This window comes from Rhodococcus sp. LB1, from assembly GCF_001583455.1.
Lineage (GTDB): Bacteria > Actinomycetota > Actinomycetes > Mycobacteriales > Mycobacteriaceae > Rhodococcus_F > Rhodococcus_F opacus.
In genome coordinates, this window is sequence record NZ_LTCZ01000412.1 from 236 (window position 1) to 56,480 (window position 56,245).

Annotated in this window: 57 protein-coding genes and 1 pseudogene; 18 read left to right on the top strand and 40 right to left on the bottom strand. The window is 68.4% G+C overall.

The features are described 5' to 3' along the window. On the top strand, positions 1-1,014 hold a 1,014-nt coding region (locus AZG88_RS52285; protein WP_231914380.1), incomplete at its 5' end, for a thioesterase domain-containing protein. Between the two features lie 60 nt (positions 1,015-1,074). After that, positions 1,075-1,224 (top strand): annotated as a pseudogene (locus AZG88_RS54715) (MCE family protein); the annotation flags it as partial. A gap of 127 nt (positions 1,225-1,351) precedes the next feature. On the opposite strand, the gene AZG88_RS41040 reads toward AZG88_RS54715, so the two are convergent. Next, positions 1,352-1,975, bottom strand: a complete 624-nt coding sequence (locus tag AZG88_RS41040) for a maleylpyruvate isomerase family mycothiol-dependent enzyme (protein ID WP_005240691.1) — start codon at positions 1,973-1,975, stop codon at positions 1,352-1,354. Positions 1,976-2,080: 105 nt separating this feature from the next. Next, positions 2,081-2,536, bottom strand: a complete 456-nt coding sequence (locus tag AZG88_RS41045) for an SRPBCC family protein (protein ID WP_005240690.1) — start codon at positions 2,534-2,536, stop codon at positions 2,081-2,083. Positions 2,537-2,754: 218 nt separating this feature from the next. Between AZG88_RS41045 and AZG88_RS41050 the strand changes: the two genes are divergently transcribed. Next, entirely contained in the window at positions 2,755-3,555 is an 801-nt protein-coding gene (locus AZG88_RS41050; protein WP_061700987.1) for a class I SAM-dependent methyltransferase, read from the top strand. Between the two features lie 290 nt (positions 3,556-3,845). Here the strand turns inward: AZG88_RS41050 and AZG88_RS41055 are convergent, their stop codons facing one another. Further along, the gene (locus AZG88_RS41055) at positions 3,846-5,147 is read right to left on the bottom strand and encodes an MFS transporter (RefSeq protein WP_061700988.1); all 1,302 of its coding nucleotides are present in this window, start codon (positions 5,145-5,147) and stop codon (positions 3,846-3,848) included. Between the two features lie 11 nt (positions 5,148-5,158). Between AZG88_RS41055 and AZG88_RS41060 the strand changes: the two genes are divergently transcribed. From AZG88_RS41060 to AZG88_RS41070, 3 genes are read left to right on the top strand one after another with little or no spacing between them, the layout of a single operon-like run. Next, a complete protein-coding gene (locus tag AZG88_RS41060) occupies positions 5,159-6,073 on the top strand; it encodes a LysR family transcriptional regulator (protein WP_005240686.1) in 915 nt (304 codons plus the stop codon). Further along, a complete protein-coding gene (locus tag AZG88_RS41065; RefSeq protein ID WP_005240685.1) occupies positions 6,070-6,831 on the top strand; it encodes a 2-phosphosulfolactate phosphatase in 762 nt (253 codons plus the stop codon). Before AZG88_RS41060 ends, AZG88_RS41065 begins: the two co-directional genes overlap by 4 nt. A 10-nt stretch (positions 6,832-6,841) precedes the next feature. Next, the gene (locus AZG88_RS41070) at positions 6,842-7,285 is read left to right on the top strand and encodes a protein-tyrosine phosphatase family protein (protein WP_005240684.1); all 444 of its coding nucleotides are present in this window, start codon (positions 6,842-6,844) and stop codon (positions 7,283-7,285) included. Positions 7,286-7,370: 85 nt separating this feature from the next. Here AZG88_RS41070 and AZG88_RS41075 read toward each other — a convergent pair whose 3' ends face one another. From AZG88_RS41075 to AZG88_RS41085, 3 genes are all read right to left on the bottom strand, one after another. Then, complete coding sequence (locus AZG88_RS41075) at positions 7,371-9,644, bottom strand: polyribonucleotide nucleotidyltransferase (protein WP_005240683.1); 2,274 nt, start codon at positions 9,642-9,644, stop codon at positions 7,371-7,373. 312 nt (positions 9,645-9,956) lie between these two features. Then, entirely contained in the window at positions 9,957-10,226 is a 270-nt protein-coding gene (rpsO, locus tag AZG88_RS41080) for a 30S ribosomal protein S15 (RefSeq protein ID WP_005240682.1), read from the bottom strand. A gap of 110 nt (positions 10,227-10,336) precedes the next feature. Then, entirely contained in the window at positions 10,337-11,311 is a 975-nt protein-coding gene (locus AZG88_RS41085) for a bifunctional riboflavin kinase/FAD synthetase (RefSeq protein WP_025432373.1), read from the bottom strand. Positions 11,312-11,487: 176 nt separating this feature from the next. Between AZG88_RS41085 and AZG88_RS41090 the strand changes: the two genes are divergently transcribed. After that, the gene (locus AZG88_RS41090) at positions 11,488-12,201 is read left to right on the top strand and encodes a metal-dependent transcriptional regulator (protein WP_005261420.1); all 714 of its coding nucleotides are present in this window, start codon (positions 11,488-11,490) and stop codon (positions 12,199-12,201) included. Positions 12,202-12,205: 4 nt separating this feature from the next. Here the strand turns inward: AZG88_RS41090 and truB are convergent, their stop codons facing one another. From truB to rimP, 11 genes are all read right to left on the bottom strand, one after another. After that, complete coding sequence (truB, locus tag AZG88_RS41095) at positions 12,206-13,123, bottom strand: tRNA pseudouridine(55) synthase TruB (protein WP_061700989.1); 918 nt, start codon at positions 13,121-13,123, stop codon at positions 12,206-12,208. A 38-nt stretch (positions 13,124-13,161) separates the two neighbouring features. After that, entirely contained in the window at positions 13,162-13,845 is a 684-nt protein-coding gene (gene npt, locus AZG88_RS41100; RefSeq protein WP_025432372.1) for a 4'-phosphopantetheinyl transferase Npt, read from the bottom strand. Continuing rightward, on the bottom strand, positions 13,842-14,771 hold the full coding sequence (locus tag AZG88_RS41105; protein ID WP_025432371.1) for a metallophosphoesterase family protein: 930 nt from the start codon (positions 14,769-14,771) through the stop codon (positions 13,842-13,844). The genes npt and AZG88_RS41105 overlap by 4 nt, the downstream gene beginning before the upstream one ends. Position 14,772: 1 nt before the next feature. Further along, positions 14,773-16,161: an MATE family efflux transporter gene (locus AZG88_RS41110; RefSeq protein ID WP_005240677.1), complete on the bottom strand. Its 1,389-nt coding sequence runs from the start codon at positions 16,159-16,161 to the stop codon at positions 14,773-14,775. 12 nt (positions 16,162-16,173) lie between these two features. Then, positions 16,174-17,175, bottom strand: a complete 1,002-nt coding sequence (locus tag AZG88_RS41115; protein WP_025432370.1) for a DHH family phosphoesterase — start codon at positions 17,173-17,175, stop codon at positions 16,174-16,176. A gap of 11 nt (positions 17,176-17,186) precedes the next feature. After that, on the bottom strand, positions 17,187-17,675 hold the full coding sequence (rbfA, locus tag AZG88_RS41120) for a 30S ribosome-binding factor RbfA (RefSeq protein ID WP_005240675.1): 489 nt from the start codon (positions 17,673-17,675) through the stop codon (positions 17,187-17,189). Positions 17,676-17,790: 115 nt separating this feature from the next. Continuing rightward, a complete protein-coding gene (locus AZG88_RS41125; protein WP_005240674.1) occupies positions 17,791-18,081 on the bottom strand; it encodes a DUF503 domain-containing protein in 291 nt (96 codons plus the stop codon). Between the two features lie 101 nt (positions 18,082-18,182). After that, the gene (gene infB / locus AZG88_RS51125) at positions 18,183-21,113 is read right to left on the bottom strand and encodes a translation initiation factor IF-2 (RefSeq protein WP_080702687.1); all 2,931 of its coding nucleotides are present in this window, start codon (positions 21,111-21,113) and stop codon (positions 18,183-18,185) included. Positions 21,114-21,218: 105 nt separating this feature from the next. Beyond that, positions 21,219-21,572 (bottom strand): YlxR family protein, encoded by a 354-nt coding sequence (locus tag AZG88_RS51130; RefSeq protein ID WP_005240671.1) that lies wholly within the window; start codon positions 21,570-21,572, stop codon positions 21,219-21,221. 44 nt (positions 21,573-21,616) lie between these two features. Then, positions 21,617-22,648 carry a transcription termination factor NusA gene (nusA, locus tag AZG88_RS41135; RefSeq protein WP_005240670.1) on the bottom strand — a complete coding sequence of 344 codons (1,032 nt, stop codon included), beginning with the start codon at positions 22,646-22,648 and terminating at the stop codon, positions 21,617-21,619. Further along, a complete protein-coding gene (rimP, locus tag AZG88_RS41140) occupies positions 22,645-23,217 on the bottom strand; it encodes a ribosome maturation factor RimP (RefSeq protein ID WP_005240669.1) in 573 nt (190 codons plus the stop codon). Before rimP ends, nusA begins: the two co-directional genes overlap by 4 nt. Positions 23,218-23,414: 197 nt before the next feature. Here rimP and AZG88_RS41145 point away from each other — a divergent pair, with 197 nt between their 5' ends. From AZG88_RS41145 to AZG88_RS41160, 4 genes are all read left to right on the top strand, one after another. Continuing rightward, positions 23,415-23,942 carry a hypothetical protein gene (locus tag AZG88_RS41145; RefSeq protein ID WP_061701009.1) on the top strand — a complete coding sequence of 176 codons (528 nt, stop codon included), beginning with the start codon at positions 23,415-23,417 and terminating at the stop codon, positions 23,940-23,942. Beyond that, entirely contained in the window at positions 23,939-24,382 is a 444-nt protein-coding gene (locus AZG88_RS41150) for a ferritin-like domain-containing protein (RefSeq protein WP_061700990.1), read from the top strand. Before AZG88_RS41145 ends, AZG88_RS41150 begins: the two co-directional genes overlap by 4 nt. Before the next feature lie 101 nt (positions 24,383-24,483). Beyond that, positions 24,484-24,969: a nuclear transport factor 2 family protein gene (locus AZG88_RS41155; RefSeq protein ID WP_005240666.1), complete on the top strand. Its 486-nt coding sequence runs from the start codon at positions 24,484-24,486 to the stop codon at positions 24,967-24,969. Further along, on the top strand, positions 24,966-25,793 hold the full coding sequence (locus tag AZG88_RS41160; RefSeq protein WP_025432368.1) for an SDR family NAD(P)-dependent oxidoreductase: 828 nt from the start codon (positions 24,966-24,968) through the stop codon (positions 25,791-25,793). Before AZG88_RS41155 ends, AZG88_RS41160 begins: the two co-directional genes overlap by 4 nt. Before the next feature lie 15 nt (positions 25,794-25,808). Here the strand turns inward: AZG88_RS41160 and AZG88_RS41165 are convergent, their stop codons facing one another. Together AZG88_RS41165 and AZG88_RS41170 are read right to left on the bottom strand one after the other, a co-directional pair. Next, positions 25,809-26,657, bottom strand: a complete 849-nt coding sequence (locus AZG88_RS41165; protein ID WP_061700991.1) for an ABC transporter permease subunit — start codon at positions 26,655-26,657, stop codon at positions 25,809-25,811. Then, on the bottom strand, positions 26,654-27,589 hold the full coding sequence (locus AZG88_RS41170) for an ATP-binding cassette domain-containing protein (protein ID WP_061700992.1): 936 nt from the start codon (positions 27,587-27,589) through the stop codon (positions 26,654-26,656). Before AZG88_RS41170 ends, AZG88_RS41165 begins: the two co-directional genes overlap by 4 nt. Positions 27,590-27,698: 109 nt before the next feature. Between AZG88_RS41170 and AZG88_RS41175 the strand changes: the two genes are divergently transcribed. Together AZG88_RS41175 and AZG88_RS41180 are read left to right on the top strand one after the other, a co-directional pair. After that, entirely contained in the window at positions 27,699-28,880 is a 1,182-nt protein-coding gene (locus AZG88_RS41175; protein WP_226955731.1) for a sensor histidine kinase, read from the top strand. Further along, a complete protein-coding gene (locus AZG88_RS41180) occupies positions 28,877-29,545 on the top strand; it encodes a response regulator (protein WP_005240658.1) in 669 nt (222 codons plus the stop codon). The genes AZG88_RS41175 and AZG88_RS41180 overlap by 4 nt, the downstream gene beginning before the upstream one ends. A gap of 12 nt (positions 29,546-29,557) precedes the next feature. Here the strand turns inward: AZG88_RS41180 and AZG88_RS41185 are convergent, their stop codons facing one another. Continuing rightward, positions 29,558-31,003, bottom strand: a complete 1,446-nt coding sequence (locus AZG88_RS41185; protein ID WP_005240656.1) for a DHA2 family efflux MFS transporter permease subunit — start codon at positions 31,001-31,003, stop codon at positions 29,558-29,560. A 103-nt stretch (positions 31,004-31,106) separates the two neighbouring features. On the opposite strand from AZG88_RS41185, the gene AZG88_RS41190 reads away from it, so the two are divergent. Beyond that, positions 31,107-31,733, top strand: coding sequence for a TetR/AcrR family transcriptional regulator (locus AZG88_RS41190; RefSeq protein WP_025432366.1), 627 nt, complete (start codon positions 31,107-31,109; stop codon positions 31,731-31,733). A 30-nt stretch (positions 31,734-31,763) separates the two neighbouring features. After that, positions 31,764-32,411, top strand: coding sequence for an FHA domain-containing protein (locus AZG88_RS41195; protein ID WP_043943784.1), 648 nt, complete (start codon positions 31,764-31,766; stop codon positions 32,409-32,411). On the opposite strand, the gene AZG88_RS41200 is transcribed toward AZG88_RS41195, so the two are convergent. From AZG88_RS41200 to AZG88_RS41225, 6 genes are all read right to left on the bottom strand, one after another. Beyond that, on the bottom strand, positions 32,412-33,374 hold the full coding sequence (locus AZG88_RS41200) for an alpha/beta fold hydrolase (RefSeq protein WP_005240647.1): 963 nt from the start codon (positions 33,372-33,374) through the stop codon (positions 32,412-32,414). A gap of 217 nt (positions 33,375-33,591) precedes the next feature. Beyond that, on the bottom strand, positions 33,592-34,050 hold the full coding sequence (locus tag AZG88_RS41205; protein ID WP_005240645.1) for an Hsp20/alpha crystallin family protein: 459 nt from the start codon (positions 34,048-34,050) through the stop codon (positions 33,592-33,594). A 267-nt stretch (positions 34,051-34,317) separates the two neighbouring features. Continuing rightward, the gene (locus AZG88_RS41210) at positions 34,318-34,614 is read right to left on the bottom strand and encodes a hypothetical protein (protein WP_025432365.1); all 297 of its coding nucleotides are present in this window, start codon (positions 34,612-34,614) and stop codon (positions 34,318-34,320) included. Positions 34,615-34,736: 122 nt separating this feature from the next. Then, a complete protein-coding gene (locus AZG88_RS41215; protein WP_025432364.1) occupies positions 34,737-35,138 on the bottom strand; it encodes a hypothetical protein in 402 nt (133 codons plus the stop codon). Between the two features lie 136 nt (positions 35,139-35,274). Next, positions 35,275-37,005, bottom strand: coding sequence for an acyl-CoA dehydrogenase family protein (locus AZG88_RS41220; protein ID WP_005240640.1), 1,731 nt, complete (start codon positions 37,003-37,005; stop codon positions 35,275-35,277). Positions 37,006-37,073: 68 nt separating this feature from the next. After that, positions 37,074-38,819 carry a proline--tRNA ligase gene (locus tag AZG88_RS41225; RefSeq protein WP_005240637.1) on the bottom strand — a complete coding sequence of 582 codons (1,746 nt, stop codon included), beginning with the start codon at positions 38,817-38,819 and terminating at the stop codon, positions 37,074-37,076. A 56-nt stretch (positions 38,820-38,875) separates the two neighbouring features. On the opposite strand from AZG88_RS41225, the gene yaaA reads away from it, so the two are divergent. Further along, positions 38,876-39,619 carry a peroxide stress protein YaaA gene (yaaA, locus tag AZG88_RS41230; RefSeq protein WP_061700993.1) on the top strand — a complete coding sequence of 248 codons (744 nt, stop codon included), beginning with the start codon at positions 38,876-38,878 and terminating at the stop codon, positions 39,617-39,619. Positions 39,620-39,649: 30 nt separating this feature from the next. On the opposite strand, the gene AZG88_RS41235 is transcribed toward yaaA, so the two are convergent. Genes AZG88_RS41235 through AZG88_RS41250 form a run of 4 tightly spaced genes read right to left on the bottom strand, consistent with a single transcriptional unit; the run spans position 39,650 to position 43,119 of the window. Further along, the gene (locus AZG88_RS41235) at positions 39,650-40,036 is read right to left on the bottom strand and encodes a universal stress protein (RefSeq protein ID WP_005240634.1); all 387 of its coding nucleotides are present in this window, start codon (positions 40,034-40,036) and stop codon (positions 39,650-39,652) included. Next, a complete protein-coding gene (locus tag AZG88_RS41240; protein ID WP_005240632.1) occupies positions 40,033-41,592 on the bottom strand; it encodes a tripartite tricarboxylate transporter permease in 1,560 nt (519 codons plus the stop codon). Before AZG88_RS41240 ends, AZG88_RS41235 begins: the two co-directional genes overlap by 4 nt. Position 41,593: 1 nt before the next feature. Continuing rightward, positions 41,594-42,133 carry a tripartite tricarboxylate transporter TctB family protein gene (locus AZG88_RS41245; protein WP_061046021.1) on the bottom strand — a complete coding sequence of 180 codons (540 nt, stop codon included), beginning with the start codon at positions 42,131-42,133 and terminating at the stop codon, positions 41,594-41,596. After that, on the bottom strand, positions 42,130-43,119 hold the full coding sequence (locus tag AZG88_RS41250) for a Bug family tripartite tricarboxylate transporter substrate binding protein (protein ID WP_005259246.1): 990 nt from the start codon (positions 43,117-43,119) through the stop codon (positions 42,130-42,132). The genes AZG88_RS41245 and AZG88_RS41250 overlap by 4 nt, the downstream gene beginning before the upstream one ends. Positions 43,120-43,186: 67 nt before the next feature. On the opposite strand from AZG88_RS41250, the gene AZG88_RS41255 reads away from it, so the two are divergent. Both AZG88_RS41255 and AZG88_RS41260 read left to right on the top strand, forming a co-directional pair. After that, complete coding sequence (locus tag AZG88_RS41255; RefSeq protein WP_061700994.1) at positions 43,187-44,803, top strand: sensor histidine kinase; 1,617 nt, start codon at positions 43,187-43,189, stop codon at positions 44,801-44,803. 30 nt (positions 44,804-44,833) lie between these two features. After that, a complete protein-coding gene (locus AZG88_RS41260) occupies positions 44,834-45,508 on the top strand; it encodes a response regulator (RefSeq protein WP_025432363.1) in 675 nt (224 codons plus the stop codon). Between the two features lie 9 nt (positions 45,509-45,517). Here AZG88_RS41260 and AZG88_RS41265 read toward each other — a convergent pair whose 3' ends face one another. From AZG88_RS41265 to mqo, 10 genes are all read right to left on the bottom strand, one after another. Further along, positions 45,518-46,285: a trypsin-like serine peptidase gene (locus AZG88_RS41265; protein WP_025432362.1), complete on the bottom strand. Its 768-nt coding sequence runs from the start codon at positions 46,283-46,285 to the stop codon at positions 45,518-45,520. 60 nt (positions 46,286-46,345) lie between these two features. Further along, positions 46,346-46,717 carry a glyoxalase superfamily protein gene (locus AZG88_RS41270; RefSeq protein ID WP_005240620.1) on the bottom strand — a complete coding sequence of 124 codons (372 nt, stop codon included), beginning with the start codon at positions 46,715-46,717 and terminating at the stop codon, positions 46,346-46,348. Between the two features lie 56 nt (positions 46,718-46,773). Then, the gene (locus AZG88_RS41275) at positions 46,774-48,270 is read right to left on the bottom strand and encodes an MFS transporter (protein WP_061700995.1); all 1,497 of its coding nucleotides are present in this window, start codon (positions 48,268-48,270) and stop codon (positions 46,774-46,776) included. Positions 48,271-48,296: 26 nt separating this feature from the next. Next, positions 48,297-49,523, bottom strand: a complete 1,227-nt coding sequence (cobA, locus tag AZG88_RS41280) for a uroporphyrinogen-III C-methyltransferase (protein WP_005240615.1) — start codon at positions 49,521-49,523, stop codon at positions 48,297-48,299. A gap of 47 nt (positions 49,524-49,570) precedes the next feature. Further along, positions 49,571-49,951, bottom strand: a complete 381-nt coding sequence (locus tag AZG88_RS41285; RefSeq protein ID WP_005240613.1) for a cobalamin biosynthesis protein — start codon at positions 49,949-49,951, stop codon at positions 49,571-49,573. Further along, on the bottom strand, positions 49,944-51,344 hold the full coding sequence (locus AZG88_RS41290; RefSeq protein ID WP_061700996.1) for a cobyrinate a,c-diamide synthase: 1,401 nt from the start codon (positions 51,342-51,344) through the stop codon (positions 49,944-49,946). Before AZG88_RS41290 ends, AZG88_RS41285 begins: the two co-directional genes overlap by 8 nt. Beyond that, positions 51,338-51,952: a cob(I)yrinic acid a,c-diamide adenosyltransferase gene (cobO, locus tag AZG88_RS41295; protein WP_005240608.1), complete on the bottom strand. Its 615-nt coding sequence runs from the start codon at positions 51,950-51,952 to the stop codon at positions 51,338-51,340. Before cobO ends, AZG88_RS41290 begins: the two co-directional genes overlap by 7 nt. Before the next feature lie 36 nt (positions 51,953-51,988). Next, complete coding sequence (locus AZG88_RS41300; RefSeq protein ID WP_061700997.1) at positions 51,989-53,902, bottom strand: magnesium chelatase subunit D family protein; 1,914 nt, start codon at positions 53,900-53,902, stop codon at positions 51,989-51,991. A gap of 211 nt (positions 53,903-54,113) precedes the next feature. Continuing rightward, a complete protein-coding gene (locus AZG88_RS41305; protein ID WP_005240604.1) occupies positions 54,114-54,635 on the bottom strand; it encodes a GNAT family N-acetyltransferase in 522 nt (173 codons plus the stop codon). A 64-nt stretch (positions 54,636-54,699) separates the two neighbouring features. Next, a complete protein-coding gene (gene mqo, locus AZG88_RS41310; protein ID WP_005240602.1) occupies positions 54,700-56,244 on the bottom strand; it encodes a malate dehydrogenase (quinone) in 1,545 nt (514 codons plus the stop codon). Position 56,245: the final 1 nt, after the last annotated feature.

The following is a 56,245-nucleotide window of genomic DNA, read 5'->3' on the forward strand; positions in this document are numbered from 1 at the left end:
CTCGGCGTCGACCGCGTCGGACTCGACGACGACTTCTTCACCCTGGGCGGCAACTCGCTGCTCGCCATCCAGGTCAGTGCGCGGCTGCGCGAGGCTCTCGACGTCGAGATACAAGTGGCATGGCTCTTCACTGGAGCCACGGTGGAAGCGATCGCCAGTAGAGTCGAGTCGGTCTCCGACGGGTCGACACCTATTGTGCCGACCGGGCCTTCGGCATTCGACGTCCTGTTCCCGATCACATCAGCTGGAGATTCCGACCCAATCTTTTGCATACACCCGGCTAGCGGATTGGCCTGGTGCTACGCAGGTTTGGGTCGATACACCGAACCGAGACGGCGAATCTACGGGCTGCAATCCCCCGAACTCGTCGAAGACGACCCGCATCCCCGTTCGATCGAACAGTTGGCGGAGCACTACGTCCGGGAGATCCAGGCCGTGCAACCAGATGGGCCATATCACCTGCTCGGCTGGTCCTTGGGCGGAGTTATTGCCCACGCCGTAGCCACACGACTTCGCCTTCTCGGGAAGCAGGTCTCGATGCTGGCGATGCTGGACAGCCGGTTCGGCGAAGCGGAATCGACTGTAAACCAGGAATTCACTGTTGAAGACATCCTGGTCGAGCTAGCCGATCTGTTTGGATTCGGTGCCGAAGACTTCGATGCCGCGGGGGGATCCATGTCGGCTGAACAAGCGACCGAACTGATTCATCTGCGAACCGGAGCATTCGAGTTTCTCCAGCCATCACACGTGAAGCGGATCGTCGAATCCTTCAACGACGCGCCACGGTTGGTCGCCGAGTACCACCCCGCCGTGTTCGACGGAAACATGCTTTTCTTCGCCGCCGCAGCTGGCGAGATGACCCAGGAAGTTGCCGAAAGTTGCTGGCAACCATATATAACTGGTTCAATCGACTATTATCCCATCGATGCCACGCATATTCGTATGACCACGCCGCGAGCGTTGGCGGACATTGCACGAGTTCTCAACACCTACCTCGTCGACGCTGTCAGTTAGCGGCGCCTCCCTGTGCCAAACGAACTACTCGATGGTGCAACGACCGCATGAAATCGCCATCTCGCGATCCAGCCGGACAAGGCGCAGCTGATTCCGTCCACCGCGACGGCGCGGTTGCTGCCCGAGACGCTTTTCGGCGAACGCTATGTGTCGCTGATCGTTCCCGAGGGCGACACGGCTCCGCCGATCCAGGCCGGCGACCCGAGCCGCGCCTGCTCGACAATCGCGGACCGGCTTGCTACGAGGACGTCACCGGCGTCCCCGCTCAGGTCCCGGGATACGGAGCCCAGATCACGCCCGCAAGTGGACCGTCGCCCGGTTTCCGGACGGTGGATCGTCAGATCGCCGCCGCGAGGACCTCCACTCCCGGTCCGTCGAGGTCGTCGAGCGCCACTCTCCGACCGGAGACGGCCAGGAGAAGCGAAAGGGCGGTGCCGCTCACCTCGGGGCCGTCGCCGATCGACACGTCGGCGTCCGCTGCCGTCAGCCGGACACGGGACACAAGCTCTTTTGCGCCGCCGAAGGACGCCGGGGTGCGCGTCTGGAGGCGGAGCGATCTGTCGACGGCCTCCGCCGGGTAGGCGCGGGTGAGTCTCAAGGGCCGACGGATGTCCTCACCGTGGACGATCTCCTCGACGAGCCTGCTGTCGAGGGGTGCCGGAGGCGTCGACGTGCGCGACGCCGCCCGACGAAGCCGCTCCAATGTCTCCTGCGGTGAGGCGCCACGCTCGCGTTCCGCGCCGCGCGCGTTCTGGCGGTCGAAGTCGAATCGCGCCCGGGCGAGGCCGAGCATGAAACCGAGGCGCGTCGTCCGAGCCGTGTCGACCAGGTGTGCAACCACGTCGTGCACGGTCCACTCGCCACAGAGCGAGGGCTCGTCCCACCGCGCGGCGTCGAGATACCCGAGGTCGTCGATCAGCGCCGCACGCTCCGCGTGCACCATCGACCAGACATCTTCCACAGCTCGCTCCTTCGGTCGGCCACATCGTATGCAAGGTAAGACTCGTCGAGACACGGAAACTCATCGCTGCCCGAGGAACGACCGAATGAGAGCCGACCCACATGGTCAGCTGTCGATGGTGAGCAGGTCTGCGAGGTTGTCCAGGCTTGCTCGCACCGTGCGTGAGTACGCCTTCGCGACTATCGGGTCAGCCAGCTTGCCGAAGATCCCTCCGAGGCCACTTTCGCTGTCGGTCCGATAGGTGAACAGGGTGCCGCCGTCGACTTCCTCGAGCCTTGTCGTCGCGGTGAAGGCGATCTTGCTCTCCACCGACCTGGACGCAGCCACCTTCAACGGCTCGTACTCGACGAATTCGGTGACCCAGTCGAGCCGCCTACCCAGAATGCGGGTTACCCCGCGCCACCGGGTGCCCACCCCGAGTTCCCCGTCGGTGAGCTGCTCGCATTCAACGGTGGACGCCTCCCACGACGGCCAGTTCTCCGCAACGGTGACAAAACTCCACACTTCCGACGCAGGACGGGCAATGACGACGGACTGCTCGACAACCGGCATGGTGATCATCCCTTTGGTGGTGGCTGGATCGGATTCGACCGACCTCGTCACGCTCCTCAGGCGATGTAGGGCCAGAAGACTGGAGACCGGTCTGTTTGATCTTCCTCTCTGTGCGGGCTCGCTGTCACTGATGGTTAGCGCATCAAAGCGCTGGTAGACGGTGCGATAAGCCCACGAATCGCCGATAGAACTGGATCGATCTGCAAAGGAGCAGAGATGATCGAATCATGACAACGGATCGCCGTACGCTTCGGAACACCTTCGAGTTGGCCGCCGAGAAGTACCACGCCGCTCGGCCCAGCTATCCGTCAGCGCTCTACGACGAACTCGTCCTCACGTCCGGACTGCGCCCAGGCGACTCGCTACTGGAGATCGGAGGAGGTACGGGCAAGGCCACCGTCGAGCTCGCGCGGCGGGGCTTCACCATCACGTCGATCGAACTCGGGCATGACCTGGCAGCGATCGCGCGTGAGAATGTAGCGCCGTTCCCTCACGCCGAGGTGGTCTGCGACGATTTCGAGCAATGGAGGCCTGCGCCAGGCGTGACCTACGACCTCGTGTTCGCGGCAACCTCCTGGCACTGGATCGATCCCTCGACGCGATACATCAAGGCGGCCAGCCTCATTCGCCCCGAAGGACATCTGGCTTTCTGGGGTGCACAACACGTGTTCCCGGAAGGTGGGGACCCGATCTTTCGTGACATCCAGCCCGTCTACGAGGAGATCGGCGAAGGTCTCCCAGATGCCGCGACGTGGCCGCGCCCGGGTGAACTCGCCGATCATCGGGCCGAAATGTGGGAGTGCGGGCTCTTCGACAATGTCGTGGTCCGTCACTTCGACTGGGAAGTCAGCTACGACGTGGACGGCTACCTCGACCTTCTCGACACCTTCTCCGGTCACATCGCCATGGCGAAGTGGCAACGGGAACGGCTCTACGGCGAGATTCGTCGCCGAATCGCCGAGCGGCCCGATCACCGCATCCGGCGGCACTTCGGCGCGGTCCTGCACATTGCCCGCCGTCGCAGCTGATCTTCACGCATTTCGCGCCAGACGGCCGACGACCCGACCGACTCTCCGGTCAAGCCCGGGGCGCATCACAGGCTTCGGTGTGGCCGTCCAACGCACATAGGCGAAGGCGGCTTGGTTCCGCACCTCCGAAGAGTGCGACTGCCAACCCCAGAACACCTCCACTGCCGGCCAGCACCGCACCGAGTAGGAACATTCCACTCATCAGACCCTCCCCTCTGTCCTGTCCCCATTACAGCAGGCCCCCACCCGGACACGGGCTCCGGCCTGCCGGACAGATCCCAACTCCCGCTTCAGCAGGACTCGACGGCGACGACGCGACGGGCGGTTGTCGACGGGAGGAGCGCGAGGACGAGGGCCAGCGCCGTCAGCACGAGGACCAGGACGGCCACGTAGAGCCATTGTCCGCTCGCCCAGGCGATTCCTCCGACCCAGCCGAACAGGCTGGATCCGGCGTAGTAGGAGACGTTGTACAGCGCCGTTGCCTGTGCGCGACCCGTTTTCGCGTGGGCGCCGACCATGCCGGATGCGACGGCATGGCCGACGAAGAGCCCGGCGGTGATCGCGGCCACGCCGAGGAGGATCAGGACCAGCGGTCCGGCGACGCTGAGCACCGTCCCGCCTGCCATGAACGTGCAGGCCAGCACGAGCACGGTTCGGTGACCGAGCCGGCCCACCAACCAGCCGGCGGCGCGAGAACCCGCCGTACCCGCCAAATAGGCGAGAAAGATCAGCGAGACCACTGTCGGCGCGAGGTGGTACGGAGCGGCCTCGAGGCGGAAGGGGAGGTAGTTGAAGACGGCCACCATGCCACCGACGAGTAGCGCGCCGATGCCGAACAATCCCAGCAGGCGGGTATCCCGCAGGTGGATGGCAAGGATCCCTGCGGACGGGACGAGCGCTTTCCGGCCCCGCCCGGTGGGTAGCAGCACGATCAGGATGGTCATCAGGATCGCCAGACCGACGCCGAGGATCGCCAGTGCCGGGCGCCACCCGAGGTGATCGGCGACCGGGACGACCAGAAGGCGACCACTCAAACCACCCAAAGATGTTGCTGCCACGTAGGAACCGGCCAATGCTGCGGCCCGGGCCGGCGCCGCGACCTCGTGGAGCAGTGTCATCGCCAGCGCTGGTAGTCCACCGAGCGCCACGCCTTGGACGAATCGTCCCGCCACCAGCGCGTCGAACGTCGGGAGCCAGGGGACGGCCACGGCGAGCAGGCCCGCCGTTGCCGCCGCGTACCGCATCGCGGTGGGGCGCCCCACTCGATCCGAGAACCGGGCCCACGGCAGAACCGACAACGCCAGCCCGAGCGTGGCCGCGGAGACCAGAAGGGAAGCCTGAGCCGGGCTCACAGAGGCGTCGTGCCCGATTTGCGTGAGGAGGCCTTGAGGCGCGTACATCAGGGCAAAGGTCGCCACGCCGGCACACCACAGGGCCGCCGAGAGTCGGCGGTCCGGATTTCCCGTCGGCAGCGTGTTCTGCAGGGCAGCCGCTGCGTGGGTGTCCTTCTCCGTGAGGTGGGTGGCCGACATGCAGTCGACGGTAGATCCGAAGAACTGATGAATCCAATGCAGATCAATCCACCGACTCATACAGTTGAGTTATGAATAGCGAGTCCGTCAAGGCGCTGTTGCCGCATCTTCCCGTGCTCGTCGCCCTCGGCGAAGTCGAACACGTCACTGTCGCTGCCGCGATGCTCGGGATGCCCCAGCCCACGGTCAGCCGGATAGTCCGCCGACTCGAAAGGCAACTCGACATCCCGCTCCTGGAACCGGACGGCCGCGGCGTGCGCCTGACCGATGCCGGGCGGACACTGGTGCCCTACGCGCAACGCGCACTCGAAGCGGTGGTAGACGGCCTCGACGCCGTGCAGTCCGAAGACCGACAGGCGCGGGCCACCGTCCGCGTCGCCTTTCAGATGTCGCTCGGCGAGCACCTCGTGCCCGAGTTGATTCGCACCGTCCGCGCGACGGATCCGACGATCCGGTTCGTCCTCAGCCAGGGAGCGCGCCGCACGTGCCTGGACACCCTCCTCAACCGTGAGGCCGACATCGCGCTCGCCTCCCGTCTCACCCCACCGCCCGAGGGCCTGACGGTCACGCCGCTGTTCGAACAGCCGCTCGTCGTCCTGGTGCCCTCCGAGCACCCGCGGGCCGCATCGACCTCGACGACGATCCGTGACCTCGCCTCCGAGCCGATCGTCACTCTCAAGCCCGGCTACGGGCTCCGGGGATCGCTCGACGACCTGTTCGCCCGGGCCGGTGCCCTACCCACGATCGCGTTCGAAGGAGAGGACCTGCACACCGTGCACGGCCTGGTCGCATCCGGCTTGGGCGTGGGCATCGTGCCGGCCACGGATACTCCCCCACCCGGGTGCGCGCAGATTCGCCTCGACGATCCCCGAGCCTTCCGCGACATCGGTGCCGCGCGCCTACCCGGTCCCCCGAGCGTCGCGGTCACCACGGTCATCGCTGCCCTCATAACGCTCACCTCGACGGAGAGCGGGGAGACCCCGTGAACCGCGAACATCTCCAACACGATTACGGCCTCCGTTTCGACTGGGGCCTGCCGGGGGCGAAAGCCGTCGGCGCCGACGCCGACGTCGCGGTCGTAGTGGACGTCCTGTCGTTCACCACCACACTCACCGTTGCGGTCGACGCCGGCATCGACGTCCTGCCCTACCGGTGGAACGACGATTCCGCGGAACGCTACGCCCGTGATTCGGACGCGGTCCTCGCCGTCGGACGCAGCCGGGCAGCGAACGGGCAGATCAGCTTGTCGCCGAATACGATTCGACGGACCGCGGCGCCGCGCAGGTTGGTGCTTCCCTCGCCGAACGGATCGACCATCAGCTTCGAACTCGGCGCCGGAACCGGCGTGTGCGTCGGGGCGTCCCTACGGAATGCGACCGCTGTTGCAGACTGGATCGCCCGGCACTGCACGTCGACGTCGGTGGTGTCGGTGATCGCCGCCGGGGAGAAATGGCCGGGCGGCGAACTCCGGCCGGCGATCGAGGATCTGTGGGGCGCGGGCGCCGTGCTGTCCGCCCTGTCGGCGACCGGGTGGGGCACAGACTCTTCGCCGGAAGCCCTGGCGGCCATGACCGCTTGGCAGGGCGTAGCAGAGACCCTCCCGCAGTCCCTCGCGGCGTGTGCGTCGGGACGGGAGTTGCGTGCCTCGGGATACCCGGAGGACGTCGCAATCGCCGCCGAGGTGGACCGGAGCACCGCAGTCCCGGTCCTCGACGATCGGGTCTTCCGAACGGCTTCGCAATAAAGTGGGCGCCATGTTCGATACCTGGGACGCCGACGCGCCTGGAGTCCTCCGCCTGCCGTCCGGGCGCCTGGTTCGCGGCCGGGGGCTGAGGCGACCGCTCCCCGAGGGTCCCCTCCCCGATTTCGCCGTATACCTGCTGGGGCGAACGCCGCCGCCGGTGCAGTGGGACTCACGGTGGGTCCGCTGGCCCGATTTCGCGTTGCCGCGGGACCGCGACGACACCCTCGATGCGCTCGGTGAGGTGTGGCGCCGCGCCGCGACGGAGCGGGTGGAGGTGGCGTGCCGGGGCGGTCACGGCCGGACGGGCACAGCCCTCGCCTGCATTGCCGTGCTCGACGGGATCCCGGCGCGGGACGCCGTCGCGTACGTCCGGCAGCACTACCACCGTCACGCGGTCGAGACACTGTGGCAGCGTCGGTATGTCGGACGGTTCACCGCGGCACCGACCTCCTGACGCGCGCACCGGCACCGGACACGAACACGCCGACGGCCCCGCACGAGATCCGTGCGGGGCCGCCGGCGTGATGGCCGGGAGAAGACTACTTCTCGGCAGCCGCCTCTTCGCTCTGCTCGGCCGGAGCCGCAGCGCCGTCTTCTTCGACGGGGATCAGCGAGATCTTGCCACGGTTGTCGATGTCGGCGATCTCGACACGCAACTTCGAGCCGACGCTCACGACGTCCTCGACCTTGGCAATGCGCTTACCGCTGCCCAGCTTCGAGATGTGCACCAATCCGTCGCGGCCGGGGAGGAGCGACACGAACGCACCGAAGGCGGTGGTCTTGACGACCGTGCCCAGGAAGCGCTCGCCGACCTTCGGAAGCTGCGGGTTGGCGATGGCGTTGATCATGTCGATCGCGGCCTGCGCGGACGGGCCGTCCGTCGCACCGACGAACACGGTGCCGTCATCTTCGATGGAGATGTTGGCGCCGGTCTGCTCGGTGATGGAGTTGATCATCTTGCCCTTGGGGCCGATGACCTCACCGATCTTGTCGACCGGGACCTTGATGGCCGTGACGCGCGGGGCGAACGGGCTCATCTCGTCGGGGGTGTCGATGGCCTCGGCCATGACCTCGAGGATCGTCGCACGCGCGTCCTTGGCCTGCGACAGCGCGCCGGCGAGGACCTTGGACGGGATGCCGTCGAGCTTCGTGTCGAGCTGCAGGGCCGTGACGAAGTCCTTCGTGCCCGCGACCTTGAAGTCCATGTCGCCGAACGCGTCCTCGGCACCGAGGATGTCGGTGAGCGCGACGTAGCGGGTCTCACCGTCGACCTGGTCGGAGACCAGGCCCATGGCGATGCCCGCGACCGGAGCCTTCAGCGGCACACCGGCGTTGAGCAGTGCGAGCGTCGACGCGCACACGGAGCCCATCGAGGTGGAGCCGTTGGAGCTGAGAGCCTCCGAGACCTGGCGGATGGCGTACGGGAATTCCTCGACGCTGGGCAGCACGGGCATGAGTGCCCGCTCCGCCAGCGCGCCGTGACCGATCTCGCGGCGCTTCGGCGAACCGACGCGTCCCGTCTCACCGGTGGAGTACGGCGGGAAGTTGTAGTGATGCATGTACCGCTTGGTCGTCTCGGGTCCGAGCGAATCGACCTGCTGCGCCATCTTCACCATGTCGAGGGTGGTGACACCCAAGATCTGGGTCTCGCCGCGCTCGAACAGAGCGGAACCGTGTGCACGCGGAACGATGGCGACCTCAGCCGACAGCGAACGGATGTCCGTGATGCCACGGCCGTCGATGCGGAACTGGTCGCGCAGGATGCGCTGACGGACCAGCTTCTTCGTCAGCGAGCGGAACGCCGCGCCCAGTTCCTTCTCGCGACCCTCGAAGTTCGGGGCGACCTGCTCGAGGACCTCGACCTTGACCTCGTCGGTCTTGTCGTCGCGTTCCTGCTTGCCCGCGATGGTCAGTGCCGCGCTGAGCTTCTCCGCTGCGGCGGCCTCGACGGCTGCGAACACGTCGTCCTGGTACGCCGGGAAGACGGGGAAGTCACCGGTCGGCTTGGAGGCCTTGGCCGCGAGCTGCTGCTGCGCGGTGCAGAGGCGGGCGATGAACGGCTTGGCGGCCTCGAGGCCCTCGGCCACGATCGCCTCGGTGGGAGCCTGTGCGCCACCGTCGATCAGGGAGATCACGTTGTCGGTGGCCTCGGCCTCGACCATCATGATCGCGACGTCGGCGTCGTCACCGCTGCCGGAGACGATGCGGCCCGCGACGACCATGTCGAAGACGGCGTTCTCGAGCTGCTCGACGGTGGGGAATGCAACCCACTGGCCGGCCTTGTTCTCGTCCGACGTGATGAGCGCGACGCGCACACCGCCGACGGGTCCGGAGAACGGCAATCCCGCGATCTGGGTGGAGGCGGACGCCGCGTTGATCGCGACCACGTCGTACAGGTCCTGCGGGTTCAGGCTCATCACCGTGACGACGACCTGGATCTCGTTGCGCAGACCGTCGACGAACGACGGGCGCAGCGGGCGGTCGATCAGGCGGCAGGTCAGGATCGCGTCCGTGGAGGGACGGCCCTCACGACGGAAGAACGAGCCGGGGATACGGCCCGCCGCGTACATGCGCTCCTCGACGTCCACCGTCAGGGGGAAGAAGTCGAAGTGCTCCTTGGGGTGCTTGCTGGCGCTCGTCGCGGACAGCAGCATCGTCTCGTCGTCCAGGTAGGCGACGACGGCGCCGGCGGCCTGCTGCGCGAGGCGACCGGTCTCGAAACGAATGGTGCGGGTTCCGAAGGACCCGTTGTCGATCACGGCGGTGGATTCGAACACGCCCTCATCGACCTCTACTGCGGAATTCTCTGTCATCTCTTCTTTTCACTTCCCTCTCGTCTTCGCCGTACCCGCGGGGGCGTTCTCACCCTCCTGGCGAGAACTGCGCACCTGAGGGACATCCCCCTCTCGAGTTCTCGGGATGTCGCTGTGCGGAGGCGGCCGTCGATCGAAGTCCCCCGGACCGTGTCCGGAAGACCACTACCGAAGACCGACACCACATTCTCGGGTGCATACGGTAGTGCTGCCCTCGGCAGCTAACGCCGATAGCCAGCGAGGCCCAGTCTAAGCAAGGCCCCGCCGGCTACCGGAGTGATTTGCGATCGAAATGACCGCTGTGTGCGAAACTCAGCGACGCAGGCCGAGACGCTCGATCAGCGAGCGGTAACGCTCGATGTCGACCTTCTGGACGTACTTGAGCAGACGACGACGGCGTCCGACCAGCAGCAGGAGGCCGCGGCGGGAGTGGTGGTCGTGCTTGTGCATCTTGAGGTGTTCGGTGAGATCGACGATGCGCTTGGTGAGCATGGCCACCTGCGCCTCCGGCGAACCGGTGTCGGTCTCGTGCAGGCCGTACTCGCTCAGAACCTGCTTCTTCTCTTCGGTGGTCAATGCCACTGGTTCACTCCTGGTGATGACGTTCGCGTGCAAGGATCGAAACTCGGCGCGGCCGCCGCGAACCGCAGCGCACGCCAGCGGTCTACTTTACCAGCTGAAATTGGACGGCTTTACCGCACGTCCTCCGACGCCGCCAGGATCGCGCGCGCACGCTCGGCGTCCTTGCCCATCGCGACGATCAGGTCGTCGACCGAATCGAATTTTTCCATCCCGCGGAGGCGCTCCACCAGATCGACGGCCACGTGCTGGCCGTACAGGTCGGCTTCCCGGTCCAGGACGAAGGCCTCCACGGTGCGCGTCCGCCCGGAGAACGTGGGATTGGTGCCCACCGAGACGGCCGCCATGTACCGCTCGCCGGAGGTGACCGTGCCCAGGTCGACTCCGTGTCCGAGCACGGTGAACCAGGCGGCGTACACGCCGTCCGCGGGAATCGCGGCATACATGGGCGGCGCGACGTTCGCGGTCGGATAGCCGAGCTGCCGTCCACGACCGTCGCCGTGGACGACGACACCCTCGACGCGGTGCGGGCGGCCGAGGGCCTCCGTCGCGGCGGCCATGTCGCCGGCGTCCACGCATGAACGGATGTAGGTGGACGAGAACGTGACCGCGTGCTCTGCGAGCAACGTCACACCGTCGACCGCGAACCCGAACCGGTCGCCGATCTGACGCAGCAGGTCGACGTTGCCTGCAGCCTTCTTGCCGAACGTGAAGTTCTCTCCGACGACGACATCCGCCACGTGCAGACGCTCCACGAGGATCTCGTGGGCGTACCGCTCCGGCGTCAGCTTCATGAATTCGGCGGTGAACGGCATGACGCAGAACACGTCGATGCCCAGCTCCTCCGCGAGCTCAGCCCTGCGGGCGAGCGTCGTGAGCTGGGCGGGATGACTGCCCGGACGAACCACTTCCATCGGATGAGGATCGAAAGTCATGAGCACGCTGGGTATTCCACGCGTGCGGGCAGCCGCCACCGCTCGACTGATCAGTTGGGCGTGACCTCGGTGCACGCCATCGAATACGCCGATCGTGAGAACACAACGACCCCAGTCGGCAGGAACCTCGTCGAGACCACGCCATCTCAGCACGAGTGGCAGCCTACGGTGCCGCGCGCCGATGTTCATCTCCGGACCGGGTGTCCGGCCGCCCCGCGCGCCGGGGAAGCGCCACGACCTCGCGGTTCGCGGTCGCCCGGGCCGTCCCCCGGCGACGGATCAGGTGTGTCGATGTGTCTCGCCGGTAAGACTTGCCTAAGCTCGTTGGCGTGGCCGTGAACAAGAATGACCAGAGCGTGACCGAGGATTCGACCTCCGAGACCGGGGCTCTCTCGGCAGTGGCGCAGGACTACCTCAAGGTCATCTGGACCGTTCAGGAGTGGTCGCAGGAGCGGGTGTCCACGAAATTGCTCTCCGAGAAGATCGGGGTCTCGGCGTCCACCGTGTCCGAGGCCATCCGGAAACTGTCCGACCAGGGTCTCGTCGATCACGCCCGGTACGGGTCCATCGCCCTCACCGAGGCGGGGCGCGTCGCCGCCGTCGGAATGGTCCGCAGGCACCGCCTCATCGAGACGTATCTGGTGCACGAACTGGGGTACGGCTGGGACGAGGTGCACGACGAGGCGGAGGTACTCGAACACGCCGTCTCGGATCTGATGATCTCCCGGATGGACGCCAAGCTCGGCCATCCCGAACGCGATCCGCACGGCGATCCGATTCCCGCGGTCGACGGCTCGGTGCCCACTCCCCCGGCACGACAGCTCAGCGACTTCGTCAACGGCGAGAGCGGCCGCATCGCCCGGATCTCGGACTCCGACCCGGCGATGCTGCGGTACTTCGACTCGGTCGGTGTGGCACTGGACGTCACGGTCACCGTGCTGGAGCGACGCGACTACGCCGGCACCGTGTCGATCCGGCTCGGCGCCCACGACGACTCCATCGAGCTCGGAAACCCCGCAGCCCAGGCCATCTGGCTGGTGTGAACCGCTACCTCAGGGTCGCGGGGCGGACCACCATCACCGAGCTGGCCCGCCGTCCACGTTCCTGGAGCAGCGCGATCGTGTGCCCGCTCGGATCGATGGCGGCGTAGACGCCCTTGATTCCGATCGGCTCGAGCCACCGCCCCTGACTGATCGATTCGGCCTCGTCCGCGTCGATCTGCCGGTGCGGGAACGCGGTCTGCGCGGCGGCGTCGATGTCGAGACTGACCCCCGGCTCCTCGGCCAGCTGCTCCAGCGTGCGCGCGTGCTCGAGCGTGAACGGTCCCACCCGGGTCCGTCGCAGCGAGGTGAGATGCCCGCCGACGCCGATCAGCGCGATCCCCAGATCACGCGCGAGCGCCCGGACATAGGTGCCGGAGGAACACTCCACCTCGACGTCGAGGTCGACGAACGTGCCCTCGGTTCGCCTCGCGACGACCTCGAACCGAGACACCGTGACCGAGCGGGCAGCGAGTTCGAACTCCTCGCCCGCACGGATCAGGGCGTGCGCGCGCCGGCCGTCGACCTTGATGGCGCTGACGCTCGACGGGATCTGCTGGATGTCTCCGGTGAGGGTGCGCACCTGCGCGGCGATCTCCTCGTCCGTCACGCCGGACGCATCGGCCGACGCGACGACCTCACCCTCGGCGTCGTCGGTGGTGGTGGCCTGACCCAGCCGGATCGTGGCCGTGTACGCCTTGGTGGTCAGCGCGAGGAGCCCCAGCAGCTTCGTCGCCCGCTCCACACCGAGCACCAGCACCCCGGTGGCCATCGGGTCGAGAGTGCCCGCGTGCCCGACCTTCCGGGTGCCGAGCAGCTTGCGGCACCGGGCCACCACGTCGTGGCTGGTGACGCCCGCGTCCTTGTCGACGATGAGCAGTCCGGCGCCGACGAGACCGGAAGAGGGTTTTTCACGTGCAGACACGAGGCCCGATTCTGCCAGCCGTCCTCACCGCACCGAAATCAGTGCACCGCAATGGCGGTGATGATCAGGCCGTCGGACACCATCCACCGTCCGTCGAACGACGCCAGCGGTGGACCGTCGACGGTCTCGCCGGAGATCAGGAGATCCGAGTGGAACGTGCCCGTGCCGTCTCCGGACGCCTCGAACGTGATGTGCGCGTCCTCGAACCCGAGCCACCGGGCCGTGAGCGGGAACCACGCCTTATAGGTGGCCTCCTTGGCACAGAACAGCAGCCTGTCCCGGTGCACCGGACCGCCGGTGGCGGAGCGCCACTGCCCGGAGTCCGCCGTGCCCGACAGCCAGTCGCGTTCGGCGGGCAGGCTCACCGCGTCCAGCACGCCGTCGGGCAGCGCCTCGTGCGGTTCGGCGTCGATCCCCACGGACCGCACCTGCATGGCGTAGCCGAGCACCGCGCCGCGGTAACCGTCGCAGTGGGTGAGGCTCCCGACCACGCCGCGCGGCCACACGGGGGAACCCTTGTCGCCCCGCAGAACAGGGGCCTGGTCCACGCCCAGCTTCGTCATCGCCAGGCGGGCGCAGTGCCGTGCGGTGGTGAATTCGCGGCGCCGCTTCTCCACGGCCCTGCCGATCAGCGCCTCCTCCTGCGGGTGCGGCCGCAGGCCAGGCGGATCCTCGAACAGTTCCGACGACACCACTCCGGCAGGCAGAATTCTCTCGATCACAGGGCCCCCCTCGCCCGCATCTTCTCCACTTCGGCTTCCTGTTCGGGAGTGACCTTGAAGTGGCCTCCCCACTTGTTCAGGGTTCCCGGCGGGTACTCCGGCACCGGGAGGATCTGCCGCAGGAGGCGGTCCGGGAGTCCTCGCCGCTGCCACTCCCGCGGGTAGCCCAGCGACACCTCTTCGAACCGCACCCCGTCGTAGTAGGTGGTCCGCGGAATGTGCAGATGCCCGTACACGGCGCAGACGGCGTTGTACCGGGTGTGCCAGTCCGCGGTCAGTTCGGTGCCGCACCACAAGGAGAACTCCGGGTACCACAGCACCTGCGTCGGTTGGCGCACCAACGGGAAGTGGTTGATCAGGACGGTGCGGGTTCCGGCGGGCAGGGCGTCCAACCGGGCCTTCGTCGTCTCGACGCGGTTGCGACACCAGGCATCCCGGGTTCCGTACGGTTCACTCGACAGCAGGAACTCGTCCGTGGCCACCACGTTCTTCTCGCGCGCGATCGCGAGACCTTCCTCCTTGGTGGTGGCGCCGTCGGGGAGGAACGTGTAGTCGTACAGCAGGAACATCGGGACCAGCGTGATCGGGCCGTCCTCGGCCTCCCATACCGGGAACGGGTCCTCGGGGGTGATGACGCCGATCTCGCGGCACATGGTGACCAGGTAGTCGTAGCGGGCGGCGCCGTGGATCTGCACCGGATCCTTCGCCGTCGTCCACAGTTCGTGGTTGCCGGGAACCCAGATGACCTCGGCGAAACGACTGCGCAGGAGTTTCAGCGCCCACCGGATGTCGTCGGTCTTCTCCGAGACGTCGCCCGCGACGATCAGCCAGTCTTCGGGCGAGTCGGGATAGATGTCCTCGGTGATCGGGCGGTTTCCCCGGTGCCCCACGTGGACGTCGCTCACCGCCATCAGTTTGGGTGCCACGTCAACCACCTTTCCGATCGTGTTCCGCCGCGGGATCGCTGTCCGATCCGTGCCGTGTCTGCAGGTCGGCCCCGACCACTGCCCAGCGGCCCGTTCCGACGCGCCACACGACCGCGAGCATCCGAAGAATTATGAACACCGTGAGTCCCGTCCAGATTCCCGCCAGGCCCCAGTCGCGCAGCATCGACAGCCAGATCAGTGGGAGAAATCCGACCAACGCGCAGGACAGCGTGGCATTCCGGAGGAAGGCGACGTCGCCGGCCCCGAGCAGTACTCCGTCGAGGGCGAACACCACTCCGGCGACCGGCATGATCGCGACGAAGAACCACCAGGCCACCGCCATCTCGTCGAGCACGGCCTGATCGGAGGTGAACAGTTCGGGGATCACCCCGTGGCCGAGGGCGAAGATCAGGGCGAGCCCTGTGGCGAAGATCGTGGACCATCGGGTGATGCGCCACGACAGCCGCGTGGCGCCCTTTGCATGTCCGGCGCCCAGCGCGGCACCGACCAGCGCCTGTGCGGCGATCGCCAGGGAGTCGAGGGTGAGGGCGACGAGGTTCCACAGCTGCAGCACCACCTGGTGGGCGGCGACCGCGGCGGCGCCGAACCGGGACGCCACGGCGGCGGCCGAGAGGAAGCATGCCTGGAAGGCCAGGCTCCGCAGGATCAGGTCCCGGCCGAGCACCATCTGAGCGCGCATGACGTGCCACCGCGGACGCAGCGGCACCCGCTCGACCACCAGCGCTCCGATGAACAGGCTCGCGGACACCGCCTGCCCGATCACGTTCGCGACCGCCGATCCCTCGAGTTCCAGCCGCGGCGCACCCCACAATCCGTGCACCAGAACCGGGCAGGCCACGGCCGACACGACGAGACCGGCGATCACGAAACGCAGCGGTCGCACCGTGTTCTGCACACCGCGCATCCACCCGTTGCCCGCCATCGCGACGAGGATCAGCGGGGCCCCGAACACCGCGATCCGCAGCCAGCTCGCGGCGGCCGCCGCGATGTCGGAGCCGCCGGCGATCGCCGACGTGACCGGCCGCGCGAACAGGTGGGCCAGTGCGATCACGAGCGCGCCGATGCCCAGTGCCAGCCACGTGGCCTGCACGCCCTCCCGGACTGCGCCGCGCTCGTCGCCGGCCCCGTGCATGCGGGACGCGCGCGCCGTCGTGCCGTAGGACAGGAACGTCAGCTGCGTGCTGACCTGGGCGAGGATGAGACCGCCGACGGCGAGGCCCGCGAGCGCCAAAGCGCCCAGCCGACCGACAACCGCGATGTCGAAGAGCAGATAGATCGGTTCGGCAGCGAGGACACCGAGCGCGGGCAGCGCCAGCCCGAACACCGTCCGGGCGGTCGCGTCGCCCGTGACTTCCGAGACTTCAGCCAACGAATTCGGACCTCAGCCGAGCGATTCGACGAGCGAGGTCACGATCTCGTCCGCAGAGTTCTCGGCCGTGTAGCCGGCGGCGAACCGATGACCGCCTCCGCCGAGATACCCGGCGACGACGGACACGTCCACGTCGGACTTCGACCGCAGCGATACCGACCAGGTGCCGTCCACGGCCTCCTTGAGGACTGCGGCGACCTCGGCCTCGGACGTCGTCCGGACGATGTCGATGACGCTTTCGATCTCCTCCGAGCGGAGGTCTCCGACGTAGGCCTGCCGGATGACGGCGTAGACCAGTCCACGCCCTCCCGCTGCGTCGGGGACGAGGGTCGCCGACCCGAGCACCGAGGACAGCATGGGCAACCAGCCGAACGGGTGGGTGTCGAGCAGGCGCCGCGCGATGCGGGCACCGTCGATCCCGGTGGCGAGCAACCTCTCGGCGAGCGTGTGGGTGCCGGGCTGCACCCACCGGAACGAACCGGTGTCGGTCACGAGTCCCGCGTACAGGCAGTGTGCGAGGTCGGCGTCGATATCCACACCCCACAGGTCGAACATCTGCGCCACGACCGCGGTCGTCGACTCCGCGGACTCGTCGATCAGGTTCATGCGACCGAAGCGGGTGTTGGACCGGTGGTGGTCGATGACGAGGGTCTCCCCCGCGTGCGCGAGCCGGTCGGCGAGCTTCCCGAGCCGCCCGGCGCTGCCGCAGTCGACGGTCACGAGCAGATCGACGTTGCGGCGCACCTGATCCGCAGGCACCAGCAGGTGGGTGCCCGGCAGTTCACGCATCGACTCCGGCAGTTCGTCGGGCGCGGCGAACGCGACCTGCACCGGAATTCCCTTGCGCTCGAGCACCAACGCCAGGGCGAGTCCACTGCCGATCGTGTCGGCATCGGGTTGGACGTGACACAGAACCGTCACCGACGTCGCGTTCTCGAGAACAGCGACCGCCTGCGGCAGGAACACCTCGTGACGATCGAGATCAGACAGGGACGTCTCCTGAGTGTGGGTCATATCGGTTCGTGTCAGTCCGCCTGGCGGGAACCGGAGGGCTCGTCGACTTCGGCGTCGTCCGCGTCCTCGGCTCGGGGCTCCTTGTACGGGTCGGGGTCGCCGGCCGGGGACGCACCGGCCGCGACACGCGCGACCTCGTCGTCGGCGGCGCGAGCGCGGGCGAGGAGTTCCTCCATGTGCCGTGCCGTGTCGGGGACCGTGTCCGCGACGAACGTGAGCGTCGGAGTAAACCGGACTCCGGTGCCTGCACCCACCTTCGAGCGCAGAACGCCCTTCGCCTTCTCGAGCCCTGCGGCTGCGGAGGCGAGGTCCGGTTCGGACTCGAGGTCGGCGCCCATCACGGTGTAGTACACGGTGGCGTCGTGGAGGTCGGCCGTCACCTTGGTATCGGTGATCGTGACGAACGCCAGGCGAGGGTCCTTGATTTCGTGGTCGATCGCTGTCGCGACGATCGTGCCGATGCGCTTGGCGAGTTTGCGTGCCCGGGCGGGATCCACCATGACAATCAGACTCCTCTCCCTGGCCGCTGGATAAGTTGTGAAGTTGCGTGTGTAGCTGTAGTTCATTCTGCACGCCGGGCCGCAGATGCGGCGGGGCGGGCAGGGGCACTCCGAGTCAGTCCTCGGGGCCGAAAATCCTTCGCCGGACCGCAAGGAGTTGCAGTTCCGGCAGCTCGGCGACGTGCCGTTCGCACGTGTCGAGTACCTCGTGTACGTGATCGACCGCCGAACTCGCCATCGTGACGCCGAGCATCGACCGGCGATACCGATCCTGTTCTCCGGTCTCCGCCGCCGAGACGCCGTAGCGTCGCAGTTCCGCCAGAACCGGTTTGACCATTGCACGCTTCTCTTTCAGAGATCGCACGTCACCGAGCAAGATGTCGAGCTCGAGCGCACCGACGTACAAACTTTCCTCCTTCGGGGAGACGTGCGCTCCCCCGGCCGATCGAGTCGGCCGGAGAAGCGCACGCCGGATGACGCTGCTGCGTCACCCCAAACGGATGGCGACTAGTCGCGCGGCTTTTCCCGAAGCTCGTAGGCCTCGATGACGTCACCGACCTTGATGTCGGAGTAGGTGAGCGTCAAACCGCACTCGTAACCCTCGCGTACCTCGACAGCGTCCTCCTTCTCCCGCTTCAGCGAGGAGATGGTGACGGTCTCGGCGACAACCGTGTTGTCACGCAGCAGCCGGGCCTTCGCATTGCGACGGATGGTACCCGAGGTGACGAGGCAACCGGCAATGTTGCCGACCTTGGACGAACGGAACATCGCGCGGATCTCCGCCTTGCCCAGCTCGACCTCTTCGTAGATCGGCTTGAGCATGCCCTTGAGAGCCTTCTCGACCTCGTCGATGGCCTGGTAGATCACCGAGTAGTACCGGATGTCGACGCCCTCGCGGTTCGCCAACTCGGTCGCCTTGCCCTCGGCGCGAACGTTGAACCCGATGATGATCGCGTTCGACGCAGCGGCCAGGTTGACGTTGGTCTCGGTGACGCCACCGACACCACGGTCGATGACCCGCAACTGCACCTCGTCGTCGATCTCGATGCCGTGCAGGGCCTCTTCCAAGGCCTCCACGGTTCCCGAGTTGTCGCCCTTGAGGATGAGGTTGAGCTGCGACGTCTCCTTGAGAGCCGAATCCAGGTCCTCGAGGCTGATGCGCTTGCGGCTCTTCGCGGCCAGAGCATTGCGCTTACGCGCATTGCGCCGGTCGGCGATCTGACGGGCGATACGGTCCTCGTCGACCACGAGCAGGTTGTCGCCTGCACCGGGGACCGACGTGAAGCCGACCACCTGGACGGGACGTGACGGCAGGGCCTCGAGCACGTCGTCGCCGTGCTCGTCGACCATGCGGCGCACACGTCCGTATGCGTCGCCGGCCACGATCGAGTCGCCGACCCGCAGCGTTCCGCGCTGGATGAGCACGGTCGCGACGGGGCCGCGTCCACGGTCGAGGTGTGCCTCGATGGCGACACCCTGAGCGTCCATGTCCGGGTTGGCCCGCAGGTCCAGGGCAGCGTCCGCCGTCAACAGCACGGCTTCGAGCAGTGCGTCGATGTTGGTGCCCTGCTTCGCCGAGATGTCGACGAACATGGTGTCTCCGCCGTATTCCTCGGCGACCAGTCCGTACTCGGTGAGCTGCTGCCGGATCTTGTCCGGGTTCGCGCCTTCCTTGTCGATCTTGTTCACCGCGACCACGATCGGCACGTCGGCCGCCTGGGCGTGGTTGATCGCTTCCACCGTCTGCGGCATGACGCCGTCGTCGGCGGCGACGACCAGGATCGCGAGGTCGGTGGCCTTGGCACCACGGGCACGCATGGCCGTGAAGGCCTCGTGACCGGGGGTGTCGATGAACGTCACGAGACGCTCGTTGCCGTCGAGCTCGGTCAGCACCTGGTAGGCACCGATGTGCTGCGTGATGCCGCCGGCCTCGCCCTCGCGGACGTTGGCCTTACGGATCGTGTCGAGCAGTCGGGTCTTACCGTGGTCGACGTGGCCCATGACGGTGACCACCGGCGGACGGGACTCGAGGTCCTCTTCGCCACCTTCGTCTTCGCCGTAGGTGAGGTCGAAGCTGTCGAGCAGCTCGCGGTCCTCGTCCTCCGGGCTGACGACCTGGACGACGTAGTTCATCTCGCCGCCGAGCAGTTCCAGCGTCTCGTCGTTGACCGACTGGGTCGCCGTCACCATCTCGCCGAGGTTGAACAGTGCCTGCACCAACGCTGCGGGGTTCGCGTCGATCTTCTCCGCGAAGTCCGACAGTGATGCACCGCGGGCGAGGCGAATGGTCTCGCCGTTGCCACGGGGCAACCGCACGCCGCCGACGGCGGGCGCCTGCATCGAATCGTATTCCTGGCGCTTCTGACGCTTCGACTTGCGACCACGACGCGGGGCACCACCGGGACGACCGAAGGCACCTGCTGCCGCACCGCGCTGACCGGGGCGTCCACCGCCACCGGGGCGACCGCGGAAACCACCTGCGGGTGCTCCGCCACCGGGCGCACCTGCGCCGGCACCGGGGGCTCCGCCACCGCGGTATCCACCACCGCCGCCGCCACCGGGACGACCGCCGGGGGCTCCGCCGGGACGGCCCGGACGACCGCCGGGAGCGGGACGTGCCGAACGAGCGGGCATCGCGCCCGGGTTCGGGCGAGGAGGCATCGATCCGGGGCTGGGACGGGGTCCGCCCTGACCGGGAGCCGGACGGGGACCGCCCTGACCCGGTGCCGGACGAGGTCCACCCTGACCGGGAGCCGGACGAGGTCCACCCTGACCCGGTGCCGGACGAGGTCCACCCTGACCGGGAGCCGGACGGGGTGCACCCGGACGCGGTGCGCCGGGAGCGGGGCGGGGCGCCGGACGCTCGGCGGGAGCCGAGGAGTACGGGTTGTTACCGACACGCGGGGGCTTCGGGCCGGGACGGGGTCCGCCGGGCTTGGCGCCCGTGGACGGAGCCGCGGGGGCACTGGCAGCCGGGGCGGCCGGGGCTGCGGGTGCGGCCGGAGCCGGGGCAGCCGGGGTGGGGCGACCGGGCTTGGGAGCATTGGTCGCCGGTGCAGCCGGGGTGGCTGCGCTTGCTGCGGGTGCGGCCGGAGCCGGGGCCTGCGCCTCGGGGGTGGCCGCAGGGGCTGCCGCTACGGGTGCGGCCGGGGCCGGAGCCGGGGCTGCCGGCTTCGGGCCGGGACGGGGACCGCCCGGCTTCGCTGCGGTCGCCGGGGTGCTCGGCGCGGGCGCGCCGGGCTTGGCAGCCGGACGGGCTGCGGAATCGGCGGATTTCGCCGACGGGAAGGATTCCCGCAGACGCCTGGCGACGGGCGCCTCCACCGTGGAGGACGCCGACTTCACGAACTCGCCCTGCTCCTTGAGCGTTGCGAGTAATTCTTTACTTGTGACACCGAGTTCTTTAGCCAACTCGTGCACGCGGGCCTTGCCTGCCACTGCTCTCCTCACTGATGAGGTCGAGCAGGAGGCTCCCCTGAGAGGGGCCCGCACGACCTCGGGTTATCTCCGATGGACGATCATCGCTGGTGCTTCACGGTGTGCTCATGAGTGCTTGTGCCTGTTCTGTTCGAGAGGTACTGCTCTGGGTGGGTGCCCTGCTCGTACCCAGTGGTCGACTTCTGACGCGTCGACACTTCCGGACACTCGCAACGCTCTGCCGAATGCTCGGCGTCGTTCCGCGAGACTCAGGCAAGCCTCGGCGGGGTGCAGCCACGCACCTCGACCGGGAAGCCTGCGCCTCGGGTCCGGGGCGAGAACATGACCTTGCGGCCCGCTCTCACTAACCACAACCCTGAGCAGATCGACAGCCAGCGCGCGCTCCCTACATCCTATGCATGTTCGCACCGGTGAACCGGTAGGAACGCGCGCGGAATCGGGATGCTCATGCTGAACCATTGACCACTCTACCGCCGACTCGCCCCGATCTCCGCATTCCCGGCTCAACGACTGGTCGCGGCGGGTCCGCCTGCCGACTCGGGGGCGGGTGCGGCGTCACTGCGGATGTCGATCCGCCACCCGGTCAAGCGCGCAGCAAGACGGGCATTTTGCCCTTCCTTGCCGATGGCGAGCGACAGCTGGAAGTCGGGGACGACGACACGCGCGGCCCGTGCCTCGGGATCCACGACAGTGACGGAGACCACTTTCGACGGCGACAGCGCGTTGCCGACGAACCGGGCCGGGTCCTCGTCGAAGTCGATGATGTCGATCTTCTCGCCGGCGAGTTCACTCATCACGTTGCGCACCCGCTGGCCCATCGGCCCGATACACGCACCCTTGGCGTTCAGTCCCTGCACCCGCGACTGGACGGCGATCTTCGACCGGTGCCCGGCCTCCCGGGCGACGGCGATGATCTCGACCGAACCGTCCGCGATTTCCGGAACCTCGAGCGCGAACAGCTTGCGGACGAGGTTCGGGTGGGTGCGCGACAGCGTGATCTGCGGTCCGCGCTGTCCACGGGCCACACCGACGACGTAGCACTTGAGCCGCTCGCCGTGCTCGTAGTTCTCCCCGGGCACCTGCTCGGCGGGCGGGATCAGACCCTCGGCGCCGCTGGCCTCGCTGCCGATCCGCACCACGACCATGCCGCGCGAGTTCGCGCGGGTGTCGCGCTGGATCACGCCGCCGACGATCTCACCCTCGTGAGTGGCGTACTCACCGAAGCTCCGCTCGTGCTCGGCGTCGCGCAGCCGCTGGAGGATGACCTGGCGGGCGGTGGTCGCGGCGATCCGGCCGAAGCCTTCCGGGGTGTCGTCCCATTCCTCGCCGACCATGTTGCCGTCGGCGTCGACGTCGTGCGCCATCACCCGCACGATGCCGCTCTTGGTGTCGACGTCGATCCGTGCGTGCTGCTGATGCCCCTCGGTGTGCCGATAGGCGGTGAGCAACGCGGTCTGAATGGTCGAGATGACGGTCTCGATCGAGATGCCCTTGTCGGCCTCGATGGCGCGCAACGCCGCGATGTCGATATTCACTTGTCCAACCCCTCTACTACTTCTTCATCTTCCGACGCGTCTGCGTCCGCAGGCGCCACACGCCCCTCGGGAATCCCGCCCGCGAGTTCCAGCTCTCTCGGGTCGGGTTTCGAGAATTCCACCTGCACAACAGCTTTCTGAATGTCCGGGAGCGCGACGCGCCGAACCTCCGGGCCCGTGCGCGAGCCGATCACCACCGCGACCGAGTCGCCGTCGAGGACGCCGATCCGACCCACGACGGTTTCGTTGGCGAGGTCGATACGCGCCTTGCGGCCGCGGGCCCGGCGCCAGTGCCGCTCGTGTGTGAGCGGCCGGTCGATACCGGGAGACGTGACCTCGAGCGTGTACGGCGATTCCCCGAAATCGGACACCGAATCGAAGACCTCGGAGATCTCGTGACTCAGGTTCGCGACCGCGTCGAGTTCGAGTCCGGCGTCGCTGTCCACCATGATCCGGACCGCGCTGTGCCGACCCGCGAGGGTGACCGCAACGCCCTCCAAGTCGTAGCCCTGGCGTTGCACCAGATCGGAGATGAGCTCCGTCACCCTCTCCTTGGATGGAACCGGCATCGGGGAAGCTCCTCGTTTCAGTTGTCGCTCGTCGTATGTCGTGGTCTGGCAGGTCATCGTGCCGCGCACGCAGCACCGCGAACCCGCCGGGACGGGTTCGAGCATCTAAGAGTAACGCCGATTCGAGGCGCCCGTGACCAGCCCCGGTGCTCGATTCCCGGGATCCCGGCCCGACCTGGCACCATGGACCGGTGCTCATGCCCACCGTCTCCCGGCCCCCGACATCCGGTCCGGCCGTGTCCCGGCGCACCGCTCTCCGGTTCGCAGCAGCCTCGGCCTTCGGCGTCGCGAGCGTCCCCCTGCTGGCGGGGTGCGCCGACGACGCGGACTCCGACACCGAGGTCGATTCACTCGTCGCGCAGTCGCGTCTGGCTCGTCGCGACGCCGCCGGTGCGGCGGCCACGATCGCGCTACTCCCCGATCGCGGCGCGGCACTCGAACTCGTCCGCGCCCAGCGCACCGCGCACGCCGACGCGCTGGATGCCGAAATCGCCAGGGCTGCAGGAACTTACCCGGACCTCACCGCACCAACCACGTCCGCTCCCCCATCGCCGACTCCGACGGCACCCGCGCCGCCGCCCGGTCTCGATCAATTGCGCGCCGACCTGGCCGAGTCGCAGCGCAGCGCAGCCGATTCGGCGCGCACACTGACCGCCCACCGGGCGGGGCTGTGCGCGTCGATCAGCGCCGCGTGCGGAACGTACCTGGCGGTGGTGCTGCCGTGACGACACCCACCGAAGCCGAGGGTACGAGCCTCGCCGACGCACTGATCGCCGAGCATTCCGCGGTGTTCGCCTACGGAGTGGTCGCCGCCTTCTCGAATCCCACCCGGGCCACCCAGGTGGCCACCGCCGCCGCAGCCCACCGGGCGCGCCGGGACGGACTCCTGGACACGCTGACCGCGGCAGGACTGACGGCCCCGGCCGCCGAGGCGGGCTACACCCTGCCGTTCCCGGTCACCGATCCGATCACGGCCGCGCAGCTGGCGGCCCAGGTCGAGGCCGACACCGCCGTCGCGTGGCGGGCGGTCGTCGAACACGGCGAGACGGAGGACACTCGCACGCTCGGCGTCACCGCGCTGACCGAGGCGGCCGTCCGGGAAGCCACCTGGCGCGTGGCTCTCGGGACCGATCCGGTGACCGACCCGTTCCCCGGCCAGCCCTGACGACGCGCAGGTTCCCGCCCACCGGGATTCTGCACCCACCCGGCGCGTTCCCGGCCTAGCGTCTCTCCCGACACGGTGAACGGCAACGGGAGGACGGCGGCGTGGACGAGCGCTCGGTGGAGCAGCGTCTGGCGGACCTGGAGCGGATCGACGCGATCAAGGCGCTCAAGTACCGCTACTGGCGAGCGTGCGACGGCAAGGATCCGGACACGTTCCGTGCCTGCTTCGTCTCGTCCGGCGCGTCGATCGACTTCGGCCCGCTCGGCCGGTTCGACGACGCCGACCGGCTCACGGACATCTTCCGCAGGATCGCGCTCCACGAAGTGGACGGCAAGCACGTGATCCTTGACATGCACCACGGCTTCCATCCGGACATCGTGTTGCACAGCGACACCGAGGCGTCGGGCGCGTGGACGCTGAAGTTCCGCCAGGTCGATCTGCTGAAGCGGACGGAGACCGTGTCTTCGGGCGAGTACGACGACGCTTACCGTCTCGAGGACGACGTCTGGCGAATGTCGCGATGCCACTTCACCACTCGATGGTCGATCACCCGCCCGCTCACACAGGACACGGTGGTGGTCCAGTGAGCGCCGGGGTAGCTCTGGTCACAGGGGGGAGCCGCGGCGTCGGCAAGGGCGTGGCGACGGCGCTGGGAGCCGCCGGGTGGACCGTCTACGTCACCGGGCGCGGCCCGGTGACGGAGGACAGCCCACTGTCGGTGTCGGCGCGAACGGTCACCGGCGCCGGTGGGACCGGCATCGCGGTGGCCTGCGATCACCGCGACGACGAGGACGTGCACAGCCTGTTCGCCCGGATCGCGGACGAGCAGGCCTGCCGACTCGACCTGCTGGTCAACAACGTGTGGGCGGCCCCCAAGGGATTCGGCGGGTTCAGCACCCCGTTCTGGGAGCGGCCACTGGACGACTGGGACTCGCTGATCGGCGTCGGACTGCGCGCCCATTACGTCGCGTCCGTGGAGGCTGCGCGGTTGATGGTGCCCCGCCGCTCCGGGTTGATCGCGAACATCTCGTCGTTCGGGACCCGCGGGCATCTGCACTCGGTGCTGTACGGCATGTCCAAGGCCGGGCTGGACAAGATGGCCAGCGACATGGCGACGGAGCTGGCTCCGCACGACGTGCGCGCAGTCTCGCTGTGGCCGGGCATCGTCCGGACGGAGATGATCGTCGCCAGCGGCCTCGAGACCATCGCCGGGTTCCCCGTCGCGGACGCCGAGTCCCCCGAGTTCGTCGGCGAGGTGATCTGCGCGCTGCACTCGGACCCGACCCTCCCGCAGCGCAGCGGCCACACCTTCGTCACGGCGGAGTTGGCCGTCGAATACGGCATCACCGACACGCAGGGCCGGACCCCGCCGTCGCACCGCGAACCGTTCGGCGGCGGCCCCCTGTTCTGAGCTGACCTCGCGCGGTCAGTTCACGTCGCGCCGGCGGACGAGCCAGACCGTCCCCAGCGCGAACGCGGCGACGTACCCGGCCAGGAGAAGCACCGACGTGCCGCCGTCGAGGATGTTCAGGACGCCGGGGGTGGTGTCACCGCCGAAGTCGCGGAGCGATCCGGCGAGCGAGCCCGCGGCGGTGCCGGGCAGGAAGTCCGTCACCACCGACACGGGGTCGAGGACGGCCGCGACCCCGCGGAGGAGGTTTTCGACCACCAGCACCCACATGAGACCGAGACCGACCGACAACGCCGGCCCCCGCGCGAGAGCGCCGACGAGGACACCGGCGGCGGTCCACATCCCGAGGATGAGCACCCCGGAGGCGAGCGCCTTCAGCATCGCATCCGCGGCAGGAAGACTCGCCGACTCCGATTCGGCCATGGCGACGACCGAGGCCACCCCGAGATCCACGGCCGCCACCGTGAGAACGAGTCCGATCACCACGGTCAGCAGAGCGAGCAGGGTTCCGGTGAGCGCGGCCGATCGCGGAGGCCCCTGGGTGAACACGGTCTTCCACGTCCCCCACCCGTAGCCGCTGCCGATGGTGAGGGCGCCGAGGATGAGCATCAGCGCGCCCCCGAACATGGCCATGCCCTGGGTGAACACCTGGGGCACCGCCGAGGGCAGCATCTGCGCGAGCAGCACGTCCGGGGGTGCGGACGACGCCATGTCGGTGGTGCCGCCGGTCGCGAACGTAATGTAGTTGAACAGATAGACGAAGACCAGGTTGAGCACGATCCACGCGGCGAGCAGCACCCACATCGACGGCCATTTCCGTAGTCGCAGAAGCTCGGCCCGCGTGCTGGCGATCACTGCGTTCATGACACTCTCCTCGCATCGTTGCTCGTGTGGTCGCCGGCAGTGACGTCCTCCGTCATCTCGAAGAAGACGTCCTCGAGCGATCGTTCCCGCCGGGCAAGTTCGTGCACGTCGATTCCCGCGTCGACGAGAACACGGGCCACCTTCGGCGCCAGTTCCGGCGATACCGCAAGCGTGAGGGTGTCGCCCACCGTGTCGACGACGTCGCGTCCCAGCAGTTCCGCGAGCACCGCCGCGGCTCGTTCCCTCGGATCGGCTCGCACCAGCAGGCTGGTGTCTCCCCGCAGTTCGGCCACGGTCGACTGTGCGATCAACTCCCCGCGCGAGATCACACCGACGCGGTCGCAGATCTCCTGAACCTCGCTGAGCATGTGGCTGGAGAGCATCACCGAATGCCCGGAGTGCGCGAGTTCGACTATCAGTTCCCGCATCTCGGCCATGCCGGCCGGGTCGAGACCGTTGGTGGGTTCGTCGAGGATCAGCAGATCGGGTTCGCCGAGGAGTGCGGCCGCGACACCGAGCCGCTGCTTCATCCCGAGCGAGTAGGTGCGGAAACGGTCGTGTCCCCGCTCGCGCAGCCCCACCCGGTGCAGCGCGGCTTCCGCCGCATCGTCCGGCAGTCGGCGGTATCTGCTGAGCACCCGCAGGTTGTCGCGACCGGACAGGTAGGGGAAGAAGCCGGGTCCCTCGATCAGCACGCCGGTGCGCGCCGCCACCGCGCTGTTACCGGGTGAACGCCCGAAAAGTGTCGCGCTCCCGGAGGTCGGCCGGACCAGACCGGTGAGCATGCGCAGTGTGGTGGTCTTGCCTGCGCCGTTCGGTCCGAGGAACCCGTACACCTCCCCTGCCCGCACGGTCAGGCTGACGGCGTCGACCGCCGTGTGTTCGCCGTAGCGTTTGGTCAACTTGTCGGTGACCACGATGCCGGAAGTCATGCCTCCAGCGTCGGCTCGGCGCGAGTCGCGCACATCCGTCTGTGCGCGTCTTCTCGTGTACGCGTCGCGGACGATGACAGGCCCGCCGGATCGGGTCTACGTTCGGGTGGTGCGCACTGACCGGAGGGACACGTCGATCGCCCCGCGGGACCTCCTGATCGCCCTGGGCATCGCGACCGTGCAGGTGGTCGGCAGTATCGGCGCCAACCAGAACCAGTCGTGGGCGGAGCCGTTGGACGCCGCCGGCTTCGTGTTGCTGGTGTGCGGTCCGGTCGCGCTGGTCTTCCGGCGACGGCGTCCTGTCGCGGTCCTGTTCGTCGTCCTGGCCGTCACGGTCCTCTACGTCGCGCGGGGTTACGGGTACGGCCCGGTCTTCCTGTCGCTCGTCGTCGCATTTCTCGGCGCCGCGACGGCCGGATCCCGATGGCTCACCTATCCGGTCCTCGCGATCGGCTACGTCCTGATCGTCTTCGCCGTGCCTGCCGTGTCGAGTGCTGAGGCGCCGTCACTCGCCGCCCTCACGGGCATCGCCGCGTGGCTGCTGGTGCTCCTCGCCGCCGCCGAGATCATCCGTCAGCGCCGCGGGACGCTCGACGCCCGCAGGCAACGCGCCGAGGCGGCGCAACGCAGCGTCCTGGACGAGCAGCGTCGACGGGCCAGCGAGGAGCGGCTCGCGATCGCCCGCGAACTGCACGACGTTCTGGCACACAGCCTCTCCCTGATCAACGTGCAGGCGTCGGTCGCACTCGAGCTGTGGGACAGCAGACCCGAACAGTCGCAGGAGGCGCTGTCCGCGATCAAGGTCGCGAGCCGCGACGCGATCGGCGACGTCCATGCGCTGCTGGCATCGCTGCGGGGCGGCGAGGACAGCCCGCCGATCGCGCCCACCGCCGGGATCGGGGACCTGGACGGTGTGGTCGAGCGCGCCCGTGCCGCGGGTCTCGCGGTGACGACCGTCGTCGAAGGCGCACCGAGGCCGCTGCCCGCCGTGGTCGACGTGGCTGCGGCGCGGATCGTCCAGGAGTCGCTGACCAACGTGGCGCGCCACTCCGGGGGCTCGTCGGCCGACGTGACCGTGTCGTACGCGCCCACGTTCGTCCGCGTCCGGATCGACGACGACGGCCGGGGTCCCGTCGGCACGGCCACCGGTGGCGGCGGAAACGGCATCCCCGGCATGCGGGAACGCGCACGCGCTCTGGGTGGTGAGCTGACCGCCGGGATCGGACCGGGTGGCGGCTTCCGGGTGCAGGCGACGCTCCCGTTCCCCGGCGACACGGCGGGCCGGGCATGACGATTCGCGTGCTCGTCGCCGACGACCAGGCCCTCGTGCGGGCGGGGTTCGTCGCCCTGCTCGACGCGCAGGCCGACATCACCGTGGCGGGCCAGGCCGAGAACGGTGAACAAGCGGTGAGCCTGACTCGCTCGCTAGTCCCCGATGTCGTCCTCATGGACATCCGGATGCCGGTGCTCGACGGGCTGGAGGCGACCCACCGTATCGCCGCCGATCCCGCGCTGTCCGGCGTGCGGGTGGTGGTGCTCACCACGTTCGAGCTGGACGAGTACGTGTTCGAGGCGATGCGCGCGGGAGCGACGGGTTTCCTCGTCAAACACACCGAACCCGCCGAACTGGTGCGGGCGGTCCACGTGGTGGCCGACGGGGACGCCCTGCTGTCACCGTCGGTGACCCGGAAGCTGGTCGCGGAGTTCGCGACCCACGCCAAACGGCCGCCGCAGCCCACCCGTCTCGACGACCTGACCGACCGCGAACGCGAGGTGATGACCCTGATCGCCGAGGGGCTCACCAACGCCGAGATCGGCTCACGACTGTTCCTGAGCCCCGCCACCGCCCGCACCCACGTCAGCCGGATTCTGGTGAAACTCGGTGCCCGCGACCGCACCCAGCTGGTGGTCATGGCGTACGAGTGGGGGCTGGTCCGGCCGGGCTGGCAGGACTGACCCACTTTCCGGTCACGTCGACGCCAGGACCGCCTTCGATCGTCCCGGCATGAGGGCGGCGGCGACGACCGCGACCGCCACGAATCCGGCTCCCACGTACAGGGCGGGCGCGAGGGCGTCGATGTATCCCGTCGGCGTCAGACTGCCGCCCGCACCGAGGAAGACCGCGGTCAGGAGCGCGATCCCCAGCGCGACGCCGATCTCGCGGAGCGTTGCGTTGGTCGAACTGGCCGTGCCGTGGTCGGCCTCGGGCATGTCGGCGAGGACGGCGGTCGCGTTGGGGGCGAACGTCAGACCCATCCCTGCGCCCGCCATCACGAACGCCGGAATCATGCTGCCGTACGTGGCGCCGGGAACGATGAGCGACGCCATCCAGAGCAGCGACAACCCCTGCAGGACCAGTCCGGTGACGAGGAGGGTCCGGACTCCCAGCCGCGGCGCGAGCAGGCCTGCGATCGGCGCCACCAGCATGGGTGCGGCCGTCCACGGCAAGGTCCGCAGGCCGGCTTCGAACGGCGAGTACCCCATGACGATCTGGAGGTATTGCGACAGGAGGAATACGGCGCCCATCATTCCCAGCGTGAACGTCAGCCCGATCACGTTGGCCAGGGAGAACTGCCGGGACCGGAACAGCCGCAGCGGCATCACGGGGAAGGGGGTGCGCAACTCGCGCACCACGAACGCCGCGAGCAGCACCGCCGATGCGACGAGAGCACCGAGCACCGTGGCGCTGGTCCAGCCGTCGTCGTTGCCGTGCACGATGCCCCAGACTCCGAGGAACACGGCGGCTCCGGCCAGGACGACGCCGAGCGGATCCAGCGGCTGCCGCTTTCCCTTCGACTCGCCGAGCGCGTAGAGCGCCAACGGGATCGCGACCGCTGCAACGGGGACGTTGATCCAGAACACGGCCTGCCACGACACCCCGTCGACGACGGCGCCGCCGACCACGGGGCCGAGGGCAACGCCCAGTCCGGAGACGCCGCCCCAGATCCCGATGGCGAACGCGCGTTTGGCGAGCGGCACGGCACCGGCGAGCAGGGTGAGGGAGAGCGGCATGATCGCAGCCGCGCCGACGCCCTGGACGGCGCGCGCGGCGATCAGCATCTCGGAGGTGGTCGACAGGGCCGATGCGATCGACGCCAGCGCGAAGAGCACTATGCCCCAGAGAAATACACGGCGGCGCCCGAGGCGGTCGCCCAGCGCGGACAGCGTCAGCATCAACGTCGCGAAGGCGAGCGTGTAGGCGTTCATGAACCACTGCAACTGCCCTACCGACGCACCGAGGTCGCGCTGGATCACCGGGAGGGCACTGGTCATCACCAGATTGTCGAGTGTGGCCATGAACATCGGTATCGAGGCGGCGACGATCGCCAGCCATACCGGCACCAGCCGGCCGTGGCCCCGCCCCGAGGGAGGCGCCGCCGATTCGTGTTCCAGGCGTTCGGAGAGTGTCGTCATGACGGGTCCTCGTATCCAATTCGTGAGTACGGGAAGAAGGAACTTGTAAGCATCAGATGATTACTTATTTCGAAGACTAGTAATCGACTGATAACATGTCAACATGGCATCGCCCGTGAAACAGACCCGCATGAGCGCGACCGAACGTCGCGAACTCGTACTGGCCGCAGCCTCCCGCGCGTTCGCCAGGGACGGATATCACGGCACCAGCACCGACGCCGTCGCACGCGAGGCGGGCGTGTCCCAGCCCTACGTGGTGCGCATGTTCGGTTCGAAGTCGCGGCTGTTCGCCGACGTCTTCGACCGGGCGATGCGTCGGATCATGGACACCTTCGAGCCGTACTTCGACGATGTCGCCACAGACCCGGAGAACGACGAGTCGTGGCTCCCGATGGGCATCGCGTACACCGAACTGCTCGAGGACCGCGACCTCCTGCTCGTGATGATGCACGGCTTCACGTCCGGCGCGAACCCGGAGATCGGCGCGCTGGCCCGCGACTGGATGTCCCGGCTCTACACGCAGATCCGAACGCGCACCGGGTGCAGCCCCGAACAGGCCCGCACGTTCATCGCCAACGGAATGCTGCTCAACACCCTGCTCGCCATGCAGGTACCCGAGCATGCCGGGCAGGATCCGGCGCTCGAGGAGCTCGCCGTGTGCGCGTTCGGCAACGCCCTGGACGCGGCGGGCTCCGAGAACGCATCCGAGATCGGCGATTTCCGCTCTTGATCTTGCTCATCGGACACACGGCGGGGCACGATGGAAGCGTGCGGAAGGGGCGTCGCCGTGGACCGAGCCGTTGAGTCTCGACTGAGCTATTCCGACAGGGAGGGTCACCACCACACCGTGGACCTCTCCCCCGCTTCCGCGCGCGTCACGATCGGACGGTCGCCCGGTTCCGATCTGCTCCTCACCGAGGACGACGAGGTCTCGCGGCTCCATGCCGTCCTCGAATGCGTCGGCTCGCACTGGACCATCCTCGACGACGGGCTCTCCCGCAACGGCACGTTCGTCAACGGCGAACGGCTGGCGGGGCGTCGACGGCTCCGCCAGGGCGACAGCATCCGCATCGGCGGGACGAAGATCCGGTACCTGGAATTCGGCGGCTCTCTCGACGAGGCCACCCGGATGGGCACCGACATGCCCGAGGTCCGGTCCCTCACCGACACCCAGCGCGCGGTCCTCACGGCACTGTGCCGGCCGTACAAGCACGGCGCCGCATTCGCGAATCCCGCGTCGAATCAGCAGATCGCCCAGGAACTGTTCCTCAGTGTCGACGCGATCAAGACTCACCTCCGGGCGTTGTTCGCGAAATTCGGCGTCGGCGATCTCCCGCAGAATCAGAAGCGGGTCAGCCTCGCCGAGCGGGCCATGCGCAGCGGCATCATCAACGAGCGCGATCTCTGATCAGCCGACGGCCATCAGTTCGCGGTCGAAAGCGGCGATCTCACCGTGCGCGATGCGCTCGACGAGGCCGATGATCGCGAGGGCGACGTCGGCGGCGCGCTCGAGGATTACCGAGTGCCCGGCTCCGTCGACGCTCACGAGCTCCGAAGCGGGGAGCTTCGAGGCCATGGCGACCGAATGCTGGAACGGGGTGAGCATGTCCACCGAGCCGCACAAGATCAGCGACGGAATGTGAGCGAGTGCGGCCAGGGAGTGCCGCTCGTCGAACCCGAGCAGGGATTCGAGGAAACTCGACATGGTGACGACGGATGTCGTGTTGACCATGGCCGAGACCAGAGCGGCAAGCCTCGGATCGACGGCCCGATTGCGGGCGCTCGCTGCGCGGGCAATCGCCGTGCAGACGGTGCGTCCCACCCGCTTCGATCCGTGCACGACCCGGGGTGCCCGGCGCACCGCGGTGCGGAACAGCGACACCGCGGGGCTACGCAGGTGACGACCGAGACCGGCCTCGGCGAGATCGAACGCCGCAGTGGAGATCAGGGCCATGCCGACGATCCGCGAACCGATCGTGTGCGGGTTCTGCCGCGTGTAGGACAGCGCGGTCATGCCGCCCATCGAGTGCCCGATGAGGACGACCGGACCGTGCGGTGCGACGGCGTCGAGTACGGAGCCGAGGTCGCGGCCGAGCTGATCGATCGTGTAGGTGGCGGCCGGCGCCTCCCCCGACTCTCCGTGTCCGCGGTGATCGTAGAAGACCATACGAACATCGTTGCGCCAGAAACGAACCAGCTGTTCACGCAGTGCCCACCAGGATTCGGTGCGGAGGCAGTGACCGTGAACGAACACCACGGTGGTGGCTGCGTCGGGCGAACCGAACTCGCGAACCGCCAGCGCGATCCCGTCGTCGGTCCGGACCGTGAGGCGACGGCCCTCGTGCTCGTGTGCAACCGGGGTGTTCGTCATGATGGCCTCCTCGGTTTCTTCGCTCGCGGCTGGTAAAGCGTTACGTTCTTGCTTGTCCTCTACTGTGCCGCGCACGGTCCGGTCCGACCAGGACCCCCAGTGGTGGCTGGTGCACCCGGAGGTGTTGTGCCTTCCACCCCTGGGGTGGGTGGACGCGGGCACGCCGAAGCCCCCTCGGCGAGGGGGCTTCCGCACAGCAGATGTTCCCGCCGCAGCGTCAGGTCGTCTCGCTCGCGGGACCCGCCTCGATCGTGCGATGCTCACCGGTTCCGAGGCTGGAGACCTCGATCCGCCGCGGCTTCGCCCGTTCGGCGAGCGGGATGGTCACGCTCAGGACACCGTTCTCGTAGGACGCCGAAATGCGGTCCGGGTCGACGCCGTCGCCGAGCGACAGCTGGCGCCGAAACGTTCCGCTGAACCGCTCGGAGGCGATCCATTGCACGTTCTCCTCGGACGGCGCGCTGCGATGAGCCGTCAAGGTGAGCGTGCCGTTGTCGACACTGACGTCGACGGAACCCGGATCGACGCCCGGCAGGTCGGCGTGCAGGACGTAGTGGTCGTCGACCTTGTACAGATCCATCGGCATGAATCGTGGTACCCGCGCGGTTCCGGTTTCCGTGCCGAGGAGACTCTTGGTCATGGATTCGAGGTCATTGAAAGGATCGAAGCGAAGCACAGCAACACACCTCCCGCATCACTCGAGGCGCCCGCCACCTCGACGGGCAGCCAGATTCACTGTGCATCGCTAATTTAGCACTCGGCACCCGAGAGTGCCAGTTCGGGAGGACCCCGGAATCTTCGCCTTGTGAGGTCCGGTTCCGGGGTCCTCGCCGCGACGTACCGACCGGTCCGGGCCGCTCGCGACTGGAGGGTATTCTCTACTGCCACTTCAGAATGCGGTGCACGGACCGGCGTGGCCAGGCACCCTGGGGTGCGAATCCCGTCACCCCCAGGGTTGCCCCTGGCCGCCGCCGAAGTCGTAGCCGCCGACGCTGGCTCCGTCCGGACCGGCGTTGATGCCGTCGATCGCGATCACGGTGCCGACAGCCGCTCCGCCGATCGTCACGGTGCCGCCCTGAGGGTTCTGTCCGGGCGCGAGGTTGCTCACGGAAGGGTCGTCGGAGGGGGCGTCGGGTGCCGCCGACGCGATGCCGGCGCCTGCGGCGAGGACGAAGAATGCGGCCGCGACGGTGGCACCCGTGCGCGTCAGAGCAGTGGTGAAGTCGAAGGACATCGACATGAAAGAACCTTTCACAGTGCGTGGTGCCGGGGAGGCGGGGTGGGCAGTACTGACGCCGAGGGGCCGGCACCCGCGGGTGGCGGCCCCTCGAACTTCAGGAAGATCGCGCAATCACAACTCGGTCAGAAGCAGAAGATGAACGAGCAGTTTTCGGTGCTGTCCCCGGCGCCCGCGCCGCCGGCGCCACCCGCACCACCGGTGGCAGGACCACCATTGCCACCGTTGCCACCGTTGGCGTTGCCGCCGTTGGCGTTGCCGCCGTTACCGACGTTCGTGTTGACCGTCGCACCGTCCCCGACCGCTGCGCCACCGATGATGACGCCGCCGGAGTTGTCGACGTTGCCATTTGCGGAGCCGCCGTTGGCGCTACCGCCTGCGCCGCCGGCGCCGCCCTGCGAACTACCCGGAGCCCCGGCACCGCCGGCTCCACCAGCGGGGTCGGCCGAGGCGATTCCTGCTCCGGCAGTGAGGGCGAAGCCCGCGATGGCGAGAGCGGAAAGGGTGCGCTTGAGGGTGTGTGCCATGTGTGGATCTTTCTGTGGGGGTGGGGTTTTGCTTGCCACATAAGAATGCGCCGATCGCACCCACCCGAACAGGTACCCCAGGGGGCGCAACCGGCACCCCGAGGGATGACGCCACCCCACCCCCGTTAAGCCGTGTCTACGGCCGCATTTCGTAGGCGCCGTCGTAGTTCTCCACCTGCGCCCACACCCGGGAGAACCGCTCCGCGTCCACCACCGGGCGGCGTATCGCGCCGAGCGCCCACTTCTGCTGCGCCTCGGTGGCGGACGATTTGCCGTGCAGCGCAACGGCATAACCGGAGAAATCGCGGATCTGGAAATCGAAGATCTGGTCGATCAGATCACGGTCGATGCCGGCGATCGTGGCCTGCTCGAGAATCAGGTGCCCGTAGACCACGAGCGAGAACAAGTGCCCGAGGTCGAGCAGGAAGTCGAGATCCTTCTGCTGGGCCGCGTCGGGCGGGGCGGTGGTGAGCAGTTCCCTCAGCGCGGTCGCCTGCTCGTGGAAGCGGGCCACGTTGGGGACGTCCGAGTGCGCCTCGTAGGTCTTCGCCCAGTCGTGGAAACGAATCTTGCCGGCACCGCGGGTCGGGCCCTGGACCCAGAAGAACGCATCGTCGGCGGCGTCGAGCCGGGTGCCGATCTCCGGGTACTCCGCCGGGTTGAGCAGGTAGTTCGGCATGAACTTGAGGATGAGGCCGACGTTGACGTGCACGGTGCCCTCGAGCTTCGGCAGAGTGCCGATCAGCTGGGCGGCCTCGCGGAAGTAGGTGTTCTTCTCGTAGCCCTTCGCCGCGATCACGTCGTGCAGCAGCGCGATCACCTTCTCCCCTTCGGAGGTGACCTTCGCCTTCGTCATCGGGTTGAACAGCAGGTACCGACGATCGTCGAGACTCGCGCTGCGGAAATAGTCGACGGAGCGTGCGCTGAACAGCTTCATCGCGATCAGCCGGCTGTAGGCGTCGACGAAGTTTCCGCGCACGTGCGCGAAGTCGGTGACGGGGTTGCCGTACAGAATCCTGTTGTGCGCGTGAGTGATCGACTCGTAGAACGCGTGCTCGGAGATCCCGATGGATCCTGTGCACAGGTTGAACTTGCCGACGTTGACCGTGTTGAGCGCCGCCTCGAACGCAGCCACCCCCGTATGGAGAATGTCCTCTTCCCGCACCGGGTAGTCCTCGAGCCGGAACGTGCTGACGTACATCTGGCCGTGCACCACATTGCCCTGCAGGTGGTATGCCGGGTGGCGGCTGTCCGCGACGAAGAAGACGTACCCGTCGCTGCCCTCCACATCGGTGCGCCTGCCGAACACCGACACCATGCCCGCTACGTTGCCGTTGCCGATGTAGTACTTGTCGCCGCTCGCGGTGAACGCGAGATCCGGGTCGTTGTCGGCGGGGGTCAGCAGCATGTCCGTCGAGTAGACGTCCGCGCCGTGTTCCTTCTCCGACAGACCGAACGCCAGCACCCCGCCGTCGTCGAGGAGCTCCGCGGCCCGTTCCTTTGCGGCGCGGTTCCCGCTCATCCAGATGGGGCCGAGACCCAGGATGGTCACCTGCCACGCGTACCAGTACGCCAGCCCGTAGAAACCGAAGATCTCACTGAGGGCGGCGTTGCGTGCGGCATCCCAGCGCTTGTCCGGATCGCCGCCCGCCAGGTCGGCGGGGGTGAGGAACTTCGCGAACAGCTTCTCCCGTTTCACGAACTCCAGGAAGTCGTCGGGCCACACGGCCTCGAGATCGTCCTCGAGCAGCCGCTTCTTGCCCCGCGACTCGAACCACTCGATCAGCGCCCGCAGCAGTCTGCGCGTCTCCGGATCGAAATGCTCGGGATCGTAGGAGGTCGGATCGAACAGCAGGGAATTCGTCACAGCAGGCCTTTCGTCCGGACGTGTCAGGCCAAGCTAACAGTCCGGACGAAAGGCGTGGGGCGGTTTGATCAGCCCCTGACGGTCTCGACGATCTCGCTCAGCGCAGACTCGGCGGCCACCTCGCGGCTCTCGCCGGTGAAGCGGTCGCGGACCTCCACCTTGCCCTCGCCCCAGCCGCGGCCGACGACCACGACGAGCGGGACACCGAGCAGTTCGGAGTCCTTGAACTTCACGCCGGGCGACGCCTTGCGATCGTCGAGGATCACCTCGAGACCGGCCTTGTCGAGTTCGGCGGCGAGCCCCTCGGCGCCTTCCCGGGCCGTCTCGTCCTTGTTGGCGATCACCACGTGCACGTCGGCGGGCGACACCTCGGCCGGCCAGCGGAGGCCCTTCTCGTCGTGGTGCTGTTCCGCGATCACGGCGACGAGGCGGGAGACGCCCACGCCGTAGGAGCCCATGGTCGGGCGGACGGGCTTGCCGTTCTCGCCGAGCACGTCCACGGAGAACACGTCGGTGTACTTGCGGCCGAGCTGGAAGACGTGACCGATCTCGATGCCGCGGGCCGCGACGAGCGCACCGGCGCCGTCGGGGGACGGGTCGCCGTCGCGGACCTCGGCGGCCTCGATGGTGCCGTCCGGGGTGAAGTCGCGGCCCGCGACGAGCCCCACCACGTGCTTGCCCTTCTCGTCGGCTCCGGTGATCCAGCTGGTGCCGTCGACGATGCGCGGGTCGACGAGGAAACGAACGCCGTTGGCTTGCAGCGCCTTCGGTCCGATATAGCCCTTGACCAGGAAGGGGTTGGCCGCGAAGTCGGCCTCGGTGAGCAGCTCGAACTCCGCGGGCTCGAGGGAGGCACCGAGACGCTTGTCGTCCACCTCACGGTCGCCGGGAACACCGATGCCGAGCAGTTCCCACTTGCCACCGGGCTGCCGGGTCTTGACCAGGATGTTCTTCAGGGTGTCCGCGGCGGTGACGGTCCAGCCCAGGTCGGCGCCGTTGGCCCAGTCGACGAGCGTCGCAATCGTGGGGGTGTCCGGGGTGTCGTGCACCTTCGCGGCAGGCAGTCCGTCGAACGGGACGGCCTCGGGAGCCAGCGTCTTCACCGCCTCGACGTTGGCGGCGTAGCCCGACTCGAGGCAGCGGACGTAGGTGTCCTCACCGATCTCGCTCTCCGCGAGGAACTCCTCCGACGCGCTGCCACCCATCGCACCGGACGTCGCCGACACGATCACGTATTTGACGCCGAGCCGGCTGAAGATGCGCTCGTAGGCGTCGCGGTGCGCCCGGTACGACTCGGTGAGTCCTTCGTCGGTGAGGTCGAAGGAGTACGAGTCCTTCATGACGAACTCGCGGCCGCGGAGAATGCCGGCCCGCGGGCGCTCCTCGTCGCGGTACTTGGTCTGCACCTGGTACAGGGTGACCGGGAAATCCTTGTACGAGTTGTACTCGCCCTTGACGGTGAGCGCGAACAGTTCCTCGTGGGTGGGGCCGAGCAGGTAGTCGCCGCCCTTGCGGTCCTTCAGGCGGAACAGTCCGTCGCCGTACTCGGTCCAGCGGTTGGACGCCTCGTACGGTTCGCGCGGCAGGAGCGCGGGCAGGGAGATCTCCTGGGCACCGATGCCGTTCATCTCTTCCCGCACCACCCGCTCGACCTCACGCAGCACGCGCAGACCCAGCGGCAACCACGAGTAGACGCCGGGCGCGATGCGACGCACATAACCGGCGCGGACCAGCAGCTTGTGGCTGGGGACCTCGGCGTCGGCGGGGTCGTCGCGCAGAGTGCGGAGGAACAGGTGGGACAGGCGGGTAATCACGGGATACCAGAATAGTCGGCTGGGACGGGGCCGGGCGCGTCGGTAGGGTTTCGTGCGTGCTGGTGCTACTTCCTCCCTCCGAAACCAAGTCCGACGGCGGCGCCGACGCGCCCCTCGACCTGGCCGAGCTGTCGATGCCGCAGCTCACCGAAACCCGCGAAGTGCTGGTCCAGGCGCTGGTCGCGCTGGCGGCGGACGCGGAGGCGTCGCAGCTCGCGCTCGGCCTCGGCCCCACCCAGGCCGACGAGATCGAGCGGAACGCCAAACTGTGGGTCTCCCCCACCCGGCCCGCACTCGAGCGCTACACCGGTGTGCTGTTCGACGCGCTCGACGCGAAGTCGTTCACCAAGGCGCAGAAGTCCAAGGCGCTGTCGCGGCTGGCAATGGGGTCCGCGCTGTTCGGTGCGGTGCGCGCGGGTGATCTGATCCCCGCCTACCGGCTGTCGGGCGGATCGAAGCTCCCGGGGCTGGGCACTCTCCGGGCGTTGTGGAAGCCGGAACTGAGCCGGGCGATCGCCGCGGAAGCGGACGGCCTCGTCGTCGACCTGCGGTCGGGGACGTACCAGCAACTCGGACCGATCCCCGAGGCCGTGATCGCCACCGTCCTCACAGAGAAGCCGGACGGCACCCGCACCGTCGTCAGTCATTTCAACAAGCACCACAAGGGTCTGCTGGCGCGCGCGCTCACCGTCTCCCGCGCCGAACCTCAGGACGTGCGCGGTGTGGCGCGGGTGGCCTCGAAGGCCGGCCTGCGCGTCGAGGTGGCGTCGGACCGCGAGCTGATCATCCTCACCGACTGACCTGTGAGTACACAAGTACTCACAGGGGCTTCATTCGGGCTTGACTGCCAGGACCGGTTTGCGGCAGGACAGCAGCAGGCGCTGGGCGGTGCTGCCCATCAGGAGCTTCCCGACCGGGGTGCGGTCGCGGATGCCGATCACGAGCAGTTCCGCGCTGGGCGCCGTCATGGCCTCGAGAATCACGTCGACGGTCTCGTCTCCCACGATCTGCCGGACCTCGTGGTCGACCCCGCTCGCGGCCAGCTTGCCTTCGAGTTCCTCCAGGTGGGCGTTGTCGGCGAACGACTGGTCGGCGAGGGAGTCGCCCTTCGACGTGTTGATCACGAGCAGCGACGTACCGCGCAGCTGCGCCTCCGCGACGCCGTGTTCGAGGGCCGCCCCTCCGAACTGGTCGGGGGTGTATCCGACGACGATCATGCGTGTGCCTTCTCTCTGGTGTCGGTGGAGTCGCCACCGGCCGGTCCGTCGGGGAAATCGGGTGCCGCGACGGGGTAGTGCGCGCGGACGACCTTGGCGACGAGGGGTGCGATGAGGAGCACTGCGATCACGATATAGACGATGATCGCGACGGGCTCGGTGAACAGGCTGCCCCAGTCACCGCCACCGAGCTGCAGGCTCTGCCGCAGTTGCCGTTCGATGCGCGGTCCGAGGATGACGCCGATGATGAGCGGCAGCACCGGCAGCCCGAACCTCCGCATCATCAGACCCATCAGCCCGAACGTCAGCAGCAGCGCGAGGTCCAGCCACTGGAGGTTCACGGCGAACGCGCCCAGCGCGGCGAAGAACAGGATGCCCGCGTAGAGGTAGGGGCGCGGCGTGCGGAGCAGCTTCGCCCACAGCGGTGCGAGCGGAAGGTTGAGGACCAGGAGCAGGAAGTTGCCGATGAACAGGCTCGCGATCAGCGTCCAGATCAGCAGCGGTTCCTTCTCGAACAGTGTCGGGCCCGGCTGGATTCCGTACGACACGAATGCCGTCAGCATGACCGCGGCCGTGGCGTTGGTCGGCAGGCCCAGCGACAGCATCGGCACGAGTGTGCCTGCCGCGGACGCGTTGTTGGCGGCCTCCGGCCCGGCGACACCTTCGATGGCGCCCTTGCCGAATTCGTCCTTGTGCTTCGACAGCTTCTTCTCGGTGATGTAGGAGAGGAAGGTGGGCAGCTCGGCGCCGCCTGCGGGAAGTGCGCCGAACGGGAACCCGTAGGCGGTGCCCCGCAACCACGGCTTCCACGAACGCTTCCAGTCGCTCTTGCCCATCCACGGCCTGCCGACAGGAATGACCTCGGCCGGCTTGCGGCGGAGATGAGCGGCCACCCAGAGGGCCTCACCGAGTGCGAACACGGCGACCGCGACGACGACGATGTCGATCCCGTCGGACAGCTGCGGGATGCCGAACGTGGCACGCGGCTGGCCGGTGAGGAAGTCGATACCGACCAACCCGATCGCGAGACCGAGCAGCAGCGAGATGCATCCGCGGAGCTTCGAGGTTCCGAGGACGGCCGTGACGGCCACGAGGGCGAGCAGCATGATCGCGAGGTAGGACGGGGCTCCGAGGGTGACCGCGAAACTCGACACCATGGGCGCGAACAGCACCAGGAGCATCGTGCCGATCGACCCGGCGACGAACGACCCGATGGCGGCGGTCGCCAGGGCCTGCGCGGCCCTGCCTGCCTTCGCCATCTTGTTGCCCTCGATCGCCGTGATCACCGACGACGACTCCCCCGGCGTGTTCAGCAGGATCGACGTCGTCGACCCGCCGTACATGCCGCCGTAGTAGATGCCGGCGAACATGATGAACGCTGCGCTCGGGCTGACGTTGTAGGTGACGGGAAGCAGGAGGGCCACGGTCATGGCCGGTCCGATGCCCGGGAGGACGCCGACCGCCGTGCCGAGAAGGACGCCGATGCACGCGTAGAGCAGATTCATGGGGGTGGCTGCTTGCTCGAACCCCTGCAGCAGCCAGTTCAGATTGTCCATGTCAGAGAATTCCGTCCAGAATGCCTGCGGGCAGCGGTATTCCGAGCCCGACGTAGAACGCGTAGAAGCTGCCGAATCCGAGCACGGCCCCGATGGCGATGTTCCGCACCCAGTGGCGGCTGCCCAGAATGGTTGCGGCCCCGGCGAACAGGACGGTGCCGATGATCGCCCAGCCCAGGAAGTCGACGAGCGCGATGGTCACGACGAACAACCCGACGAGCAGGCCCACCGTCTTCCAGTCGCCCGGAGACTCCGGATCGACGTCTTCGCCGCTGTCGGCTTCGCCGGTGGAGCCCCTCATGATCGCGACGGCGAGCACCACGGCGAAGACCAGCAGTCCCCCACCGATGACGAGCGGGAACAGTCGCGGACCCACCGGGTCGACCTTCGCGAAGCCGTCGCTGAGCGACAGTGCGTCGACGATGAGGAACACCCCGATCACGGCCATCACCGCGCAGACGATGAACTGTGCGTAGTCCCTCCGCTTCGGCGCCGGGGCCGTGTCCGCGGAGACGGCGGACGGTTCTGCGGGCGCGGTCATGTCAGCCCCAATTCGGCCAGGGTGGACGAGACCCGTTCGTCCTGGTCCCGGAGGAACTGCTCGAACTCCGGTCCCGTCGTGAAGGCGTCACTCCAACCGTTCTTCACCAGGGCCTCCTTCCATTCCGGTGTGTCGTGCAACTTTTCGAGCGCCTCGACCATGTCGGCCTTGGCACCGTCGGACAGTCCGGGCGGCGCCAGGATTCCCCGCCAGTTGGTGAAGGTCAGGTCCACGCCTGCCTCCGTGAGCGTCGGCGCATCGATTCCTTCGACCCGTTCGTTCCCCGACACCGCGAGGACCCGGACCTGGCCTGCCTCGATCTGGTCGACGTACTCGCCGAGTCCCGACGTGCCTGCGGTGATCTTCTGGCCGAGAAGGGCTGTCAGCAGGTCGCCACCGCCGTCGTAGGACACGTAGTTCACCGCGTTCGGGTCCACTCCGACCGCGCGCGCCGTCTCCATCGGGAACAGGTGGTCCGGCCCGCCGGGCGAGGAACCGCCGCCGATGGTGATCGACGCCGGGTCGGCACGCCATGCGGCCACGAAGTCGTCGATGGTCTGCAACGGTGAATCCGCGGGCACGAGGATGCCCTCCTGCTCCTCGACCACCTTGGCCAGCGCGGTGGCCTCGGACACGCGTGCGGTGGATCCGTTGGTGTAGCCGGCGCCGACGACGCCCAGGCCCATCATCATCATGAGGTCGTCGTTGCCGGCCTCGTTCATCAGCCTGGCCATCGCGACCGTTCCACCTGCGCCGATCACGTTGAACACCTCGACGCGGCCGGTGATGCCCTCGTCTTCCATGATCTTCACCGCGGTCCGCGCCGTGAGGTCGTAGCCGCCGCCCGGACTGTTCGGAACCATCATCCGCACCCTGTGCAGGCCCTCGTCCTCGCCGCGGGTGACCCCGCAGCCGGCCACGAGGAGGCCTACGAGCGCGAGCAGGAGCAGCGCGCGTACCCTGCTCCCGCTACCTGTTCTCGACATCGTTCCTCATTTCGCCATGAATGTGATCTTCCGCAATACTGAACCCCAGGGGTGATGCACGTCACCTATGCGAACGAAACGGAACTTAAGTTCATTGTGGTCACCACTTCACCCCCGCGTGCGTAGCCTCGCGGGCCAGGTCCTGCTCCTCCAGCTCGTCGTCGTCGGCGTCGTGCTGCTCGCGGTGGCCGCCGTGTCGGTCCACCAGTCGACCGTGGAGTTCCGCGACCTCCAGGGGCAGCGCATGATCGCGGTGGCCGAGAACGTGGCGTCGACGCCGGTGGTGCGCGACCAGCTGTCGGACCGCTCGGTCGAGCGCGTGCTGGCGCCCGAGGTCGATCGCGCCGTCAACCTGTCGGGCGCCACACTCGCCGAGATCGTCGCGCCGAACGGGGCGGTGACCGTGTCCTCCGATCCGACGCGGCTCGGGGTGCCCGCGGAACTCGGCGCCAGCGATGTGATGACCGGGCGGGCATGGTCCGGCGACGTGGACGTCGACGGACGCCGCGCCATCGTCGGACACGTTCCGATCCTGTCCGCCACCGGGGACGTCCTCGCGGTCGTCTCGGTCAGCGACGACTACCCGTCGATCTGGGACCTGCTCAGCAGCGCCGGGGCGCGCCTGCTCCTGTATCTCGGAATCGGTGCCGGTCTCGGGCTTCTCGGCTCGTGGCTGCTGTCCCGCCGGATCAAGACCCACACCCGCGGACTCGAGATCGCCGAGATCGCGAGCCTTGCCGACCATCGCGAGGCACTGCTGCACAGCATCCGCGAGGGTGTGGTCGCGGTGAACCCCGACGGGGTGATCACCGTGCTCAACGACAGCGCCCAGGAACTGCTCGACCTCACCGACGACGCCGTCGGCCGACACGTCGACGACGTCGCACTCGACCCCGCCGTCCGGCAGTACCTCCTCAACGGGGAGGACGGCCGCGACGTGGTGCTGTCGACGTCGTCGCGCATGCTCGCGCTGAGCCGGCGTGCGGCCACCAGCCAGGGGCACAAGATCGGCACCGTCACCACGATGCGCGACAGCACCGAACTGGCGTCGATGCAGAGTCAGCTGTCTTCGCACAAGAGTGTCACCGACACCCTGCGGGCGCAGACGCACGAGTTCGCCAACCAGCTGCACACGATCTCGGGCCTGACGCAGCTCGGTGACTACGACGCCGTCACCGAATTCGTCGGCACCCTCACCCGCCGTCGAGCCGAGATCAGTGATGCTGTCACGCAACGCATTTCGGATCCGGCTGTCGCCGCGCTGCTGATCGCGAAGACGTCGCTCGCCGCCGAGACCGGGGTGTCGCTGACATTGGAACCCGACTCGCACCTGCACGCCCTCGACCCCGAGCTCGCCACCGACGTGATCACCGTCCTCGGCAACCTCATCGACAACGCCGTCGACGTGTCCGAGGGCGGCCGGGACGCGCGGATCTCGATCCGGATCACCGACGACGACGGTATTCTCATCGAGGTCGCCGATTCCGGCCCCGGAGTTCCCGAGACGATGCGGGAGGAGATCTTCTCGCGCGGTGTCACCTCGAAGCCGGGCACACCCGGTGGCCGCGGAATCGGGCTCGCCCTGGTCCGTCTCGTCAGCTCCCAGCACGGCGGCTCCGCAGCCGTCTCGGAGGCACCCGGCACCGGTGGTGCCTTGTTCACCGTGCACGTGCCGCGTAGCTAGACTCTCCGATCATGACGGGACGGCGTGACGATGTATGAGGTCCTGGTCGTCGACGACGACTTCATGGTCGCGGAGATCCACCGCCGATTCGTCGACAAGACACCGGGGTTCACCACCGTCGGGGTGGCACGCACCGCCGCCGAGGCCCTCGAATCGGTGCGCACCGCACACCCCGACCTCGTGCTCCTCGACGTGTACCTGCCGGACATGTCCGGCCTCGACGTCCTGCAACGACTGCGCGCGGAGGGCAACGCGGTCGGCGTCATCATGATCACCGCCGCCCGGGAGATCGACACCGTCAGCCGCGCACTACACGGCGGCGCCTCCGATTATCTGGTCAAACCGTTCGACTACACGCAGCTGCAGGAGAAACTCGAGAACTTCCGCCGCCGTGCCCGCGCCCTCGAATCACAGTCCGGCGCAGACCAATCCCTGATCGACTCCCTGTTCGGGGGCAAGGGCAAGAATCCGGAACCGAGCCGGCTCCCCAAGGGGCTCAGCGCCGAAACCGGGCGCCTGGTGCTCGACATCCTGCGGTCGAAGGGCGAGCTGTCGTCGACCGAATGCGCCGAACTCGCCGGACTGTCCCGGGTCAGCGTGCGCCGTTACCTCGAGCACTACCTGTCCGAGGGTCTGCTGGAGGTCCGGCTCGAATACGGGGGCGCCGGCAGGCCCGTCCGCCGGTACCGGCCTGCCCCACGCTGACACGGTCGGTCAGGATCGGGTGCAGGCGCCGGCGAGGGCGAACGGTGTCGAGTCACCGGCACCGCGGCGCTCCGCGCGGTCCAGCAGGGCGAGCGTGCCGGAACCGAACGTCGGCGAGTAGGACACCGAGTCGGTGCACCCGCCGTGGTCGAGGCCGCCGACGAGGGCGACGACCCGCGAACCCGTGATCCACGGGCCGCCGCTCGTTCCCTCGCCCAGCCCGTCGCAGACCACCGTGGGGTAGCTGTCCGTCGACGTGGTCACGGCGGTGCACGACACCGGACCGTCACCGAGGGTCGGATAGCCGGTCACGGCCACGGTGGTCGCGGGTTCCGGCGCGGACGCCAACTCGAATCCCCCACCGACCACCGACTCGACGGACGCCGGCACGGTGGTTCCGCTCGGGGCCACCCGGAGAACGGCGTAGTCGTGCTGCGGATCCTGCGACTCCAGCCAGGCGGGGTCGACATAGATCTGGGACACCGTCCACAGTCCGAACGGGGACACGCCGCGGTCGAATCCGGGTGCGAACGACAGCGCGCCGCCGGACCCTGCGATGCAGTGCGCGGCAGTGAGCACGAGGTCGCCGTCCGCGCTGTCCAGAACCGATCCGGTGCAGACGTGGAGCGGTGTGCCGGCCAGGAACAGCGGGCCGACGCGAGGATCCGGTGCGGCGGGCGCAGGCGCGGCGGCGGCCGGACCCCCGGCTACGCAGGAAGCCAGGAGCAGGACCGCCGCGGCCGCCCCCGTGACGGACGAGCGGGAGGGCGTGACCACAGGATCATCATGCACCGCTCGTCAAACTCGGGTAGGCCGATTTCTGCTACCGGCCGCCGGTCAGCTGCGTGGCGGAAGCTGCTGCAGCGCCCACTCGTTGCCGTCGGGATCGGCGAAGTACACGAAGCGCCCCCACGCCAGGTCCTGCACCTCGCTGACGGGAACGCCGCGGGCCGACAGCTCGGCGTGGGCGGCATCGGCGTCGTCGATGACGATCTGCAACCCGTGCACCGAGCCGGGCGGGGTGTCGACCAGGCCCTCGCCGACGGCGATCGAGCACGCCGACCCGGGCGGTGTGAGCTGGACGAAACGCACGTTCTCGTTCACGCGGTGGTCGTGGTCGACGACGAAGCCGACCTGGTCGGCGTAGAACGCCTTGGCCCGGTCCACGTCGGACACCGGCAGGATGATCAGCTCGATTTTGTAGTCCATGACCGGATGCTATAGACGGCGTACGACCACCGGGCCGAAACCGGACCGGACCGCGTTCACGCCTGTTGCGCGGCCTTCTCGGCGGCCTGCGCCTGCGCGACCTGTTGCGGGGTGAAGCGGATGAACATCGCGGCCAGTCCCGCGATGAGGGCGCAGCCTGCGCTGCCGACGAGGGCGAAGGTGTACCCGTTGCCGAGCGCCTCGAGTTGCGTCGGATTCATGTCGGCGACCTTGCCGGAGATGCCGCCGAGGGACAGCGTGCGTGAGGTGGCCATCGCCCCGATGACGGCCAGGGCGAGGGGTCCGCCGAGGGTTTGCGCCACCTGGGCGATGGCGGCGAGCGGACCGATCTCGGTCTCCGACACTCCGGCGATCGCGCACAGCGGGAGCGGGACGACGGCGAGTCCGACACCGAACCCGATCCCGATGACCGGCACGAACAGGTTGCCGAGGTAGGTGGCGGAACTGTCGAGGGTCGAGCCGTAGAGCAGCCCGACCACCATGATCCCGGCGCCGGTGACCACGAGCCACCGGGGTTGGATCCGCACGGCGAGCTTGGACGCCACCGCCGCCGCACTGCCGAGGCCGAACGCGAACGGGATGAACGCGAGGCCCGCCTCGAGGGGGCTGTAACCGAGAATGTCCTGGACGAACAACGCGACGAAGGCGGCGACCGTGAACATGACGGCACCGGCGAAGAAGATCGCGACGAGGGTCGCCACCCGATTCTTGTCGCGGAACAGGGAGAACGGCAGCAGCGGGTTGTCTGCGGTCCGTTCGACGTACAGGAACGCGCCGAACAGCAGCAGACCGGCGATGAGCGCCCCGATCACGTAGGGACTCCCCCAGCCGAGTTCCGGCCCCTCCGTCAGCGCGAACACGACGCCCGTCGCCGCGACCGTGGCGAGGACCGCCCCGGGAACGTCGAGGGCCAGGCGCTCGCTCGCGGTCTCCTTCAACGCCACGAACGCGCACCCCACGATGACGACACCGATGGGCACGTTGATGAGGAAGATCAGTCGCCACGACACCTCGGTGAGCGCGCCGCCGATGATCAGGCCCGCGATCGACCCGATGCCCGTCATGGCCGCGAAGATCGCGATGGCCTGGTTACGCGCAGGTCCGGCCGCGAACGTGGTCGCGACCAGGGCCAGCGCCGTCGGGGACGCCACCGCGGCGCCGACACCCTGCAGGAACCGGGCGGCGATCAGCATGAACTCGCCCACCGCGAGACCGCACAGCAGCGAGGCGACGGTGAACAGGGCAACACCGCCGACGAACATCTTCTTCCGGCCGAACGCGTCGCCGAGCCGTCCGCCGAGGAGCATGAGGCCACCGAACGCCAGCGCGTAGGACGTCAGCACCCAGTTGCGGCCGCTGTCGCTGAGACCGAGATCGGCTTGCAGCGGCGCGAGCGCCAGGTTGGCGACGGTGCCGTCGAGGACCACCATCATCTGCAGCCCGCTCAGCACGATGATCGCCAGCCCCATCACACGGGTGGCGGGAGTCGGAATCACCGCAGACGTCTTCGACGCTGAGGTGGTTTCGGGCATTCCGGAATCAGACACGAGGGTTCACGTTACCCAGCGTCCACAGAAAACCCGGCCACCGGCCCGATGACCACGATGGCGGGCGGCCGGATCTGCTCTTCCTTCACCCGGGCGGCGACGGTCTGCAGATCGGCGCGCACGGTGCGCTGCGTGCGCAGCGTGCCCTCCTGGATGACCGTGACCGGTGTGTCCACCGGACGGCCACCCTGCATCAGGACCGTCGCGAACGCCTCGATGCGCTCGACGGCCATCAGCAACACGATCGTGCCCTTCAACCGGGCCAGCGCCGACCAGTCGACGAGTGAATCCGGGTGGTCGGGGGCGACGTGACCGCTGACGACGACGAACTCGTGGGTGACGCCCCGGTGAGTGACCGGGATGCCGGCGGCCGACGGCACCGAGATGGCACTGGTGATCCCGGGGACGACCGTGACGGGCACACCCGCCGCGGTGCACGCCTCGAGTTCCTCGTAGCCGCGCCCGAACACGTACGGGTCGCCGCCCTTGAGCCGCACCACGAACTTTCCGGCCTTCGCGCCCTCGATGAGGGCGGCGTTGATCGCCTCCTGCGCCATCGCACGGCCGTAGGGAATCTTCGCCGCGTCGATGACCTCGACGTCGGAGCCCAGTTCGGCCAGCAGTTCCGGCGGGGCGAGGCGGTCGGCGACCACCACGTCGGCCCGGGCCAGCAGTCGCCGGCCGCGCACGGTGATGAGATCGGGGTCGCCCGGACCGCCGCCCACCAGTGCGACACCGGCCGCCGGTGACTCGGCGGTGTCGGCGACCGCACCGGATTGCAGGCCCTCGACGAGGGCGGTGCGCACTGCGGCGGACCGGCGGTGGTCGCCGCCGGCCAGGACGCCGATGCTCATCCCGTCGTAGCTCGCGCTCGCCGGAGTGACGGCAGTGCCGTAGCGGGCGTTGTCGGCGCGGACGCAGAAGACACGATTCCGCTCCGCCTCGGCGACGATCGCCGCGTTGGTGTCCGGTTCGTCCGTGCACGCGATGGCGTACCAGGCGTCGGCGAGGTCGCCGTCCCGGTATTCGCGAAGTTCCACTGTGATCTGTCCCGCGGTGGCCATTCCCTCGACCGCCGGCGTGACCGCGCGGCTGATCAGGTGCACCCGCGCACCCGATGCGATCAGGAGCCCGAGCCTGCGCTGTGCCACTGTTCCGCCACCGACCACGACCACACGACGATCGGCCAAATTGAGTCCGACCAGGTAGTTGGTCTCGTCTCCGGTGGCAGCAGTCACGCGCTCTCCCCGTTTCTCCAGAAAATCCTGCACGTCTCGTCTCGAACCTACGAAACTTTACGGGCTGCCGCGACGACGACGCCATTCGCGGACCACTTGGTCACGATCAGGGGCCCGCCGTCCGCGCCGAGCACCGCCGCCGCTTCCGCGACGCTCGGCGATCCCGTCGCCGAGTGCACCCGGTCCGACGGGTTCGCCACCTCGACGCCGGCCAGTTCCCCCGCGGCGAATCCGCGGACGGGGACATCCAACGCCGCTGCCGCATCGCGGACAGCCGGGTCCGCGGCCTTGCGGTCGAGGGTGCACAGGCAGTCCAGTGTCGCGTCCGGACCCAGGTTCGCGGACGTCAGCACGTGCCGGACTGCGGCGAGGATGTCCGCGATGCCCGCTGCCGCACGGAAGCCGACGCCGACGCAGACGTCACCCATGCGCGGCGAAGGTGCGGGCCGCGGCCGCGAAACGGGTGATCGCCTCCGGGTGACCCGCGGGGTGCGTGTGCAGGTACGACGCGTGCACGCCGCCGCGCACGAAACCCTCGCGCGCAGGGTGGCCGTCCCAGGGCCGCCAGCCCCAGGCCGGTGCACAGCCGTCCGCCTCGGCCGCCGCGAGCGACGTGCGATGGAACTCGTGTCCGACCACCCGCTCACCTGCCGCGAAGAGGATGGAGTCCGTGACCGCCACCGCCTCGCGGTACCCGAGCGTGAGACGAGACCCGAACGAGGCGTCGACCCCGACCACGGAGGCCATCGCGTGCCCGTCGAGGCTTCGGGCGAGGTAGAGCAGACCGGCGCACTCCGCATGGATCGGCGCCCCCGCCGTCGCGAGTTCGCGTATCTGCGTCAGGAGCGCGGAGTTCTCCGCGAGGGCGACGGCGTGCTCCTCAGGGAAACCACCGGGCAGCACCACGCCGCTCGTGCCGGGCGGCAACGCGTCGTGCAGGGGGTCGAACGTGATGACGTCCGCACCGGCGGCACCCAGGAGTTCGCGGTGTTCGGCGTACCCGAACGTGAACGCCCGGCCCCCGGCGATCGCCACGGTCGGGCGCGGGCCGGGCGGAATCGGCCCGACCTCGGCGGCGGGGTCCCACACCGGCCCGTCGACCGCCGAGGCCGCGAGCGCGCGGATGGCGGGCAGGTCGAGGTGGCGGGCGGCCAATCGGGTCATCGCGTCGACGGCGTCGACCGCGTCGGCACCGTGCTCCGCCGCCGGGATCAGCCCGAGGTGCCGGGACGGGACCTCCAGTTCGGCCATCCGCGGCACGGCGCCGAGCACGGGAAGTCCGACGCGCTCGCATGCCTGCCGCAGCACCTGTTCGTGCCGCGGGCTTCCCACCCGGTTGAGGATCACCCCGCCGATGCGGACCCCCGAGTCGTAGGTCGAGAAGCCGTGCAGGACCGCGGCCAGGCTCTGACTGTGCCCGCGGGCGTCGACCACGAGCACGACCGGGGCGCCGAGCAGCGCCGCCACCTGGGCCGTCGATCCCTCGGCCGACGGCTCCTGCGCCGCGGCGTCGATCTTGCCGTCGAACAGGCCCATGACGCCCTCGACGACCGCGAGGTCGCACCCCGAACTGCCGTGCCGGTACAGCGGGGCGATCCGCTGCGCGCCCACCATGACCGGGTCGAGATTGCGTCCCGGCCGTCCGGCCGCGAGCCCGTGGTATCCGGGGTCGATGTAGTCGGGGCCCACCTTGAACGGTGCCACCGCACAGCCCGACCCACGCAGGGCTCCGACCAGACCGGTTGCGACGGTGGTCTTTCCGCTACCCGACGCGGGGGCGGCGATGACCACTGCGGGCGCCGCGGGGAGCGTGGTCACCACTCGATGCCCCGCTGGCCCTTCCGGCCGGCGTCCATCGGATGCTTGATCTTGGTCATCTCCGTCACCAGATCCGCCGCGTCGATCAGCGCCTGCGGGGCGTCGCGGCCCGTGATCACCACGTGCTGGTTGCCGGGCCGGTTCTGCAGGACCTCGACCACCTCGTCGACATCTACCCACCCCCACTTCAGGGGATAGGTGAACTCGTCCAGCACGTAGAACCGGTGTTCCTCGGCTCCCAGCCGGCGGGCGATCTCGCGCCATCCCTCGGCGGCCGCGGCGGCGTGGTCTTCCTCGCTGCCGTGCTTGCGCGTCCACGACCAGCCCTCGCCCATCTTGTGCCACTGCACCGCCCCACCGACACCGGTGTCCTCGTGCAGCTGGCCGAGGGCGCGGAAGGCTGCTTCCTCCCCCACCTTCCACTTGGCGCTCTTGACGAACTGGAATACCCCGACGTCGAATCCCTGATTCCAGGCACGCAGCGCCATGCCGAACGCGGCCGTCGACTTCCCCTTGCCCGGTCCGGTGTGGACCGCGAGCACGGGAGCGTTGCGTCGTTGACGTGTGGTGAGGCCGTCGTTCGGAACGTTCTCGGGAACACCCTTGGGCATGTGTCTTCTCTCTCCCCTACCGAATCCGCGTCCGGATCACGCCGCGGCGCGGACGACGCCCGCGACCTGCTGCGCGGACAATTCACCGAGGCGGACGTAGCCGCCCCGCAGCCGGCGGGCCAGCTCCGCGGCCAGCCCGAGCCGGACCATGCCGGTCTCGCAGTCGACGACCACCGACGCGACCGAGCTGTCGGCGAGCAGCCCCGCGGCCACCTTGGCCCGGTGCAGTGCGTCCTTGCCGCCCGTCGCCCGCCCGTCCGTCAGCGCGACGACGAGCGCGCGACGCTGCGGGTCGCGGAGACGTTCCCGCAACACGACCTCACGCGCGCGCAGGAACCCTTCTGCCAGTGGGGATTTGCCGCCTGTCTTCATTCCTCGCAGGCGGCGGACGGCGATGTCCACCGACGAGGTGGGCGGCAGAACCAGTTCCGCGGCTCGTCCGCGAACCGTGATCACCGCCACCTTGTCGCGGCGCTGGTAGGCGTCGCGCAGCAGTGAGACGACGGCACCGGTGACGGCCGACAATCGGTCGCGGGCTGCCATCGACCCGGACGCGTCCACGACGAACACCACGAGGTTGCCCTCGCGGCCCTCGCGAATCGCCCCGCGCAGGTCGGCGGAGTCGAGGATCATCCGACCGGTGCTCCGGCCGCGGGCCACCTGCCGCTCGGCGGCGGCGAAGAGCGTGCCGACCAGGTGGAGTCCGTGCCCCTGTTCGGCGGTCGAGCGGACCGCGCGACCGCGGGACGAGCGCGATCGGGAACGCCGGCCCGGCGCGCCCTCGCCGACTCCGGGTACCTCGAGGAGTTTGGTGGTGAACTGCGTGCCGGTCGGCCCGGCCGGGCGTTCCGGGGGTGCCGGAGCCCCGCCTCCGGGCCCGTCGGGATCGTCGGGTCCGTCGGGGTCGGTGCCACCGCCGTCCGGTTCGGTCGGGGTGCCGGGCGGAGTTCCCGGCTCCTGCTCCGGTGGTTCCTCGGCACCGGACCTGGCGTCCTCGTCGGCCTGGCGGAGGGCGTCGTCGAGCTGCTGTTCATCGAGGCCGGGTTCGTCGAACGGATCCCGGCGACGGCGGTGCGGCAAGGTCAGCTCGGCGGCGACCCGCACGTCCTCCGCGGTGACGGCGCCTGCGCCCCGCCATGCGGCGTGCGCGGTCGCGGTCCGGGCGAGGACGAGATCGGCGCGCATGCCGTCCACGTCGAACGACGCACAGAGAGAAGAGATTCGGCGCAACTCGATGTCGTCGAGCACGACGGAGTCGAGCCGGTCGCGGGCCTCGAGGATGGCGGCGGCCAAGGCGGCGTCCTGCTCGGCGTAGCGCTCGGCGAAGCGTGCGGGGTCACGCTCGAAGTCCAGTCGACGCCGGACCACCTCCATGCGCACGTCCACCTCCCGCGACGCGGCGACGTCGACGGCCAGCCCGAACCGGTCGAGGAGCTGCGGCCGGAGCTCGCCCTCCTCCGGGTTCATCGTGCCGACCAGCACGAACCGCGCGGGGTGCGAATGCGAGATGCCGTCGCGCTCGATGTGGACGCGGCCCATCGCCGCCGCGTCGAGGAGCACGTCGACCAGATGGTCGTGCAGAAGATTGACCTCGTCAACGTAGAGAACACCCTGATGGGCGGCCGACAGCAGTCCGGGTTGGAACGCGCGCTCACCGTCGCGCAGGACCTTCTCGAGGTCGAGGGAACCGACGACACGGTCTTCCGTGGCTCCGACCGGCAGTTCGATCAGTCGCGCCGGGCGCGTCCCGTTCTCGTCGTGCACCGCGGGCAGCAGTGCGGTGAGAGCACGGACCACCGTCGATTTGGCCGTCCCCTTCTCACCGCGGACGAGGACGCCGCCGATACCGGGATGGACCGCGCAGAGGATGAGGGCCAGCCGCAACCGGTCCTGCCCGACCACCGCACTGAACGGGAATCCCCACGAAAAGTCGGGTCGAACCTGGTCCACTTCACGATCCGTACGCACGCTGCATCCCTTCACGTCCCGGTTTCCTCGCCGAGAGCTTTGGCCGGTACGAACGCCGCGGCAATCTGGCTGGGAGACCGGATCGGCAACCAGGGTGGTGGCAGCCGGTCAGAGATCCGTCACAGTGGCGGGACCGCGCCTGATTCGAACAGGACTTCCCCGCGGACATTCACCTGACGACCCTAGTCGGGGCCTACTGCCCGGCGCTCGACGGGGCCGCCTCCGCCGCCTCGTACGCGACACCGCCGTCGCCGAAGGCGGCACCGCCGCCGCGCCGCATGGGGACGTGCGGGATGCCGTCCTCGACGAACTCTTCGCCGTCCGGCTTGAAACCGTGCTTGGCGTACATGTCCACCAGATACGTCTGCGCGTTGATGCGGCACGGCGCGTCGCCGACCTCCGCGAGCGCGGCGCGCAGCAGACGCGTCGTGTGTCCCTGACCGCGCGCCGGCCGCGACGTGCACAGCCGACCGATCCGGAACGACTTGGTGCCGTCGGCGTGCTCCTCGAGGAGCCGGAGAGTGCAGACCACCTGACCGTCCTGTTCCAGCCAGAAGTGGCGGGTCTCGACCAGCAGATCACGGCCGTCGAGTTCCGGGTACGGGCACGCCTGCTCGACGACGAAGACCTCTACGCGGAGCTTGAGCAACTCGTAGAGCGTCTTGTTGTCGAGATCGAGTGCCCACGAACGCTTGAGTGCTGCAGTTGCCGTCATGACAGGCAACTATCGCACAGCACCGGCAAGTGTGCGCGCCCGTGGACCCGGGCCGGGCGGTGCGTCAGACCGCGACCGACGCGTCCTCCACCTTGCTGGTGTCGAGCTGGAGCACCTTCGACGTCCAGTCCCACACCTGCGAGAACAACGCGGTGTCGTCGGAGAGCTTGATGCCCAGCGACGGAACCATTTCCTGGAGCTTCGGCTTCCACGACTCGTACTGGGTCGGGAAGCAGCGCTGCAGCACGTCGAGCATGGCGGGCACCGCGGTGGACGCACCCGGCGACGCGCCGAGCAGTCCCGCGATGCTGCCGTCGGCGGCGTTGACGACGGCGGTGCCGAACTCGAGGACACCGCCCTTGCCCTTGGCTCGACGGATGACCTGGACGCGCTGGCCCGCGGTGATCAGCTCCCAGTCCTTGCCGAGCGCCTTCGGGACGAACTCCCGCAGGGTCTCGATCCGACCGGCCTCGGACATCGCGAGCTCACTGATCAGGTACTTGACGAGACCGAGTTCGCTGACGCCGACCCCGAGCATCGACAGCAGGTTGTTCGGCTTGACCGAACTGGGCAGATCGGTCACGCGGCCCTGCTTGAGGAACTTGGGCGACCAGCCGGCGTAGGGCCCGAACAGCAGTCCGGGCTTGTTGCCGATCACGCGGGTGTCGAGGTGCGGAACCGACATGGGCGGCGCGCCGACGGCAGCCTTGCCGTAGACCTTGGCGCGGTGCTGGTCGATGAGCTCCGGGTTGGTGCAGCGCAGGAACGCACCGCTCACGGGGAACCCGCCGAAGCCCTTGGCCTCCCCGATGCCGGACTTCTGCAGCAGGTGCAGCGCACCGCCACCGGCGCCGACGAACACGAACTTGGCGCGCACGACCTTCTTCACACCGTTGCGGCGGTTGGTGACCTTGACCACCCAGCTGCCATCGGACTGCTTGGTGAGGTCGGTGACCTCGTGCCCGAAGTGGACGACGCCGCCGGATGCGCCGACGTAACCGAGGAGCTGCTTGGTCAGGGCACCGAAGTCGACGTCGGTGCCGTCCTGGGTCCAGTTGAGAGCGACGGGGTCGCTGAAGTCGCGGCCCTTCGCCATCAACGGCAGGCGACGGGTGAACTCGTCGGGGGCGTCGATGTACTCCATGCCCGCGAACAGGGGGTGACCGGCGAGGGCGTCGTAGCGGGCCCGCAGGTACTTCGCGTTGGCCTCGCCGTGCACGAAGCTAACGTGCGGGATGGGGTTGATGAACTCCTTGGGCTGCGTCAGCACACCACTCTCGACGCCGTGCGCCCAGAACTGCCGCGACACCTGGAACTGCTCGTTCACGTTGACGGCCTTCGTGATGTCCACGGTGCCGTCGGCGTTCTGCGGGGTGTAATTGAGCTCACACAGCGCGGAGTGGCCGGTGCCCGCGTTGTTCCACGGGTCGCTGCTCTCGGCGGCTACTGCGTCGAGCCGCTCGAATGTGGTGATCGACCAATCGGGCTGCACCTGACGCAGGATCGCTCCCAGCGTCGCGCTCATGATGCCCGCGCCAACCAGCACTACATCCGTTTTCGTCTCTACCGCATTCTGATCTGACACTGGAGTATCGACTTCCTTGTCCATA

What these genes read in the sequence shown, in the direction of transcription:
- AZG88_RS41305 (WP_005240604.1), bottom strand. Translation starts at nt 54,635, where the DNA reads ATGACGGCAACTGCAGCACTCAAGCGTTCGTGGGCACTCGATCTCGAC.
- AZG88_RS41240 (WP_005240632.1), bottom strand. Translation starts at nt 41,592, where the DNA reads ATGGACAATCTGAACTGGCTGCTGCAGGGGTTCGAGCAAGCAGCCACC.
- AZG88_RS41055 (WP_061700988.1), bottom strand. Translation starts at nt 5,147, where the DNA reads ATGAGTCGGTGGATTGATCTGCATTGGATTCATCAGTTCTTCGGATCT.
- AZG88_RS41210 (WP_025432365.1), bottom strand. Translation starts at nt 34,614, where the DNA reads ATGTCGATGTCCTTCGACTTCACCACTGCTCTGACGCGCACGGGTGCC.
- AZG88_RS41045 (WP_005240690.1), bottom strand. Translation starts at nt 2,536, where the DNA reads ATGATCACCATGCCGGTTGTCGAGCAGTCCGTCGTCATTGCCCGTCCT.
- AZG88_RS41190 (WP_025432366.1), top strand. Translation starts at nt 31,107, where the DNA reads ATGGCATCGCCCGTGAAACAGACCCGCATGAGCGCGACCGAACGTCGC.
- AZG88_RS41145 (WP_061701009.1), top strand. Translation starts at nt 23,415, where the DNA reads ATGCCCACCGTCTCCCGGCCCCCGACATCCGGTCCGGCCGTGTCCCGG.
- AZG88_RS41060 (WP_005240686.1), top strand. Translation starts at nt 5,159, where the DNA reads ATGAATAGCGAGTCCGTCAAGGCGCTGTTGCCGCATCTTCCCGTGCTC.
- AZG88_RS41195 (WP_043943784.1), top strand. Translation starts at nt 31,764, where the DNA reads ATGGAAGCGTGCGGAAGGGGCGTCGCCGTGGACCGAGCCGTTGAGTCT.
- AZG88_RS41050 (WP_061700987.1), top strand. Translation starts at nt 2,755, where the DNA reads ATGACAACGGATCGCCGTACGCTTCGGAACACCTTCGAGTTGGCCGCC.
- AZG88_RS41235 (WP_005240634.1), bottom strand. Translation starts at nt 40,036, where the DNA reads ATGATCGTCGTCGGATACACCCCCGACCAGTTCGGAGGGGCGGCCCTC.
- AZG88_RS41270 (WP_005240620.1), bottom strand. Translation starts at nt 46,717, where the DNA reads ATGGACTACAAAATCGAGCTGATCATCCTGCCGGTGTCCGACGTGGAC.
- AZG88_RS41245 (WP_061046021.1), bottom strand. Translation starts at nt 42,133, where the DNA reads ATGACCGCGCCCGCAGAACCGTCCGCCGTCTCCGCGGACACGGCCCCG.
- AZG88_RS41255 (WP_061700994.1), top strand. Translation starts at nt 43,187, where the DNA reads ATGCGAACGAAACGGAACTTAAGTTCATTGTGGTCACCACTTCACCCC.
- AZG88_RS41215 (WP_025432364.1), bottom strand. Translation starts at nt 35,138, where the DNA reads ATGGCACACACCCTCAAGCGCACCCTTTCCGCTCTCGCCATCGCGGGC.
- AZG88_RS41165 (WP_061700991.1), bottom strand. Translation starts at nt 26,657, where the DNA reads ATGAACGCAGTGATCGCCAGCACGCGGGCCGAGCTTCTGCGACTACGG.
- AZG88_RS41185 (WP_005240656.1), bottom strand. Translation starts at nt 31,003, where the DNA reads ATGACGACACTCTCCGAACGCCTGGAACACGAATCGGCGGCGCCTCCC.
- AZG88_RS41115 (WP_025432370.1), bottom strand. Translation starts at nt 17,175, where the DNA reads ATGACCCACACTCAGGAGACGTCCCTGTCTGATCTCGATCGTCACGAG.
- cobO (WP_005240608.1), bottom strand. Translation starts at nt 51,952, where the DNA reads ATGCCCAAGGGTGTTCCCGAGAACGTTCCGAACGACGGCCTCACCACA.
- AZG88_RS41200 (WP_005240647.1), bottom strand. Translation starts at nt 33,374, where the DNA reads ATGACGAACACCCCGGTTGCACACGAGCACGAGGGCCGTCGCCTCACG.
- AZG88_RS41070 (WP_005240684.1), top strand. Translation starts at nt 6,842, where the DNA reads ATGTTCGATACCTGGGACGCCGACGCGCCTGGAGTCCTCCGCCTGCCG.
- AZG88_RS41250 (WP_005259246.1), bottom strand. Translation starts at nt 43,119, where the DNA reads ATGTCGAGAACAGGTAGCGGGAGCAGGGTACGCGCGCTGCTCCTGCTC.
- AZG88_RS41180 (WP_005240658.1), top strand. Translation starts at nt 28,877, where the DNA reads ATGACGATTCGCGTGCTCGTCGCCGACGACCAGGCCCTCGTGCGGGCG.
- AZG88_RS41285 (WP_005240613.1), bottom strand. Translation starts at nt 49,951, where the DNA reads ATGGGTGACGTCTGCGTCGGCGTCGGCTTCCGTGCGGCAGCGGGCATC.
- rimP (WP_005240669.1), bottom strand. Translation starts at nt 23,217, where the DNA reads ATGCCGGTTCCATCCAAGGAGAGGGTGACGGAGCTCATCTCCGATCTG.
- AZG88_RS51130 (WP_005240671.1), bottom strand. Translation starts at nt 21,572, where the DNA reads ATGGTTCAGCATGAGCATCCCGATTCCGCGCGCGTTCCTACCGGTTCA.
- AZG88_RS41075 (WP_005240683.1), bottom strand. Translation starts at nt 9,644, where the DNA reads ATGACAGAGAATTCCGCAGTAGAGGTCGATGAGGGCGTGTTCGAATCC.
- AZG88_RS41260 (WP_025432363.1), top strand. Translation starts at nt 44,834, where the DNA reads ATGTATGAGGTCCTGGTCGTCGACGACGACTTCATGGTCGCGGAGATC.
- mqo (WP_005240602.1), bottom strand. Translation starts at nt 56,244, where the DNA reads ATGGACAAGGAAGTCGATACTCCAGTGTCAGATCAGAATGCGGTAGAG.
- AZG88_RS41275 (WP_061700995.1), bottom strand. Translation starts at nt 48,270, where the DNA reads ATGCCCGAAACCACCTCAGCGTCGAAGACGTCTGCGGTGATTCCGACT.
- AZG88_RS41170 (WP_061700992.1), bottom strand. Translation starts at nt 27,589, where the DNA reads ATGACTTCCGGCATCGTGGTCACCGACAAGTTGACCAAACGCTACGGC.
- rbfA (WP_005240675.1), bottom strand. Translation starts at nt 17,675, where the DNA reads ATGGTGGATCCCGCCCGGGCACGCAAACTCGCCAAGCGCATCGGCACG.